The 55,851-nt window shown below is 67.5% G+C and carries 56 protein-coding genes and 1 tRNA gene (1 of these 57 only partly in view); 21 read left to right on the top strand and 36 right to left on the bottom strand.

Features of this window, described 5'->3' with window-relative positions; genetic code table 11:
* Together FHS31_RS06885 and FHS31_RS06880 are read left to right on the top strand one after the other, a co-directional pair.
* Positions 1-256 carry the 3' portion of an efflux RND transporter permease subunit gene (locus FHS31_RS06885; protein ID WP_167072648.1) on the top strand. It extends 2,924 nt beyond the left edge of the window, so only the last 256 of its 3,180 coding nucleotides appear in the window; its start codon lies off the left edge, out of view; it ends in the stop codon at positions 254-256.
* Positions 253-1,731 carry an efflux transporter outer membrane subunit gene (locus tag FHS31_RS06880; protein ID WP_167072647.1) on the top strand — a complete coding sequence of 493 codons (1,479 nt, stop codon included), beginning with the start codon at positions 253-255 and terminating at the stop codon, positions 1,729-1,731. Before FHS31_RS06885 ends, FHS31_RS06880 begins: the two co-directional genes overlap by 4 nt.
* 124 nt (positions 1,732-1,855) lie before the next feature.
* On the opposite strand, the gene FHS31_RS06875 is transcribed toward FHS31_RS06880, so the two are convergent.
* Both FHS31_RS06875 and FHS31_RS06870 read right to left on the bottom strand, forming a co-directional pair.
* Positions 1,856-2,314, bottom strand: coding sequence for a YaiI/YqxD family protein (locus FHS31_RS06875; RefSeq protein ID WP_167072646.1), 459 nt, complete (start codon positions 2,312-2,314; stop codon positions 1,856-1,858).
* Complete coding sequence (locus FHS31_RS06870; RefSeq protein ID WP_167072645.1) at positions 2,311-4,092, bottom strand: DEAD/DEAH box helicase; 1,782 nt, start codon at positions 4,090-4,092, stop codon at positions 2,311-2,313. Before FHS31_RS06870 ends, FHS31_RS06875 begins: the two co-directional genes overlap by 4 nt.
* A 375-nt stretch (positions 4,093-4,467) precedes the next feature.
* On the opposite strand from FHS31_RS06870, the gene msrB reads away from it, so the two are divergent.
* Entirely contained in the window at positions 4,468-4,911 is a 444-nt protein-coding gene (gene msrB / locus FHS31_RS06865) for a peptide-methionine (R)-S-oxide reductase MsrB (RefSeq protein WP_167072644.1), read from the top strand.
* Position 4,912: 1 nt separating this feature from the next.
* Positions 4,913-5,839 (top strand): oxygen-dependent tRNA uridine(34) hydroxylase TrhO, encoded by a 927-nt coding sequence (gene trhO, locus FHS31_RS06860; RefSeq protein WP_167072643.1) that lies wholly within the window; start codon positions 4,913-4,915, stop codon positions 5,837-5,839.
* Positions 5,840-5,892: 53 nt separating this feature from the next.
* On the opposite strand, the gene FHS31_RS06855 is transcribed toward trhO, so the two are convergent.
* The 10 genes from FHS31_RS06855 to FHS31_RS06810 form a co-directional block, all read right to left on the bottom strand.
* Entirely contained in the window at positions 5,893-6,876 is a 984-nt protein-coding gene (locus tag FHS31_RS06855; protein ID WP_167072642.1) for a lysylphosphatidylglycerol synthase domain-containing protein, read from the bottom strand.
* The gene (locus FHS31_RS06850) at positions 6,873-9,464 is read right to left on the bottom strand and encodes an MMPL family transporter (protein WP_167072641.1); all 2,592 of its coding nucleotides are present in this window, start codon (positions 9,462-9,464) and stop codon (positions 6,873-6,875) included. The genes FHS31_RS06855 and FHS31_RS06850 overlap by 4 nt, the downstream gene beginning before the upstream one ends.
* Positions 9,465-9,623: 159 nt before the next feature.
* Entirely contained in the window at positions 9,624-10,007 is a 384-nt protein-coding gene (locus FHS31_RS06845) for a DUF2141 domain-containing protein (protein WP_167072640.1), read from the bottom strand.
* Between the two features lie 9 nt (positions 10,008-10,016).
* Positions 10,017-10,217: a hypothetical protein gene (locus FHS31_RS06840; protein WP_167072639.1), complete on the bottom strand. Its 201-nt coding sequence runs from the start codon at positions 10,215-10,217 to the stop codon at positions 10,017-10,019.
* On the bottom strand, positions 10,177-11,622 hold the full coding sequence (locus FHS31_RS06835; protein WP_167072638.1) for an MFS transporter: 1,446 nt from the start codon (positions 11,620-11,622) through the stop codon (positions 10,177-10,179). The genes FHS31_RS06840 and FHS31_RS06835 overlap by 41 nt, the downstream gene beginning before the upstream one ends.
* Positions 11,623-11,640: 18 nt before the next feature.
* Positions 11,641-11,717: transfer RNA gene (locus FHS31_RS06830), tRNA-Arg, on the bottom strand.
* A gap of 52 nt (positions 11,718-11,769) precedes the next feature.
* Positions 11,770-12,240, bottom strand: a complete 471-nt coding sequence (locus FHS31_RS06825; protein WP_167072637.1) for a DUF1178 family protein — start codon at positions 12,238-12,240, stop codon at positions 11,770-11,772.
* A complete protein-coding gene (locus FHS31_RS06820; protein WP_167072636.1) occupies positions 12,237-13,064 on the bottom strand; it encodes a carbon-nitrogen hydrolase family protein in 828 nt (275 codons plus the stop codon). The genes FHS31_RS06825 and FHS31_RS06820 overlap by 4 nt, the downstream gene beginning before the upstream one ends.
* Positions 13,064-13,324, bottom strand: coding sequence for a glutaredoxin 3 (gene grxC / locus FHS31_RS06815; protein WP_167072635.1), 261 nt, complete (start codon positions 13,322-13,324; stop codon positions 13,064-13,066). The genes FHS31_RS06820 and grxC overlap by 1 nt, the downstream gene beginning before the upstream one ends.
* A gap of 46 nt (positions 13,325-13,370) precedes the next feature.
* The gene (locus FHS31_RS06810) at positions 13,371-14,174 is read right to left on the bottom strand and encodes a double zinc ribbon domain-containing protein (protein WP_167072634.1); all 804 of its coding nucleotides are present in this window, start codon (positions 14,172-14,174) and stop codon (positions 13,371-13,373) included.
* A 106-nt stretch (positions 14,175-14,280) separates the two neighbouring features.
* Between FHS31_RS06810 and FHS31_RS06805 the strand changes: the two genes are divergently transcribed.
* Positions 14,281-15,144, top strand: a complete 864-nt coding sequence (locus FHS31_RS06805; protein ID WP_167072633.1) for a methyltransferase domain-containing protein — start codon at positions 14,281-14,283, stop codon at positions 15,142-15,144.
* 136 nt (positions 15,145-15,280) lie between these two features.
* Here FHS31_RS06805 and FHS31_RS06800 read toward each other — a convergent pair whose 3' ends face one another.
* On the bottom strand, positions 15,281-15,667 hold the full coding sequence (locus FHS31_RS06800) for a (deoxy)nucleoside triphosphate pyrophosphohydrolase (RefSeq protein ID WP_167072971.1): 387 nt from the start codon (positions 15,665-15,667) through the stop codon (positions 15,281-15,283).
* Between the two features lie 56 nt (positions 15,668-15,723).
* Between FHS31_RS06800 and FHS31_RS06795 the strand changes: the two genes are divergently transcribed.
* The gene (locus FHS31_RS06795; protein WP_167072632.1) at positions 15,724-15,906 is read left to right on the top strand and encodes a Flp family type IVb pilin; all 183 of its coding nucleotides are present in this window, start codon (positions 15,724-15,726) and stop codon (positions 15,904-15,906) included.
* Between the two features lie 135 nt (positions 15,907-16,041).
* Positions 16,042-16,209, top strand: a complete 168-nt coding sequence (locus tag FHS31_RS06790; protein WP_167072631.1) for a Flp family type IVb pilin — start codon at positions 16,042-16,044, stop codon at positions 16,207-16,209.
* 116 nt (positions 16,210-16,325) lie between these two features.
* Here FHS31_RS06790 and FHS31_RS06785 read toward each other — a convergent pair whose 3' ends face one another.
* The 4 genes from FHS31_RS06785 to FHS31_RS16580 form a co-directional block, all read right to left on the bottom strand.
* Positions 16,326-17,273 carry an acetyl-CoA carboxylase carboxyltransferase subunit alpha gene (locus tag FHS31_RS06785; RefSeq protein ID WP_167072630.1) on the bottom strand — a complete coding sequence of 316 codons (948 nt, stop codon included), beginning with the start codon at positions 17,271-17,273 and terminating at the stop codon, positions 16,326-16,328.
* A gap of 167 nt (positions 17,274-17,440) precedes the next feature.
* Positions 17,441-18,328 (bottom strand): tyrosine recombinase, encoded by an 888-nt coding sequence (locus FHS31_RS06780; RefSeq protein ID WP_341786307.1) that lies wholly within the window; start codon positions 18,326-18,328, stop codon positions 17,441-17,443.
* A gap of 130 nt (positions 18,329-18,458) precedes the next feature.
* Complete coding sequence (locus tag FHS31_RS06775) at positions 18,459-20,192, bottom strand: hypothetical protein (protein WP_167072629.1); 1,734 nt, start codon at positions 20,190-20,192, stop codon at positions 18,459-18,461.
* Positions 20,176-20,310, bottom strand: coding sequence for a hypothetical protein (locus FHS31_RS16580; RefSeq protein ID WP_279587883.1), 135 nt, complete (start codon positions 20,308-20,310; stop codon positions 20,176-20,178). Before FHS31_RS16580 ends, FHS31_RS06775 begins: the two co-directional genes overlap by 17 nt.
* A gap of 61 nt (positions 20,311-20,371) precedes the next feature.
* Here FHS31_RS16580 and FHS31_RS06770 point away from each other — a divergent pair, with 61 nt between their 5' ends.
* Together FHS31_RS06770 and aroB are read left to right on the top strand one after the other, a co-directional pair.
* Positions 20,372-20,905, top strand: coding sequence for a shikimate kinase (locus FHS31_RS06770; RefSeq protein ID WP_341786306.1), 534 nt, complete (start codon positions 20,372-20,374; stop codon positions 20,903-20,905).
* A complete protein-coding gene (gene aroB / locus FHS31_RS06765) occupies positions 20,902-22,008 on the top strand; it encodes a 3-dehydroquinate synthase (protein ID WP_167072627.1) in 1,107 nt (368 codons plus the stop codon). Before FHS31_RS06770 ends, aroB begins: the two co-directional genes overlap by 4 nt.
* A 171-nt stretch (positions 22,009-22,179) precedes the next feature.
* Here the strand turns inward: aroB and FHS31_RS06760 are convergent, their stop codons facing one another.
* The 7 genes from FHS31_RS06760 to FHS31_RS06730 form a co-directional block, all read right to left on the bottom strand.
* Entirely contained in the window at positions 22,180-22,518 is a 339-nt protein-coding gene (locus tag FHS31_RS06760; protein ID WP_167072626.1) for a DUF423 domain-containing protein, read from the bottom strand.
* Positions 22,515-24,254 (bottom strand): cation:proton antiporter domain-containing protein, encoded by a 1,740-nt coding sequence (locus FHS31_RS06755; protein ID WP_167072969.1) that lies wholly within the window; start codon positions 24,252-24,254, stop codon positions 22,515-22,517. Before FHS31_RS06755 ends, FHS31_RS06760 begins: the two co-directional genes overlap by 4 nt.
* 29 nt (positions 24,255-24,283) lie before the next feature.
* A complete protein-coding gene (locus tag FHS31_RS06750; protein WP_167072625.1) occupies positions 24,284-24,718 on the bottom strand; it encodes an iron-sulfur cluster assembly scaffold protein in 435 nt (144 codons plus the stop codon).
* A gap of 166 nt (positions 24,719-24,884) precedes the next feature.
* Complete coding sequence (locus tag FHS31_RS06745; protein ID WP_167072624.1) at positions 24,885-25,445, bottom strand: CvpA family protein; 561 nt, start codon at positions 25,443-25,445, stop codon at positions 24,885-24,887.
* 175 nt (positions 25,446-25,620) lie between these two features.
* A complete protein-coding gene (locus FHS31_RS06740) occupies positions 25,621-26,982 on the bottom strand; it encodes a DUF1501 domain-containing protein (RefSeq protein WP_167072623.1) in 1,362 nt (453 codons plus the stop codon).
* A complete protein-coding gene (locus FHS31_RS06735; RefSeq protein ID WP_167072622.1) occupies positions 26,982-28,682 on the bottom strand; it encodes a DUF1800 domain-containing protein in 1,701 nt (566 codons plus the stop codon). Before FHS31_RS06735 ends, FHS31_RS06740 begins: the two co-directional genes overlap by 1 nt.
* Positions 28,683-29,147: 465 nt before the next feature.
* Complete coding sequence (locus FHS31_RS06730; RefSeq protein ID WP_243843325.1) at positions 29,148-30,080, bottom strand: ABC transporter substrate-binding protein; 933 nt, start codon at positions 30,078-30,080, stop codon at positions 29,148-29,150.
* A 17-nt stretch (positions 30,081-30,097) separates the two neighbouring features.
* Here FHS31_RS06730 and FHS31_RS06725 point away from each other — a divergent pair, with 17 nt between their 5' ends.
* Positions 30,098-30,844, top strand: a complete 747-nt coding sequence (locus tag FHS31_RS06725; RefSeq protein ID WP_167072599.1) for a hypothetical protein — start codon at positions 30,098-30,100, stop codon at positions 30,842-30,844.
* Between the two features lie 4 nt (positions 30,845-30,848).
* Here FHS31_RS06725 and FHS31_RS06720 read toward each other — a convergent pair whose 3' ends face one another.
* The 4 genes from FHS31_RS06720 to gspL all read right to left on the bottom strand — a co-directional run bounded on the left by FHS31_RS06720 (position 30,849) and on the right by gspL (position 35,269).
* A complete protein-coding gene (locus tag FHS31_RS06720) occupies positions 30,849-32,069 on the bottom strand; it encodes a type II secretion system F family protein (RefSeq protein WP_167072620.1) in 1,221 nt (406 codons plus the stop codon).
* A gap of 124 nt (positions 32,070-32,193) precedes the next feature.
* On the bottom strand, positions 32,194-33,663 hold the full coding sequence (gene gspE, locus FHS31_RS06715; protein WP_167072619.1) for a type II secretion system ATPase GspE: 1,470 nt from the start codon (positions 33,661-33,663) through the stop codon (positions 32,194-32,196).
* Complete coding sequence (gene gspM / locus FHS31_RS06710) at positions 33,663-34,148, bottom strand: type II secretion system protein GspM (protein ID WP_167072618.1); 486 nt, start codon at positions 34,146-34,148, stop codon at positions 33,663-33,665. Before gspM ends, gspE begins: the two co-directional genes overlap by 1 nt.
* On the bottom strand, positions 34,148-35,269 hold the full coding sequence (gene gspL, locus FHS31_RS06705; RefSeq protein ID WP_167072617.1) for a type II secretion system protein GspL: 1,122 nt from the start codon (positions 35,267-35,269) through the stop codon (positions 34,148-34,150). The genes gspM and gspL overlap by 1 nt, the downstream gene beginning before the upstream one ends.
* Before the next feature lie 113 nt (positions 35,270-35,382).
* On the opposite strand from gspL, the gene gspG reads away from it, so the two are divergent.
* The 3 genes from gspG to gspD all read left to right on the top strand — a co-directional run bounded on the left by gspG (position 35,383) and on the right by gspD (position 39,046).
* A complete protein-coding gene (gene gspG, locus FHS31_RS06700; RefSeq protein WP_167072616.1) occupies positions 35,383-35,883 on the top strand; it encodes a type II secretion system major pseudopilin GspG in 501 nt (166 codons plus the stop codon).
* A gap of 320 nt (positions 35,884-36,203) precedes the next feature.
* Positions 36,204-36,959, top strand: a complete 756-nt coding sequence (locus FHS31_RS06695) for a type II secretion system protein N (RefSeq protein ID WP_167072615.1) — start codon at positions 36,204-36,206, stop codon at positions 36,957-36,959.
* Complete coding sequence (gene gspD / locus FHS31_RS06690) at positions 36,956-39,046, top strand: type II secretion system secretin GspD (RefSeq protein WP_167072614.1); 2,091 nt, start codon at positions 36,956-36,958, stop codon at positions 39,044-39,046. The genes FHS31_RS06695 and gspD overlap by 4 nt, the downstream gene beginning before the upstream one ends.
* A 125-nt stretch (positions 39,047-39,171) precedes the next feature.
* On the opposite strand, the gene FHS31_RS06685 is transcribed toward gspD, so the two are convergent.
* Positions 39,172-39,927: a hypothetical protein gene (locus tag FHS31_RS06685; protein ID WP_167072613.1), complete on the bottom strand. Its 756-nt coding sequence runs from the start codon at positions 39,925-39,927 to the stop codon at positions 39,172-39,174.
* A 2-nt stretch (positions 39,928-39,929) separates the two neighbouring features.
* Positions 39,930-40,409: a hypothetical protein gene (locus tag FHS31_RS06680; protein WP_167072612.1), complete on the bottom strand. Its 480-nt coding sequence runs from the start codon at positions 40,407-40,409 to the stop codon at positions 39,930-39,932.
* A 187-nt stretch (positions 40,410-40,596) separates the two neighbouring features.
* Here FHS31_RS06680 and FHS31_RS06675 point away from each other — a divergent pair, with 187 nt between their 5' ends.
* A complete protein-coding gene (locus tag FHS31_RS06675) occupies positions 40,597-41,988 on the top strand; it encodes an exopolysaccharide biosynthesis polyprenyl glycosylphosphotransferase (RefSeq protein WP_167072611.1) in 1,392 nt (463 codons plus the stop codon).
* Between the two features lie 3 nt (positions 41,989-41,991).
* Here FHS31_RS06675 and FHS31_RS06670 read toward each other — a convergent pair whose 3' ends face one another.
* The 6 genes from FHS31_RS06670 to FHS31_RS06645 form a co-directional block, all read right to left on the bottom strand.
* Entirely contained in the window at positions 41,992-42,288 is a 297-nt protein-coding gene (locus FHS31_RS06670) for a HigA family addiction module antitoxin (protein WP_167072610.1), read from the bottom strand.
* Positions 42,278-42,571, bottom strand: a complete 294-nt coding sequence (locus tag FHS31_RS06665) for a type II toxin-antitoxin system RelE/ParE family toxin (RefSeq protein WP_167072609.1) — start codon at positions 42,569-42,571, stop codon at positions 42,278-42,280. The genes FHS31_RS06670 and FHS31_RS06665 overlap by 11 nt, the downstream gene beginning before the upstream one ends.
* Positions 42,572-42,608: 37 nt before the next feature.
* Positions 42,609-43,346 (bottom strand): WecB/TagA/CpsF family glycosyltransferase, encoded by a 738-nt coding sequence (locus tag FHS31_RS06660; protein WP_167072608.1) that lies wholly within the window; start codon positions 43,344-43,346, stop codon positions 42,609-42,611.
* A 120-nt stretch (positions 43,347-43,466) separates the two neighbouring features.
* Positions 43,467-44,177 carry a DsbA family protein gene (locus FHS31_RS06655; RefSeq protein WP_243843323.1) on the bottom strand — a complete coding sequence of 237 codons (711 nt, stop codon included), beginning with the start codon at positions 44,175-44,177 and terminating at the stop codon, positions 43,467-43,469.
* Positions 44,178-44,187: 10 nt separating this feature from the next.
* Positions 44,188-45,561 (bottom strand): M48 family metalloprotease, encoded by a 1,374-nt coding sequence (locus tag FHS31_RS06650; protein WP_167072606.1) that lies wholly within the window; start codon positions 45,559-45,561, stop codon positions 44,188-44,190.
* Positions 45,562-45,724: 163 nt separating this feature from the next.
* On the bottom strand, positions 45,725-48,355 hold the full coding sequence (locus FHS31_RS06645) for an Rne/Rng family ribonuclease (protein ID WP_208408609.1): 2,631 nt from the start codon (positions 48,353-48,355) through the stop codon (positions 45,725-45,727).
* 417 nt (positions 48,356-48,772) lie between these two features.
* Between FHS31_RS06645 and FHS31_RS06640 the strand changes: the two genes are divergently transcribed.
* From FHS31_RS06640 to FHS31_RS06610, 7 genes are all read left to right on the top strand, one after another.
* Positions 48,773-49,060: a type II toxin-antitoxin system RelE/ParE family toxin gene (locus tag FHS31_RS06640; protein ID WP_167072605.1), complete on the top strand. Its 288-nt coding sequence runs from the start codon at positions 48,773-48,775 to the stop codon at positions 49,058-49,060.
* Between the two features lie 18 nt (positions 49,061-49,078).
* On the top strand, positions 49,079-49,363 hold the full coding sequence (locus FHS31_RS06635) for a HigA family addiction module antitoxin (RefSeq protein WP_243843322.1): 285 nt from the start codon (positions 49,079-49,081) through the stop codon (positions 49,361-49,363).
* 43 nt (positions 49,364-49,406) lie between these two features.
* A complete protein-coding gene (locus tag FHS31_RS06630; RefSeq protein ID WP_341786305.1) occupies positions 49,407-50,264 on the top strand; it encodes an N-acetylmuramoyl-L-alanine amidase family protein in 858 nt (285 codons plus the stop codon).
* Positions 50,261-51,013: a class I SAM-dependent methyltransferase gene (locus tag FHS31_RS06625; protein ID WP_167072603.1), complete on the top strand. Its 753-nt coding sequence runs from the start codon at positions 50,261-50,263 to the stop codon at positions 51,011-51,013. Before FHS31_RS06630 ends, FHS31_RS06625 begins: the two co-directional genes overlap by 4 nt.
* 112 nt (positions 51,014-51,125) lie before the next feature.
* Positions 51,126-53,582 (top strand): penicillin-binding protein 1A, encoded by a 2,457-nt coding sequence (locus FHS31_RS06620; RefSeq protein ID WP_167072602.1) that lies wholly within the window; start codon positions 51,126-51,128, stop codon positions 53,580-53,582.
* 108 nt (positions 53,583-53,690) lie between these two features.
* The gene (gene prfB, locus FHS31_RS06615; protein ID WP_167072601.1) at positions 53,691-54,818 is read left to right on the top strand and encodes a peptide chain release factor 2; all 1,128 of its coding nucleotides are present in this window, start codon (positions 53,691-53,693) and stop codon (positions 54,816-54,818) included.
* A complete protein-coding gene (locus FHS31_RS06610; RefSeq protein WP_167072600.1) occupies positions 54,815-55,594 on the top strand; it encodes a class I SAM-dependent methyltransferase in 780 nt (259 codons plus the stop codon). Before prfB ends, FHS31_RS06610 begins: the two co-directional genes overlap by 4 nt.
* The last annotated feature ends 257 nt before the right edge of the window (positions 55,595-55,851 follow it).

The following is a 55,851-nucleotide window of genomic DNA, read 5'->3' as shown; positions in this document are numbered from 1 at the left end:
GCGGCTTCGCCCAATCCTGATGACCTCCGTGGCGTTCATACTCGGCACGCTGCCGCTGGTGATCGATGGCGGACCAGGATCGGAAATGCGGCAGGCGCTGGGGATCGCGGTGTTCTTCGGGATGATCGGCGTGACCGTGTTCGGCCTGCTCTTCACGCCAAGCTTCTACGTCATCTCGCGCCGCTTCGGCGGCTGGGTGGGGGGCCGGTATCGGCGCCTTCGCGGCAAAACCGATGCGCGGGAGGCAACGGTATGAAGCGTCTGATCGCGCTCTCGGCGGCGCTGCTGCTCGGCGGCTGCATGGTCGGCCCCAATTACAAACATCCCGCGCCGACGCCCGCGGCAACGGGTCCGTTCGTCGAGCCGCAGAAGAGCGCCGCCGATCTGCCGGCCCATTGGTGGCGGCTCTATGACGATCCCACGCTGGATGCGCTGATCACCGAGGCGCTGGCCAACAATACCGACGTCCGTGTCGCTGCGGCCAATCTCAAGAAAGCGCGCTACGTGCTCGCCGAGGCGCACGGCAAGCTGCTGCCGACCACGACGCCTTCGGCCAGCTACACGCGCGTGCGGCAGGGTACGGCGGCGTTGGGCGCAACGGGCAACATCGCTGCCGCCGGCACCGGCGCAACCGCTGGGTTGCCGGACGCCTATACCTACAATTCCTACTCGGCGGGCTTCGACGTCAACTACGAACTCGATCTGTTCGGCGGGGTGCGGCGCGGGATCGAGGCGGCGCGCGGCGATTATGGCGCGGCGGAGGCGGCGCTGGATGCGGCGCGCGTCGCGGTCGCCGCCGATACCGCGCGCGCGTACGGCGACAGCTGCGGCTATGCCGCGCAGGTTGCCGACGCGCGCGAGACGATGACGCTGGAGGCCAAGACCGTCGATCTGACCGAGCGGCTCAACGCCGGCGGCGGCGGTACGATGCGCGATGTCGATCAGGCGCGTACGGTTTACGAACAGGCCGCCGCCTCGCTTGCCAATCTGGAGGCCGAGCGACGCGCGACGCTGGATGCGCTCGCGGTGCTGACCGGCAAGCCGCCCGCGGCGCTCGATCCGATCGTCGCCACCTGCACGGCGCCGCCCAAGCTCTCCGCGCCGCTGCCTAATGGCGACGGTCGCGCTTTGCTCGCGCGCCGCCCCGATGTGCGGCGGGCCGAGCGCCAGCTTGCCGCCGATACCGCGCGGGTCGGCGTCGCCACGGCCGATCTCTATCCGACGATCACGCTGGCGGGATCGGTGTCGCTGGGCGCGACGCGGTTCAGCGACATCGGCAAGGCGCGCTCGTTGAGCTATTCGCTGGGGCCGCTGATCAGCTGGAATTTCCCGATCCAGAGCGAGGCGCGTGCCCGCGTCCGCCAAGCGCGTGCGCAGGCCGAATCGAGCCTCGCCAGTTTCGATGGCGCGGTGCTGACCGCGCTCAAGGAGACCGAGCAGGCTTTGGCCCGCCTCGATGGGCAGGCCAAGCAGAACGCCGCGCTCGGCCGCGCTTATGCCTCGGCCGCAGACGCCTACAAGCTTTCGCAATATCGCTTCGATGCCGGCGCGGACAATTTCCTGCAATTGCTGGATGCCGAGCGCACCCGCGCCCAGGCCAGCGCCGCGCTCGCCCAATCGAACAGCGCCCTGATCGATGCGGAGATCGATCTGTTCCGCGCGCTGGGCGGGGGCTGGGAGGATGCGCCTGCGGTCAACGAGAAGCCGCTGAAAGGGAATGCAACACACTAGGTCCTCCCCTGCAAGGGGAGGTGGCAGCCCGCAGGGCTGACGGAGGGGTATTACCCTCTCGATGGCGGGACACCCCTCCACCATGCTGCGCATGGTTCCCCTCCCCTTACAGGGGAGGAATAGGTTACCCCCTCCCCAGCTTCTCCAGCGCCGTATCCAGCGCCTGCAAAAACCGCGATCGATCGGCCCTGGCGAAGGGGGCCGGGCCGCCGAGCTGATCGCCGCCGGCGCGCAGGTCCGCCATGATCGCGCGCGTCGCAATCGCGCCGCCGATAGAGGCGGTGGTGAAGGGTTTGCCCGTGGGCGAAAGCACCGTGGCGCCCGCCTTGATGCAGCGATCGGCGAGCAGGATATCTGCGGTGACGACGAGCGCTTTGGCGTCCGCTTGCTCAGCAATCCAATCGTCGGCGGCGTCGAACCCGTCGCTCACCACGATCCGATCGACCAGCGGATGCGTGGGCACGCGGAAATAGCTGTTGCTGACGATGGTGACCGGCACTTCGCGCCGCCACGCGACGCGATAGATTTCATCCTTCACCGGGCAGGCATCGGCATCCACCAGGATGCGAACGGCACCGCTCACCGCGGCCCCTTACCCCGAGGTCCGCGCGGCGCGCCATGAGTTGGCCGCGCCTGATGGCGCGCACCACGCGGAGCGCCGCCGGGCGCACGCGGAGTTGCGCCGGGAGCAGCGCTGAGCCGGGCGCGCGGCGGCGGGCCGGAGCGCGGATTGTCGCCGCGCGTGCCGCTGGGCGGGCCGTCCGACTGGACGATCAGCACGGCGCCCTCGTCGCCGCCCTCATGATCCGCGGTGCGCTTGATGGCATCGAGGAACTTGGCGGTGATATTGCGCGGCACCTGGAAGAAGGTTTCGGTCTGCCCGATGCGGATCGCGCCGACTTCGCTCTTGGTGACGTGGCCGCGGCGGCAGAGCAAAGGCAGGATCCAGCGCGGATCGGCGTTCTGGCGGCGACCGATATTCATCTTGAACCAGACGACATCGTCGAAGCCCGGGCGATGCTTCTCCTGCTGCGCGGCCCGGTGCGCGGCGGGGCTGTTCTCGACCAGTTCCTCTGGCTGCGGCAGCCGGGCGCGGTGCGCGTGGACCAGAGCTGCGGCGAGATCCTCAGGGCTACGCTCGGCGAGCAAGCGGGCGCCGAGCGCGCGATCCTCATCGTCCAGCTCGATCGGCTCGAGCAAGGTGGCGATCAGCCGCTCGCGATCGGCAGCGCGAATGTCGTCGGGGCTTGGCGCCGAAATCCATTCGGCATTGATCTTGGCATCGCGCAGCAGACCCTCGACGCGGCGGCGGCGCGGGAAGGGCACGATCAGGACCGCCGTTCCCTTCCGGCCAGCGCGGCCGGTGCGGCCCGAACGGTGCTGCAGCACCTCGGCATCGCGCGGTATCTCGACATGGACGACAAGGCTGAGGCTCGGCAGATCGATGCCGCGCGCGGCGACATCGGTGGCGACGCAGACGCGCGCGCGTTGATCGCGCAGCGCCTGCAGCGCGGCGTTGCGCTCGTTCTGGCTGTGCTCGCCCGACAAAGCGACCGCACCGAAACCGCGCTCGACCAAGCTGGCGTGAAGATGGCGCACATTGTCCCGCGTCGCGCAGAACAGCATCGCCGTCTCGGCCTCGTGCAGGCGGAGCAGGTTGATCACCGCATGCTCGATATCGGACGGCGAGACCGTCATCGCCTGATAGGCGATATCGCCATGGCCGCGATCTTGGCTGATCGTCTCGATGCGGTGCGCGTCGCGCTGATAGCGGCGGGCCAGCGCGACGATCGGCTTGGGCATCGTCGCGGAGAAGAGGAAGGTGCGGCGCTCGGCGGGGGTGGCATCGAGAATCTCTTCCAGATCCTCGCGGAAGCCCATGTCGAGCATCTCGTCCGCTTCATCGAGCACGACGACCTTGAGGCCCGAGAGATCCAGCGCGCCGCGTTCGAGATGGTCCCGCAGCCGCCCCGGCGTGCCGACCGCGATATGCGCGCCATGGCTGAGCGCACGCCGCTCACGCGAGGCATCCATGCCGCCGACGCAGGTCGCGATCCGCGCCCCCGCCTTGGCATAGAGCCAGCTGAGTTCGCGCGCGACCTGCAGCGCCAGCTCGCGGGTCGGCGCGATCACCAGCGCGCCGAGCGCGCGCGGCGGCGGCAAGGCGCCATCGACAAACAGCGCCTCCGCCATCGCCATGCCGAAGGCGATGGTCTTGCCCGATCCGGTCTGCGCCGAGACGATCAGATCGCGCCCCGCGGCTTCGGGTTCCAGCACGGCAGCCTGAACGGGAGTGGGCGCGGCATAGCCACGCGCGGCGAGCGCCTCGGAAAGAGGCGTGGGGAGCTTTGAAAACGGCATGATTACTGCCCAAATGGACCTTTATGGGCCCGGGTACAAGGTGGGGATGGTCCTTAGCTGCCTTTCCAGCCCTCCAAACTCCGTTCGTGCTGAGCTTGTCAAAGCACTGTCCTTACTTTTCAGCGTGTCAGAAGGAAGAACAGCCCTTCGACAAGCTCAAGGCGAGCGGAGAGCAGACTGGCGTTTCCCCTTGGTCCGGCTCGTGAGATGAAATTGGCCACAGCGATCGCAGCGGTACGGCAAAAGCGGCAAGCCATCCGCCTGTGCCTGCGCCGCCGCATCCCCGGCGCTCGCAAATCGCCGCTTGCGCCGGCAAACGCTCAATCTTGTCCGCACCGCTCGCCTCCCCCATCTAGGCGCCGAAGGAGACTCCCATTGGCCGACTATCGCAAGACGCCCGAAGCCGTCGCCGCACTCACGCCCGAGCAATATCATGTGACGCAGGAGAGCGGCACCGAACGGCCCGGCACCGGCGCGCTGCTGCACAACAAGGAGGCGGGCATCTACGTCGATATCGTCTCCGGCGAGCCCCTGTTCGCCAGCGCGGACAAATTCGATTCGCATTGCGGCTGGCCGAGCTTCACCAAGCCGATCGAGCCCGCGCACGTCACGGAAATCCGCGATGCCACGCACGGCATGATCCGCACCGAAGTCCGCTCGGCGCATGGTGACAGCCACCTGGGCCATGTCTTCAACGATGGCCCGCGCGATCGCGGCGGGCTTCGCTATTGCATCAACTCCGCCTCGCTGCGCTTCGTGCCGAAGGATGAGATGGAGGCCAAAGGCTATGGCGCCTATCTGGATCAGGTAGAAGGCTGAGGTGAACATCCGCGTCGCCGCGCTTTACTGCTTCACCCGGTTCGATGATCCGGCGGCGATCAAGGCTCCGCTGGCGAAATTGTGCTGCGCGCAGGGCGTGAAAGGGACTTTGCTGCTCGCGCAAGAGGGCATCAATGGCACGATCGCGGGATCGGACGAGGGTATCGACGCGGTGCTGGCGCATATTCGCGCCTTGCCCGGCTGCGCGGACATGGACGTCAAGGAGAGCCGCGCCGAGACGCCGCCTTTCTATCGGATGAAGGTACGGCTGAAGCGCGAGATCGTGACGATGGGCGAGCCGGAGATCGATCCGCGCGCGACCGGCCACTACGTCGCAGCCACCGACTGGAACGCGCTGATCGCCGACCCGGACACGGTGCTGATCGACACGCGCAACGATTATGAGGTCGCGGTCGGCACCTTCGCGGGCGCGATCGATCCCAGGACGCCCAGCTTCCGCGATTTCCCGGCCTGGTTCCGCGCCCAGCGCGAACGCCTGCTCAAACCCAACGCCAAGGTGGCGATGTTCTGCACCGGGGGCATCCGCTGCGAAAAAGCGACCGCCTTCCTGAAGGCAGAGGGCGTGGAGGATGTCTACCATCTCAAGGGCGGCATCCTCGCCTATCTGGAGCAGGTGCGCGCGGAAGAGAGCCGGTGGCAGGGCGAATGTTTTGTCTTCGATCAGCGCGTCGCAATCGGTCATGGGCTTGAACCAGGGAGCCACACGCTCTGTTACGGGTGTCGGCGGCCGGTCAGCGAGGCGGATCGGCAATCAAGCCTATACGTGGAAGGGGTCAGTTGCCCCGCCTGCCATGGCGAGCGGGATGCGACGCAACGGGCTGGCTATGCGGAGCGCCATCGGCAGGTGAAGATCGCCGAAGTCCGCGGACAAGGCCATGTCGGCGCGCGGCCATTGGAGAATCCCTAATCCCCACTCGCTGGCGGAAAGCCGGCGTGGAGGCGCCCGCGATCCGGGCCCGTTCATAACCGTTGCGCCCTCCTCTCGGCGCTCCCGAACAGACCGAACTGCCAGATCAACAGGCTCGGCACACCGATGGTGAAGTCACGCGCGCGCTTGAGCAAGGAGAGCGCCAGCGCGGCCTGCGGGTCCATCCCGAACACGCCGGCCAGCACGACATAGCCCGCCTCCTGCGCGCCGATCGCGCCGGGGATCAGGAAGGCGCTGCTCCGGATCACCGAGATCAGAGCCTCCAGCGCCAGCGCGCGCAACGGATCGATCGGATGCCCCAGCAACCGCAGCGCCAGCCACACGCAGAACACCGACAGCAGCCAGGCGATCAGGTTCCAGAAGAAGCTCGGCACGATGGCGAAGCGATTCGCCTCGAACCGCGCGAGTTCGCCGCGCACGTCATCGATCACCGCGCTGGCCGCGGGAACGAGCCTGTCCGCCATCTTTGTAGCGAAGCGCAGCATCGGGGTCCGCAGGAAGAGGACCGAAGCGGTGAGCAGGCCGAGCAGCGCAACGCCCACCCAGATGGTGATGCGCAGATCCGCATAGGCCCGCGCTTCGACCACGAAATGGATCGCGACGCCGACGCCGATCAATACGAGCAACAGCTGCGAGGCGATCTCGGTAGTGAGATCGATGATCGTCGCGGCATAGGCCTGGACCGGCGGTACGCCGGCGACGGTCAGCGTGCGCAAGCCGAGCACGAGCCCGCCGATCTGGGAAAAGGGCAGCAAATCGTTCGCGGCCTCGCGCACCGCCCGCGCCCAGACAAAGACGGGGAAATGATCGTGGGGGCGGCGACGCGCGGTCGACCAGGCGGCGCCCAGCGCGAGCAGGACTGTCAGATAGCTCAGTATGAACAGCGTGAAGCCGCCGAAACCGATGTTGGAAAGCACGCCGAAGGTCTGCGCCAAGCCGGTGCGCCCCAGCATCCAGATCGCGAGGCCGAGGCCGCCGAACGTCGCGACCGCCGTGGCCCAGTTGAGGCGGCTCACGCCTTCGCCTTTCCGGGCGGGCCGAGCAGCGCAGGTTCGAAGATCAACGCACAGATCAGGGTCCAGACCAGCGACAGCATCAGCACCTTGCCCATGCTCGCCGTGCCGGGATGGTGCGAAAGCCAGAGGCTGCCGAACGCCGTGCCCGTCGCCATCGCCGAGAAGAAGATCGCGCGCGCCAGGCTCGATTGCAGTAGATTGGTCGCCCCCGATCGCCAGGCCATCACGAAATAGATGTGGAAGGCGACCCCGATCCCGAACAGCAGCGGGAAAGCGATGATGTTGGCGAAATTGATCGGCTGCCCGATCAGCACGCAGGTGCCGAGCGTCAGGAAACCCGAGAGCACTACCGGGGCCAGCGTCAGCACCACTTCGCGGATATCGCGAAGTGCCAGGTAGAGCAGCAAGGTGACGATCACCAACGCCAGCACGCCGGCCTCGACGAAGGCCCCCGCGATCGTCCGCGCCGCGCCTTGCATGGAGATCGCCGGCCCGGTCGCGCCCGGGGCGACGGCCAATACGGCTCTGGTGAACCGCTTGAGGCCATCGCCATCGGCATAAGCGGCCTTGGGCACAACTTGGACATGACCCTCACCATGCAGGCCGATCCAGTCGGCGCGGACCTCAAGCGGCAGATCGGCGAGGGTGACCGGCTGGGCGGAGAGGCTGTCACGAAGCTGGCCGAGCATCGTCTGGAGCGGCGGCACGAGCATCGCGGTCGCCCGCGCACGATCGGCGGGGGACGCTTTGGCAAGGCGATCGAATTGCGCCGCGAGTCGCCGGGCATCGGTGGCCGGTTGGCCGCTGCCCGGCGCGGCGCGCAGGCTAGCGGCGGTCTTGGCCAGCGCGGTGGCAATATCGGCGTCGGAGGGCGGCGGCAGCGTCTCGATCGGGTTGAGCGTGAGATCGAGGATGGTGTTGGCGTCGGCGATCGTCTGCAGCTTGGGCGCCTGATCCTCGGGCACGAAGCTCGCCACGGTCAGCGTGCGGCCGACCTCGGGAAGCATGTCCAACCGCGCCGCCAGCGCTTTCGCGGCGGCCACATCGGAGGTGAGGATATCGACCGTGTTGGGCGAACGATCCGGGTCTTTCATCAGATCGTAGATCGTCGAGACCGCCTCGCCATCGCGCGCGCGCAGGTGCAGCGGATCGAAATCGAAGCGGACGAAGGGCAGCAACGCGATGCTGATCACCAGCGCGACGACGAAGCCGCCCAGCACCAATCGACGGCGATGAATCAGAAAAGCATCTACGGGCGCCAGTGCAGGGTTCTCCACCTCGGCGCGCGGGTTGCCGGGCCGAAGGAGCATCAGCAGCGCGGGCAGTGCGGTGACGCTGAACAGCAAAGCGACGATCATCCCCATACTGGCGATCACGCCCAGCTCGGCGATGCCCTGATAATCGGTCGGCAGGAAGGCGAGGAAGCCGAGGCAGACCGCGCCCGCCGCCAGCAGCAGCGCCGGGCCGAGCCGCACCGCCGCCTCGGTGATCGCCGTCGCCCGATCCGCGCCGCCGTGCCGCTCGGCCTGGAAACGCACCGCAAGCTGGATGCCGAAATCGACGCCGAGGCCGACGAACAAGGGAATGAAAGCCACCGAGATCAGATTGAGCCGCCCAACCGCGGCGAGCCCGAGCGCGGTGGTCACGATCAGGCCCATAACCGTGCTGAGCAGGATCGTGGCGGTGACGCGCAGCGATCGGGTCGCCAACCACAAGGTGCCGAGCATCGCGGCCACCATCGCACCCGCCACCACCCACCAATGATCGGCGAGGCTGGCGAACTCTTCATCGGACAGGGGCACGGTGCCGGTCAGCCGCACGGTGACGCCATGCTCGGCATCGAGATGGAGCGTCTGGGCCGCGGCGCGGATGGCGTCGCTGGCGGCGACGCCGGGGGTGAGATCGCCATAATTGAGCACCGGGCGGATCATCACCAGCCGCCGGGTCGGCGCGGCGAGCGTGCCCTTGCCGCTCTGGATCAGCGCCTGCCAGGAGAAGAAGCCCGGCCTGCCCGCCGCCTGCGCTTCCAGCGAATCGGCGAGCTTGCCCATCGCGGGCTCGAGCCGATCGAGCGTCGCCTGGCCGCTGGTTACACCCAGAAGCATGGTGTCGAGCGCACCCGCGACGCCCCGCAGCGAAGGATCGGACGCGAGCGGGCCGAGGATCGGCTGGGCGGCAATCATCCGCGCCGTCGTTTCCTGCACCTCGGCGGGCGAGGCGAACAACAGGCCTTCCCTGGCGAAGAAGGCGCCGCCATCAGGCCGCGTCACCGATCGGAAATGGCGCTTGTCCTGCGCCAGCCTGCCGGTGAGGCTGGCCGCAGCCGCCTCGGCGAGCTCCGGTGTCTGGCCGTCGATCACGACCAGAGTTGTGTCGCCGCCGGCCGGAAACGCCTGATCCATGCGATGCTCAGCGGCGCGCCATGGCACCTTTTGAGAAATCAATGCCGAGGCATCGCTGGACATCTGGATATTGCGCGAAACGTACAGCATCGCACCGGCCGCGAGCAGCAAAGCACCGAACAGTACGAGCCCGGGGCGGCGGCAGGCAAAGCCGACAAGGCTCGCTAGGATGCGGGTGGGGATCATAATTTAAGCCCCTCCCTTTCAAGGGAGGGGTTGGGGGTGGGTTGCGGCAAGCGGGGCTCGATGCCCCGTTTGACGCTTTCGCGGGCCACGAGTCTTTTGGGCGCGCAGACGCGCGCCCCCACCCCTATGCCCCTCCCCTGAAGGGGAGGGGTTGAGACGTTAAAAATAGCGCAGGCTGAAGCTGATCTGCTGGCGGGCGGCGCCATGAGCGAACGCCGCTTCCTGAAACTTGGGCGGCCCGAACTTGATCTTGGCGTCATTGGAAAAGCCCACGCCCTCCTTCGGGATACTGCCGAACAGCTTGTAATCGACCTTGTGATTGTCATTTTCATCATGAAACGCCTGCGCCGCATAATGACCCGGCGGCACGTTGGCGATGCGCACGATCACCGTGCCCGCCTGCGCCGGAACGCTTCCGGAGAGTGAGCAGTCCTTCAGGAATTCGCTCTGCTGGCACAGATCGACATGCACATGGCCGTGCGCGTTGCGAACATTCTGCACGACGATCTCGACCGTCGTTGTCGGCGGGGGTGTGACGAACATAGAGGCTTCTTAAGGGAGACTTCTCGCATCGGCGATGAACGCGGCGGTCAACTCCGCGAAATCCTGTTCCGAGAGATGGCCGAAGCAGCCGATGCGAAACGTCTGCTGCTGGGTAAGCTTATCCGGATAGATCAGCCGGCCGTTTTCCGCCAGCCGATAGTACAGCCGCTCATGCGGCCGAGACAGCGGGGCGCGCCACCGGGTGCGCATGGCCGCTGACATGGGCGCCGGCGTCCGGCCGCAGGCGCAGGCAAAGCAACCCGCCCACCGCGCCGATCGCCCCGCAGAAGAAGAAGGCGATGCGGAAATCCGCCTGACCGGGCACTGTCGCGTCGTGTGCGCCTCGGGCCAAATTCACCGCCACCGCCCCGATCGCGACACCCAGCGCCATCGAGATCTGCTGCGCCATCGCCGCGAGCGCCGATGCCGATCCGCGCCGCTCCTTCGGCACGTCGCTGAACGCGAGTGTGTTGATTCCGGTCAACTGCATCGATCGGGTCGCTCCGGCGAGGAACAGGGTGGCGGCGATCAGGGGCTTTGGATCGCCCGGCGTCAGCAGGCCGCAGGCGATCACCGTGAAGCCGATTGCGACTCCGTTGACGATCATCACCTGGCGGAAGCCCCAGCGCCGCAGGATCGCCGTGGTGGCCGGCTTGATCAGCAGGTTGCCGAGGAAATAGCAGAGCACCCAGCCGCCTGCGCGCAGCGGCGTGAAGCCCCATGCCTCTTGCATCATCAACGGGATCAGGAATGGCGCAGCGCTCATCGCGATCGTCGAGAGGTTGCCCGCGATCACGGTGCTGATCGCAAAGGTCGGGATGCGGAATGTCTCGAGGTCGATCAGCGGATGCGGGGCGCGGCGGAGCCAGAGGAACGCGATCCCGAAGACGGCGGCTCCCGCAATCACCAGGACGATCGGGAGGGCGCTATTTGGGCCATTACCGCCGAGACGGCCGAGACCGTATATCAGCAGGATGAGCGCCGCCGCGGTCAAGAGCATGCCCACCCAATCCAGCGGCCGGCGGGACGGCGCTTCGCTGCGGGGCAGGATCGCCAGCGCCAGCGCTATGCCGATCACGCCCAGCGGCACATTGAGCAGGAAATTCCATCGCCACCCCACCCACGAGGTGATCGCGCCGCCGAGCACGGGCCCGATCACCGGCGCCATCAACGCGGGCCAGACGAGGAGCGCGGTCGCCTGCAGCAGTTCGGAGGATCGCGCGACGCGCAGCACGATGCCGCGTCCCACGGGGATGATCATCGCCCCGCCGATCCCCTGCGCCACACGCGCCGCGAGAAAGACGGGCAGCGTCTGCGATGCCGCGCAGCCGACCGAGGCGACCGTGAAGAGCGCGATCGCACCCGCGAACACCGTCTTCGATCCCAACCGATCGGCAATCCAGGCGCTGAGCGGCGTACACACCGCGAGCGATACGATATAGGCGGTGATGCCCAGATTCATGTCGACCGCGCCGACATGGAAATCGCGCGCGATCTGCGGCAGCGAGGTGTTCAGGATCGCGCCGTCCAGCAACAGCATGAACGTGCCCGCGGCAACGACGAGGGCGATGGCCGTGACCGAAACATCGGGCATCGTCCGGTCGGTTTCGGTCAAAGCGCACCTTTCCATCGCTGGTGGCCCCGGAGGGACTCGAACCCCCGACCTGCGGTTTAGGAAACCGTTGCTCTGTCCGGCTGAGCTACGGAGCCACGCTTCGGCCTTAGCCGTGCGCACCGAGCGACGACAAGCCCGCTGGCTTCGCTATTGCAGCTGCTTGGGCGGCACGATGGGAAGCGGCAGCGGCATCACGCCGATCCCGTCTTCGATCAGGCTCTTGACATCGGCAATCGTCGCCTGGCCGTGGATCAGGCGATCGGGGGCATCGCCATCGTGGATGGCACGGGCTTCGGTGGCGAAGCGGCCGCCGACATCCTCGCTCTTTTCCAGCGCCTTGGCCTGCATTTCGGCGAGCTTGGAGAGCATCTGCTTGATCTCGGCCGGCGCGGGCGCGTTGCCGGCCATCATCGGCACGGGCTTGGCCGGCGCCTGCGGCACGAGTTGATTGCCCTTGGCACCCACGTTGGGCGCCATCACCGCCTTCGTCACCTCCGGCGATCCGCAGATCGGGCAGGCGACCAGACCGCGAGCGCGCTGGCCCTCATAATCCTCGCTCGATCCGAACCAGGCTTCGAAGACGTGCGCCTCTGCGCAGGCGAGATCGAAGACGATCATGCCGCCACTTCGACCGCGCCGATCGGGCGGCGGTTGCGGATCGCGGGGACGCGGGTGCGGATCTGATCGACCTTGGCGAGATCGATGTCGATGGTCGTAACTTCAGCATCATCGCCCATATCGAGCATGACAGATCCCCAGGGATCGACGACGAGGCTGTGGCCATAGGTCTCGCGGCCATCGGCATGGGTGCCGGACTGGGCGGCGGCGATGACGAAGGCGCCCGCCTCGATCGCGCGGGCGCGCTGGAGGATGTGCCAGTGCGCCGCGCCGGTGATCGCGGTGAAGGCGGCGGGGATGGCGAGGATCACCGCGCCCTCATCGCTCAGCGCGCGGTAGAGATCGGGAAAGCGCAAGTCATAACAGATGGATAGGCCAATGCGGCCCCAGGGCGTATCGACAGCCACCGGCTGGCTGCCCGCGCTGTAACTGTCCGATTCGCGCCAGCTGACGCCGCCCGGCAGATCGACATCGAAGAGATGGATCTTGTCATAGCGCGCGCGGATCGCACCGCTATCGTCGATCACGAAAGCGCGGTTGAGATAACGGTCGTCCGCCCCGCCCTTCAGCGCCAGCGATCCAATATGCAGCCACAGGCCATGTTTCGCCGCCGCCTCGCGCGCCGCCGCCAGCACGCGGTCTTGATCCTCCGTGGTGATCGAGGCCGCGGCGCGCGCGCGGTCCCTATCGAGAATGTTGGTCATCTCGGGCGTGAACAGCATGTCCGCGCCCTGCGCATGCGCCTTCGCCGCTGCCGCCGACAGCGCAGCGGCGCTCGCCGCCGGATCGATTCCGGTGCAGGCCTGGAACAGCGCCGCGCGCATCAGGCGGCGGCGAGCAACGGATCGAGCTTGCCGCCCCGCTCCAGCGCGACGAGATCGTCGCAGCCGCCGATATGGCGATCGCCGATGAAGATCTGCGGCACGGTGCTGCGGCCGGGGGCGCGTTCCAGCATCTCGGCGCGCTTGGGGCCGCCCATGGTGATGTCGAATTCCTCGAACGCGACACCCTTGTCGGCGAGCAATTTCTTGGCCCGCATGCAATAGGGGCACATCATCTTGGTGTAGATCTCGATCTTCGGCATCACGAACGCTCCTTAGCCATGCGACCTATGTCGCCGATGCCAATTGTCAACGCAGGACGGCATCATCGCGCACCACGCGCGCCCAGCACAGCACCTCGATCCGCGTCGCGCCGGCCCGGCGCAGCACCTTGGCGCAGGCGCGCACGGTGGCTCCGGTGGTATAGACATCATCGATCAGGACGACCGACCGGCCCTTGATCGTGCCGTTAACCGCAAAGGCACCGGCGACGGTGCGGGCGCGCTGGCCGGGATTGAGCCCGCGCAGCATCGGCGTGGACATGCGCCGTTCGAGCAGATCGAGCGCCAGCGTGCCGCCGGTTAGCTTGCTGAGTGCGCGGGCGATCAGCGCCGATTGATTGTAGCCGCGCGACCACAAGCGGCGGCGGTGAAGCGGCACGGGCACGATCAGCGTCTCGGCCGCCATCGCCGGGGCCGCGCGCCGCATCGCTCGCGCCATGGTGATGGCGACGCCGGGCCGCGCACCATGTTTGAGCTTGAGCGCCAGGGCGCGCGCGATCGGCCCGTAGGCGACGGCGGCGCGCACCCGATCGAACGGCGGCGGATCGGCAAGGCAGGCGCCGCAGCGCGTATCGGGGTGCAGCGCCAGCTCCAGCGGCTCGGCGCAGACCGCGCAGGCGGGGCCGCCGAGGAAATCGAGGCTTTGCCAGCAGACGAGGCAGAAACTGTGATCCGCCGCGACCACGAGCCCGCACCCCGCGCAGCGCGGCGGGAGAGCGAAGGCGATGATGCGCTGGGCTGCGGTTTTGAGGGCCCCAAATATCCTCCCCCGCCAGGGGGAGGTGGCGCCGAAGGCGACGGAGGGGGAGGACAGAGATACATTTACGGACATCGCATCCTCCCCCTCCGTCAGCTGCGCTGACACCTCCCCCTGGCGGGTGAGGATTAAATTCCTGCCCGCTTGTCCCGCGCCCGCTCGCTCGGCACAAGCGCCCGCGATGGCCGCGCCCGAAATCTTCAGCCGCGCGCTGCGCCGCCGCCGCCGCGATCGCGCGCAACCGGGTTATGCGGCGCACGGCTTTCTGCGCGATGCGATGATCGAGGGGCTGCTGGAGCGGCTGGATTTCGTGACGCGCGACTTCAAGGACGTGCTCGATCTCGGTTGCGCCGACGGGGCGCTGACGGGGGCGCTCCGGGCTCGGGGCTTGACGGTGATGCCGTGCGACGCGGGGGCGCGATTCGCCGCAGCGGCGGAGGGCGTCCAATGCGAGGAGGACGCGCTGCCGTTCGCGCCCGGCAGCTTCGATCTGATCGTCTCGGCGGGTGTCCTCGATACGGTCAACGATCTGCCCGGCGCGCTCGTCCAGTGCCGCCGCGCGCTTAGGCCGGATGGGTTGTTGCTCGCCGCATTCGTCGGGGCGGGCAGCCTGCCCGCGCTCAAGGCGGCGATCACTGCCGCCGATGCGGGGGAGGCCGCGCCGGCGCGCTTCCACCCGCAGATCGACGTGCGCGCGGCGGGCGATCTGCTGACGCGCGCGGGGTTCACGCTGCCGGTCGCCGATGTCGAGTCTCTCGACGTGCGCTATGGCACGGTGTTCAGCCTGATCGCCGATCTGCGCGGCATGGCGGCGACAAACCAGCTGGCGGGACAGACCCCGCCTTGGCTCAGCCGCGCGCGCCTCGCGCGGTTGAACGCCGCCTTCGCGGACGCCGCCGAGCCCGACGGCAAGACGCGCGAGCGTTTCCAGCTGATCTTCCTCACCGCCTGGTCCCCCAGCCCCGATCAGCCGCAGCCGGCCAAGCGCGGATCGGCGACGGCGAGTTTGGCGGGGGCGTTGAAAAAGCCAACCCCTCCCTCTTGAGGGAGGGGCAAGGGGTGGGTCAGCCTCGAGAGGGGCTCGATGCCCCTTTCGAGGCTTTAGGGCGGTGGAGAGTCTTCTAGGCGCGCAGACGCGCGCACCCACCCCCAACCCCTCCCTTGAAAGGGAGGGGCTTTGGCTAGAGCAACGCCTCCAACAGCCCGATCAGCGGCCGATCCGCCGGCGGCATGTCCAGCCCGTGCAGCTCCACCGGCCGCATCCATTTGAGCGCGCCGCCTTCCAGCGGCTGCGGGATGCCGCGCCATTTGCGGCAGACGTACAGCAGCAACAGCAGGTGCCGCTCGCCCAGCGGTTCGCTGGCGAAGCAGGCGGGGGCGAGGCAGGCGGTGGCGGCCTCGATCCCCAATTCCTCGCGCAGCTCACGGACCAGTGCCGCCTCGGGCGTTTCGCCCGGCTCCAGCTTGCCGCCGGGGAATTCCCACAGGCCCGCCATCGATTTGCCCGCCGGACGCTGCTGCACCAGCACGCGGCCATCGCCATCGATCAGCGCCACCGCCGGGACCATCAGATATTCGGCCAAGCTCGAACCTTTAATTTACCTTACTCGGCTACGGCCCTGGCATGCTGCCCAGCTTTCGCAAGCTTCTCGATGATCGGCGCGGTGCCGCCGCGATCGAATATGGGCTGATCGTCGCTCTTGTCGTGATCGTCGCGGTCGTCGGGATCAGCGCGCTGGGCAACCGTTCCGGCGGGCTTTGGGGCAATGTCGCCGCACAGGTCGTGGCGGCGACGCCCACCGGCTGAAACCGGCGGTTCAAAATCGACAGCGCATTAAGGGTTCGGTTACCCCCTTCCATTAGAGGAAGCGGTGTCGGCCCAAGGGCGGGAGCGGCGGGACGGAAAATCTGGGGGCCGCTGGCCCTGACGAGGAGATAGTAAATGCGTACCATTCGGAACCTGATCAAGAACAGCAAGGGCGCCACGGCGATCGAATATGGCCTGATTGCGGCGCTGATCGCCGTTGCCGCCATTGGCGCAATGAGCACGCTCGGCGGCAAGATTTCGACGACCTTTAACAATGTCGCGACCAACATGAAGGCCAGCTAAGCTTAAGAGCACGGGCAAAAGAAGGCCGGCGGGGGAAACCTCGCCGGCCTTTTTATTTCAGCCCTCTCCCGTCATTTTAACCCTCTCCCGCTTTCGCGGGCGAGGGTTTTGGGGATTTACACGCCGATATTGAGGAATTTTGTGCGGCGCTGATCGATCAGCGTGGCGCGATCGAGCGGGGCGAGGGCATCGAGCTCATCGGCCACCGCAGCGCCGAGATTGGCGATCGCCAGCGTGGGATCGCGGTGGGCGCCCCCCACCGGCTCGGCGACAATGCGATCGATCACGCCCAGCTTCTTGAGATCGGCGGCGGTGATCTTCATCGCATCGGCCGCATCCGAAGCGCGATCGGCGGTGCGCCACAGGATCGAGGACGCGCCTTCGGGCGAGATCACCGAATAGATGGCATGTTCGAACATCAGCACCCGATTCGCCGCCGCCAGCGCCACCGCGCCGCCCGAACCGCCCTCGCCGACGATCGCCGCGACCAGCGGCACGCCGAGATTGAGGCAGGCCTCGGTCGATCGCGCGATCGCTTCCGCCTGGCCGCGCTCCTCGGCCTGGACGCCGGGAAAGGCGCCCGCGGTATCGACCAGGGTCACCACCGGGAGGCCGAAGCGCTCCGCCAGTTCCATCAGCCGGATCGCCTTGCGATAACCCTCTGGCTTTGCCATGCCGAAATTGTGGCGGATGCGGCTGGCGGTATCCTCGCCCTTCTCATGCCCGATCACGACGACGCGGCGGCCCGCGATCCGGCCGAGCCCGCCGATGATCGCCTGATCGTCCCCGAACGCGCGATCGCCGGCCAGCGCGGTGAAATCCTGCACGAAGCCCGCGATATAATCCTTGAGATGCGGCCGTTCCTGATGGCGTGCGACTTGCGCCTTCTGCCACGGCGTGAGCTTGCCATAGAGATCGCGGAGCATCTTGTCGGCGCGCGTCTGGAGACGGCTGACCTCCGTATCGATATCCAGCGTACCATTGGCATCAGCGGTCTCCCGCAGCTCGGCGATGCGCGCGGCGAGCTCGGCGAGAGGCTTTTCGAAATCGAGGAAGGCCACCATGGCGCGCGGGTTAGGAGGCCAAGCGGAAAGCGTCAACGCGGAGGCTTCCGGTGCGCCACCCATCTACCGTTTGCCCTGAGCTTGTCGAAGGGTGCCCTTCTTCTCCAACGCTGAAATAAGAACAGTGCTTCGACAAGCTCAGCACGAACGGTTGGTGAGGGTGCCGCTTAGTTTCGCCCCTTATCCGCCAGCGGGTGCCGTGTCGTGACGAGCTCCACCAGCCGCTGGCTATCGACATGGGTGTAGATCTGCGTGGTCGCGATGTCGGCGTGGCCGAGCATGGTCTGCAGTGCGCGGAGATCGGCGCCGCCCTCCAGCAGGTGCGTGGCGAAGGCATGGCGCAGCACGTGGGGGCTGATGCGATCGGGCGGGATGCCCGCCTCCGCCGCCAGCTCGCGCACCAATTGATAGAGGCGGACGCGGCTGAGGTGCTTGGCGCCCGAGGGGAACAGCCATTGGCCGTCCTTGGGCAGCGTTTCGGCATAAGCGGAGACGGCGGCGCGGGCGCGATCGGAGAGGGGGACGAGCCGTTCGCGGCCGCCCTTGCCCTTGAGGATCAGAAAGGGTTGATCGGCGCGGATCAGCCGGCGCGGCAGCGAGACCAGCTCGGTGGCGCGCAGGCCGGAGCCGTAAAGCAGTTCGATCAGCGCGGCGAGGCGGAGGTTGGCGGGGGAGCGCGCTGCCTTAAGACGATCGGCGATCACGGCGAACAGGCGATCGACATCGGCGTGGCCGAGGATCTTGGGGAGGGTGCGTGCGGTGCCCGGGCGGGGCAGCGCTGCCGAGGGGTCATCGGCGCGGAGCTTCTCATCGGCGAGGAAGCCGAAGAAGCGGCGCAGCGCGGACGCCTTGCGCGCGGCGGTGGAGCGCGCGAGCGGCAGCCAGCTTTCGCCGAGCCGTTCCAGCGCGGCGGTATCGGCCTCGGCGAGGCGGCCGCCGAGGAACTCAGACGCGCCGCGCAGATCGGTGCCGTACGCCATCAACGTGTTCCGCGCCGCCCCCGCCTCCGCGGCGAGCATTTCGAGGAAGGCTTCGATGAGGGGGGTGTCGCTCACGCATGCCCCTCCCGCGAGCGGGAGGGGTTAGGGGTGGGGCGACCCCGGACTTGATCCGGGGGAGCTCTGCGCGTGTGTCCTGCCCACCCCCGGCCCCTCCCGCACGCGGGAGGGGAGAGGCGGTCGCTCCTCACAGCCGGGTCATCGCCTCGGCGGCGAGCATCCGCGCTTCAGTTTCCATCCCCGCCGCGCGCAGGCCGGCGATGACACGGTAGAAATCGCTAGGCGGCACGCCGGTCCAGCTCGGGCTCTGCATCGCCACCGCCGCGAGCAGCGCCGCGCCGCCCTGCGCATTGCCGGTCACCGCGCGCTGGAAGGCGTTGGTCAGCGGGACGCTCCGGCCCAGCGGCGTACCCGCCGCCTTCTCCGCATCGGCAACCGGCAGACGCCCGAGCCCCGCCAGCGCCGCCGCGAGCATCGCGGTGCGCTGCTTGCCGGCATCGCCGGCGCGCTTGGCATAGCTTTGCAGCCGCGCGGCATCGATCTGAAACGGCGCGCGGGGTGCCCCCACCGAGAGCAGAGCCCAGGCGCGATCGCCGTCCTCACCCTTCATCTGCGCGACGACCGGCGCCCAGCGCGCCGCCTGCACGTCGAGCCCCGCCGCGAACAGGCTGCCGAGAATCGGCACGACATCGGCCTTGCGATCCGTATCGGGGGCGATCCGCGCCGCCGCCCGCGCGGTGAGGATCGCGGCGGCGTAGCGATCCGGCTCGCCCTGCGATCCATCCCACAGGCTGTGCATCGCCGCGACGCGCGCCTCATCGTCGTCGCCGAGATAGGCGGCGCGCAGGCGACCCGAGGGGCTGTCGGTATCGATCGATCCCGCCTCGTCCATCACTCGGCCATAGAGATCGACCAGTTCGGCGGCGGAGAGAACGCCCTGCACGGCAGCGGCGCGCGCGTAGGGAATGCGGTCGCTGGCGGCGATCATCGGCGCCTGCGCGGCCCAGGCCTTGAACCAGCTTGGGCTCGCATCGAGCAGGGGCTGGGGCACGAGAATGTTGAGCGCGGTCGCCAGGCCGAAGCGCCAATCGGTGAGCGAATCCACGCCCGTCCAATCGATCGGCATCGCGCGGCGCGCGCCGCCCGCGCCCGCCAGTTTCTCGGCGAGCATATGATCGATCGGATCGCCGGGGCGCCCCCTGCCGATCATCGCATTGGCGGTGGCGGCATCGTTCGAGAGCGCCGCGCAACCCGCGCGGATCATCGGCCACACGGCATCGCCGCCGACCGTCTCGGCGCCGTCTGGCAGCGGGCAGAGGCCGGCGGGATCGCCACCCGCGAGCGCGCTCTCGATCGCCACCCGCCGCAGCCGGGGTGAGAACATATCGACGTCCACCGCCTGCACGAGCAGCCGCGCGCCGTTCGATTCGCCCAGCCGCAGCAGCAAGGCGGCGCGATCGGCGACCCAATCGGCCTGCCCTTCGCCCGCCGGCGCCGGCGTCCTGGCCAGCAACGCACGGCGCAGCACGATCTCGGCCCAGCGCGAGGCGATCGGCGCCTGGATGCCGCGCATGAGCGTGGCGACATAGCGCCCGTCGAGCGAACCGAACGCCTGATCGCCATAGATGTCGCTCGCGCCGACGCGATCGAGCGAGCGGCGCGCGGCGGGGGGAATTTCGGGCGGAGCGGGTGGCAGATCGGGCGCCGCCTCGTCGGTCTCGGTCGCGTTATCGAGCGGCGCCTCGACATCGGGCACGGGCACCGCGCCGGAGGAGTCCGGGACGACAGGCGCGGGCGCGGGGGGCGCGCTGGAAAAGCCCGGCGGCAGCAGCGATTCGGGCTTCTGCTCCTGACCAATCGCCGCCGCCGCCAGCGCGAGCGCCGCCGCGCCCGCGATCAAAAGCCTATTGCGCGGAAGCATTGGTCAGCGCGCGCTCGACATGCGTCACGGGCACGGGTCGATCCAGCATCGACAGGCCGAACAGCACGATCAGGATCACGACGATGATGGCAAGAAGGATGATCAGGGGACGCGGCATGCTCTCTCCGTTGGCTCCCGCGTGCTTTGCCCGAGACGGGGCGCCTGTGTATAGCCCGCGCGTGTCCGCCGCCCGCCTTCATTCCGCCCCCGAACGATCGATCGTGCTGGTCGGGCTGATGGGCGCGGGCAAATCCACGGTAGGGCGCCGTCTCGCCCAGCGGCTGCGGCTGCCGTTCGTCGATTCCGATGAGGAGATCGAGCAGGCCGCGGGGCTGAGCGTGGCCGAAATCTTCGAACGCTATGGCGAGGGCCATTTCCGCGATGGCGAGCGGCGCGTGATCGCCCGGCTGATCGAAGGTAGGCGCAAGGTGATCGCCACCGGCGGCGGCGCCTTCATGAACGAGGAGACGCGGGCGCTGATCCTCGATCGCGCCACCGCGATCTGGCTGGATGCCGACATCGGCGTGCTCGCGGGCCGGGTGGCGCGGCGGCCGGGCGCACGGCCCTTGCTCAAGGGCCAGGATCCCAAAGTGGCGCTCACCGCACTCGCCGAGAAACGCAATCCGATCTATGCGCTCGCGCCGATTCATGTGCGCAGCGAGCCGCTGCCGCACAGCGCGGCGGTCGAGGCGATCCTGAGGGCACTGGCATGACCGAGATTACCGTATCGCTCGGCGAGCGTTCCTATCCGATCCTGATCGAGGCCGGGCTGCTGGGCCGTGCCGGCGAAGTGCTCGCCACATTCGCCCGGGCTGGCCGGCTGATCGTCATAGCCGACGAACATGTCGCGGCGGTGCAATTGCCGACGCTTCGGGCTGGGCTGGGCGCGATCGGCGTCGAGACGATCCTTTTGCCGGCCGGCGAAAGCACGAAGAGCTGGGCTCAGCTCGAGGCGCTGACCGATCGCCTGATCGCGCTGGAGGTGGAGCGCGGCGATCATATCGTCGCGCTGGGCGGCGGGGTGATCGGCGATCTCGTCGGCTTCGCGGCGGCGATCCTCAAGCGCGGCTGCGGCTTCGTGCAGGTGCCGACCAGCCTGCTCGCGCAGGTCGATAGCTCGGTCGGCGGCAAGACCGCGATCAACAGCAAGGCGGGCAAGAATCTGGTGGGCGCCTTTTATCAGCCGAGCCTGGTGCTAATCGATCCGCTGGTGCTGGCAACCCTGCCCGCCCGCGAGATGCGCGCGGGCTATGCCGAGGTGGTGAAATACGGCCTGATCGACGATGCCGCTTTCTTCGCCTGGTGCGAGACGAACGGCCCCGCGCTGCTGGCCGGCGATGTCGCGCTGCAAACCCAGGCGATCGCGCACAGCGTCGCCGCCAAGGCGCGGATCGTGGGCGAGGACGAGCGCGAGACCAAGGGGCGGCGCGCCTTGCTCAACCTCGGCCACACCTTCGGCCATGCGCTGGAGGCGGAAACGGGCTTTTCGGACCGCTTGCTGCATGGCGAGGCGGTGGCGTGCGGGATGGCACTGGGGTTCCGCTTCTCCGCGGCGATGGGGATGTGTTCGGGAGCGGATGCGGAGCGGGTGACGCGGCATCTGGCGGACACTGGTCTACCTTCGACACTTAGCGATGCGGGCGTTCGCGCTTCGGGCGAGGCGCTGGTTGCGCACATGCTGCATGACAAGAAGATGGAGGGCGGCAAGCTGCCCTTTCTGCTCGCGCACGGAATAGGGGAGACGTTTCTGGCGAAGGATGTGGCGCTGGCGGATGTGGCGCGTTTTCTGGATCAGGAAGCGATGGTGGTTGCCTAATCTCCCCTCCCTGCTCGCAGGGAGGAGTCGGGGGTGGGTGCGCGCGTCTGCGCGCCCAAAGACTGACTTAACCCGCAACCGAAAGCATCGTCGGGGGCATCGAGCCCCGAAGATGCTCACCCACCCCTTGCCCCTCCCTTAAAAGGGAGGGGTTTGAAAACCGGACACAATCTAAGCTTTGTCCCGCAGCATTCCGATCCCCAGGCAAATCCACCCCGCAATCATCCCCAGACCACCCAGGGGCGTCACCGCGCCGAGCCATAGCGGCGCACCCAGCGCCATCGCGTACAGCGTGCCCGCGAACAGGATCGATCCGCCGAGCAGCAGCATCGCCGCAACCCGCGCACCCAGCCGCACCGCGACGATCGCCGCGACGGCGTGAACCACCTCATATTCGCCGCCGGTCTTCAGCCACTCCGCCGCCCGGCCCGTTACGCCATGCGCGCCGAACGCGCCCGCCATCACCGCCAGCGCACCCGAGAATGCCGCCGCCGCGATCCACCGGCTCATGACTCGGCCTCCGCTTCATCGAACGGCTGCTGGGGATGGAAAGCGGCGCGGGCCTCGTCGGAGAAGATGCCCTTGTCGGCCTGGAGCGTGAGCCGCTCCTTGTCGCGCGCGCGATAGGCCTGTTCGATGCGCGCGATGCGGCCTTCCTCCACGCCCAAAGTCTTGAGCGTGCGGCGGCCCATCAGCACCGCGCTCTCGAATACCTCGCGCACGGTCAGCGTGACATCGAGCCCCCGATATTCCAGCACCGCCCGCCTATCATAAGCGCGAACGAAGATGGCGGCCTGGCGGAAGCTCTTGAGCGCCACCTCCAGTTCTTCCCGGCTCAGCTGATCCTTGTCCATGGCGAAGATGATGACCTTGGCCTCGTCCGCACCGGCCTGGCGGAGCAGATCGAGCCGCGTGCCATCGCCATAATAGACCTTGAGCCCGAATTTCGCGGCAATATCGATCATCTCGGCATCGTTATCGATGATCGTGGCGCTCATCCCCGCACCCATCAGCATCTGCGCGACGGTCTGCCCGAAGCGCCCGTAGCCGACGACGACCGCCGCCGAATGATCGGCCTTCTCCGGGCCATCGAGATCGTCGCGCCTGGCCGCAGGCGCCTTGTCGGGATCGTAGAAGCGGCGCGCGAACTGCATCAGGAAGGGCGTGGTCGCCATCGAGAGTGTCACCACCGCGCCCATCAGGCTCGCCGCCGAATCGGAGATCAGCATCGCATTCTTGGCCTGCGCAAACAGCACGAAGCCGAACTCGCCGCCTTGGCTGAGCAGCAAGCCGAGACCCAAGGCCGAGCGCGTCGCGATGCCGAAGGCGCGGGCGATGCCGAAGATCAGCGCCGCCTTCACGATCACCACCGCCGCCGCCAATCCCACCACGAAGAAAGGCCGCGCGGCGATCGCGTGAAGATCGAGCATCATGCCGACCGCAACGAAAAACAGGCCGAGCAATATGGTGCGGAACGGATCGACGTCCGCCTCCAGCTCATGCCGATAGGGCGAATCGGCGAGCATCACGCCCGCGACGAAGGCGCCGAGTGCGGTCGAAAGGTGCAGCCATTCCATCACCGCCGATGCGGCGAGCACAGTGAACAAGGCCGCCGCCACGAACAGCTCGCGCTCGCCCAGCCCGCCGATGAAGCGGAACAAGGGATTGAGCAGGTAGCGCCCGGCCAGCACCAGCGCGACGACCGCGCCCACCGTATACAGCGCCATCAGCCATCCCGGCGGCGTCGCGGGGTCAGCGGGCGCACGGCTCAGCGCGGCGATGATCGTGATCAGCGGGACGATCGACACATCCTGAAACAGCAGGATCGCAAAGGCGCGCTCGCCGAATGGCGTGTTCATCCGGCCCGCCGAGCGCAGCATCGGCAGCACCTGCGCGGTGGAGGACAGCGCCAGCGGCAGGCCGATCGCCAGCGCCGCCGCATAAGTGAAGCCCGCAAAGGCGAGCACCACCCCCGCAAGCGCGAGGCCGCAGATCGCCACCTGCGCCAGGCCGAAACCGAAGATATCGCGCCGCAGCCGCCACAGCCGCGCGAGATTGAGCTCCAGCCCGGCGATGAACAGCAGCAGGGTGATGCCGAGCTCGGCGATATTCATTTTCGATTGGGCGCCGCCGACGAGGGCGAAGCCAGACGGCCCGATCAGCGCGCCCGCGACGAGATAACCCAGCGTCGCGCCCAGCCCGAGCCTGCGGAACAGCAGCACCAGCGCCAGCGCCGTGCCCAGCATGATCACGCCATCGAGGACCAGATTCTCGCTCACGCCGCGCCCGTGCCCGCGCGCTCGGCGGCTTCGGTCACCGCCTCGAAGGCGAGGCGGATCGAGGGGTGGCGCGCACTGTGCGGCCGCGCCGGCGCGAAGATTTCGAGGCCGGGCCAGGCGCCGGGATCGTCACGGTCCCCTGCGAGGAAGGCGCCGAGTGCATCACGCGCTTCGCCCAGCTCGGCGGCGGTCTTGCCGATCGCATGTTCGCCCATAAGCGCCGCCGAAGCCTGCCCCAGCGCGCAAGCGCGGACGAGCTGGCCGATTGCGGCGACGCGGCCCGCTTCATCCAGCGTCACGTCCACCGTCACCCGGCTGCCGCAGACCGGCGAGCGCCGCTCGGCGGTGGCGCCGGGATGCTCCAGGCGCGCCTGATGCGGAATCGCGGTGGCGAGCCGGAGGATCGTGCTGTTGTAGAGCGCGGCCGTCATGCCGCCTTATGTAGCCGTTGGCGGCCGAATAGAAACCGTTCGTGTCGATCCTCCCCTGCAAGGGGAGGTGGCATCGCGTCAGCGATGACGGAGGGGTGTCACCCTCACGATAGCAGGATACCCCTCCGACGCGCTTCGCGCGCCACCTCCCCTTTCAGGGGAGGACTTAGACCGCGCCGTTGCCCTGGGCGTTATCGAGGCGGGTACGATCGAGCAATTGGTGGCCGGGCATGTCGCCGCGGCGATAGTGGACGAACTGGACGACCGCGCGGCTGCTGGCGTCCAGCAGAGGATAGGTCCTGGCCTTGCGCATCCATTCGGGCCGCACCGCATCCCGGCCCGACCAGACATCGAGCAGCAGGTTGGTCGCCATGAAGGCGACGGTGGCGACCAGCAGCCCCTTGAGCACGCCGAAGCCCGCACCGAGCAGGCGATCGAGCGAGCCCAGCACCGATTGCCGCGTCCGCCGCCCGATCGAGGCCGCGACCCATTTGCCGAGCAGATAGGTGATCCCGAATACCAGCACGAAGGCGAGGACCGCGCCGCCACCGGACGAATTGACGATCTCGGCCAGGAAGCGGCTGGCCGGCGCATGCAGCATTTTGAGCGCGAAGATCGCCAGCACCCAAGCGAGGATCGACAGCACTTCCTTGACGAAGCCGCTCAGCGAACCGAGCACGCCGCCGCCGATCAGCACCAGCCCCACCACAATATCGAACGTCGTCATTTCCGCCCCAAGCTGCACGCAATGCGGGGTTCTAGGCAAAGCGGTTGCCGGAGGGAAGCATGTCTAAAGCCCCTCCCCCTCAGGGGAGGGGTTGGGGGTGGGGTCTCCCAACACCCCCGTCCTTCGTAATCTTGCCGGAGTCCCCCACCCCAACCCCTCCCCTAAAGGGGAGGGGCTAGCCCTGGAACAAACCCAGCGTATTGCCGCTGAACGTCGCCCAATTGGGGAAGACATAGGGCATGTCCGCGCTCGCCACTCCCTGCCAGGCCGCAATCGGGCCGAGATATTGCTCCTGGCTGATCGTCGGCAGGAAGCGGCCGTCGCCGGTGATATCGTCGCTGCTGCCGAGCGTGGTCGAGGGATAGGTGCCGTAGACCATCTTCGATTTGAGCGCGCCGCCCATGACGAGATGGTTGTTGCCCCAGGCGTGATCGGTGCCGTTCTGGGCATTGCCCTTATAGACGCGGCCGAAATCACTCATCGTGAAGGCCGTGACATTCTCGTTGAGGCCGAGCGCCTTCATCGCATTGTAGAAGGCGAGCATCGCCTGGGCGAGATCGGTGTAGAGCGCGGTCTGCGTCGGCGCCTCATTGGCGTGCGTGTCATAGCCGCCCTGGGCGGTGAAGAAGGTCTGCCGCGCCTGGCCGAGCGTCGAGCGCGCCTCGATCATCCGCGCGACGCGGAGCAACTGACGGGAGATATCGCTGGTCAGCGCCGTCGTGGTGCCGGGCCGGACGAAATATTGATCGACCGTGCTGGAGGTGGAGGCGAGGATCGTGTTGGCGGTGCTCGCCTGCGCATAGGCCGAGCTGATGCCGGCGCCGGTCGTCTTGGTGACGGTGCCGTAGCTCGATCCGTCGGCAAAGGCGCTGATCGCGCTGTTGCGCGCGAACACCGCCGGATCGGCCGAATTGCCCGTCGCCGCATTCTGCACGACCGTGCCCGTCGAGGGCAGCACCAGCGGCGAACTCGTCTTGCCGAGCACCGCGAGCTGCGTCCCGTTGAACGAGATCAGCCCCGGCAGCGTGGTCGCCGCGGCGCGATCGTTGAGCCGGCCGAGGAAACCATCGACGTTGATGTCGCGCGCGCGCAGACCCTGCCAGTGCGCCTGCTCATCGGCATGGCTCATCAGATTGACCGGGCGAAGCAGGGGGCTCGATTGATACTGCGCCTTGGTCAGCGGCTGATAGAGCGTGCCCGCGTTGAGCACGAGATTGAGCGAGCCCTCGTTCCAGATCTGCTGCAGCGGCTGCAGTGCGGCGTTGAGGCCATAGGCCGATCCCGCCAGCGGCACGAGACTGCTCTGCGTCAGCGCCACCGTGCCCCGCGAGGCGGCATAGCCCGCGAAGCGCGCGTCGTTGGGCACGACCATGTTCCAGCCGTCATTGCCGCCGAACAGGAAGATGCCGACCATCGCCTTATAGCCCGCGACCGGAGCGGCGATCGCCGCGGTGCGGCCGAGCTGGAGGAAGGCGGCGCTTGCGCCCGTGCCCGCCATCAGCTTGCCGAACTGGCGGCGCGAAAGATCGAGAGCCATTAGCGGTCCACCTGATAGAGCGGGCTGGAGAACATCACGTAAAGCATCGATTGCGCGCGCATCCGCGCCTGCGTCGTGGCGTTGGTGTTGGTCACCGCAGTGGCGGCACTCTTGAGCGCGGCCTTTTGCGCATCGGTCAGCGTGCGGTTGGCGAACAGCAGATCGATGCGATCGATCATGCTGTCGATATCGGTGCCGAACGCCTCCCAGCTCGTCATGTCGATCGATGTGCCGGTCGCCCCGGTGACGGCGGTGTTGACGTTGAATTCGCTGCGCGTGAGCGCGGGCGTACTCACCGTCCAATCATAGGCCAGGTTGCTGCGGAGCACGTAGGTGCCCGTGGACAGCAGCTTCGATGACGGGCTGACCAATGTGGTGCTTTCGGGCAGCGGGAAATCGGGCGGATAGAAATTGAACACGGACGGCGCCTGGAACACCGGCTGGCCGAGCGCGGCATCGCGCTGGGTGAGGACGAAACCGTCGCTGGTCATGCCGATCGCGCGGGCGACGCCGGTCAGCAGCAGGATCGGCTCCTTGACCTTGCCGTAAGTGTCGCCGCTGCCCGCGGCGCCGCGCGCTTCGGTATCGGTGAGGATCGCCTTGATCACCGCCTTCATATCGCCGCGCACGTTCGATCCGTTGTTGACGAACACCGCCGCGACGCGGCCGACATAACCGGCGGACGGGTTGGAGGTGACGAGCTGCTGGATCAGATATTTGGCGATGTAAGGCGGGGTGGAGGCGTTGTTGAAGGCGGCGTCCAGCGTTTGGTTGAGGCTGTCGGTCTGGCTCGCACCGGCTGCGATGGTGATGCCGAGGAAGGTCTTCGCCGTCGTCGCATAAGCGGCGGCATTGGGAACCATCGCCGCGGCATAATCGGTGAAAGAGGCGTCGGTTGCCGCTCCGAAGCGGGCATAGGTCCAGCCCGTAAGCGCGAGCGCGACATTGTGGACGTCATCTGCGGTATAATTGGCGACCGCGGCGCCGGTCGAATCGGTGACGAGGGTGCCATCCATGTTAAGCTTGTTCGGGCCCATCGTGAACAGCTGCAGCATCTCGCGCGCATAATTCTCGTTGGGGGCATTCTTGTTGCTGCCCGCCATATCGAGATAATCGCCCATGTAGCCGGAGAGCGTGACCTTGCCGAGGATATCGCGGAAATTGCCGAAGGCGTTATCCAGGAAGATCTGGTTGTAACCGGCCAGCCCCTCGGCGTTGGGCACTTCCAGCGCGGAGGTGACCATCAGCTGCGACAGGGCGAGGGCGACGCGCTGGCGGAGTTGATCGGGCTTACCGAGCGCATCCGCATAGAAGCGCATCGCCACCGGCTCCCGCGAGAAATAGTGGCGGTTGCACTGATTGTCCGTCGTCGCGCAGAAACCGGCGCTGCCCGACTGCTTCTTGTCGGCGGCGATATCGGCATAGGTGCTGCCGGTCGCGCTGAACTGCTCATCGAGCCAGGCGCTGACGCCGACCGATTTGATGTGATCGATCAAAGTCTGCGTCGCGCCGAAGGTGGCTTGCTTGGCGAGGCGCGAGACATCGGTTTCCTGCGCCTTCAGTGTCGCGGCGGCCTGCGCGGCGGCGGCGCCGTTGTCGGGCGTGGTCGGGGTCGCGCCGCCGCCACCACCGCCGCAAGCCGCAAGCGCGAGACAGGCCAGACCGCCGGCCAGCGGGCCGCGCATACGCTTAAAAAACATCGAGACTGACACCCCGTCAGAGCGCCCCCGCAGCGCTCGAACGCTTTTGCGCTTACCAAAGTTAACAAAGCTTTTCAATTCGTTGCACCAATTACGAAAAAGTTCCCAGGCGCAAGGATCGCTCATGCAAGGTGCCCCACCCGTTGATTCCGCACACTTTTCCGGCGCCGGAATGGCGTATCGGCAGCGACTGTCGCGGCAAAATGCCCCTCTGCTGCGGCGAGCCGTTAACCATGTCAGCTAAGCATGGTCGTTAATGCGCGTATCGTCCGGGCTTGTACCTAGCCCCCTCTTCTGTAGGTTTTGTGACTGCGTGACAGCTAGCAAGCAAAACCAAGAGGGGAATCGACCATGCCGCCCAAAACCCGCCGCATCGCTATTATCGTCGCTGTTGCGGCCCTGGCTTTGGGCACGGCGGTTGCGCTGGGTGTGTTTCGCTAAGCGCAAGTCGGCGCTGTAGCCACCCTAAGCCGAAGCGCCACCCACAATGACGCGGAAACGGCCCTGCTCCACCGCCAGGATAGCCATAGCGCGATCGGCGCTGCCGTTTTCGCGGAAGCGCACCGCGCCGCAGACGCCGGGAAAGCCCGTGGGACTGAGCAAGGCGGATCGATCCTCGCCGCCGCTCTTGCGCAACGCCACCGCTATTCCCGCCGCATCGTACGCAAGGCCCGCGATCACGCCCGGCGGCGCGCCGACCTGCGCTTCGAAGCGCGCGGCGAAATCGGCGAAGCGGGTGGGATCGGGCGCGGACAGCCACGCGCCCTCGATCGCCGCCAGTGGCTCCTGCGATCCGTTGATGCCGGAGAAGGCGCCGAGCAACTGCACACCGGCCGCCCGCGCCGCCGGCCCCTGCTGCGCGCCCTCGGCGATCGTGCCGACCAGCAGGGCATCGGGCTGGCTGCCCGGCCCGCGCTGCAGCTCCAGCCCCTCCGCCGCCGCCACCCGCGTCGCCGCCGCCGCGATCTGCGCGCTCCAGGAATCGCTGCCCACCGCCAGCGCCACGCGCCGGACGCCGCGTCCGCGCGCATAGCGGAGCAAGGGCGCCACCGCCTGATCGGCGGTGATGCCGAGCAAGAACAGGCCGCTGTCGAGCAGCGCCGGATCGTTGCTGAAGCTCACCACCGGCACGCGGGTGCCCACCGCCGCCAGCACCGCGCCCGCCTCCGCCGAAAGCAAGGGACCGAAGACGATCCCCGCGCCCTGCTTCAGCGCCTGCCGCGCCGCAGCGCCCGCGCCTTCGGGCGTGCCGCCGGTATCGAGGATGATCAGCGCTTTCTTCTCAAGCCCTTGCGCCAGCCCCGCCGCGCGCGCCATGCTGCGCCCGAGCGCGGCGTGGACGCCGCTCAACGGCAGGAGCAGGGCGACGGGCGGCAGGCTCTTCGCCGCTTTGGCCAAGGACGAAGGGGCGAGCGATGCCGCGAGGGCTGAGCGCAGAGCTAACAGCAGCTGCCGCCGATCCGGCCGCATCTCAGCGCGCGCCCATCGTCACGCGCCGCAGCGCTGTGTTCATCGCCATCGGCGTCCTCGCATATCTGGTGGCGCTGATCGCCAGCTGGCCCGCGCGCTTCGCGCTCACCCCCTCGCCCCGCTTTGCCGTGGCGGGAACGGTGTGGAGCGGGGAGGCGGTGATCGACGGGGCGTATCGCATCCAATGGCGCTGGGCGCCGTGGCGCAGTCTGGCAAGCTTCGCATATGCCGCCGACGTGCGGCTGACCGGCACGGGCACCGATATCGCGGGCAGCGCCACACGGATCAGCGGCGGATATGCGTTCGAAGGGCTTGCGGGGCGCGGCGACGGCGCCTTGCTCGCCGCGCTCGCCCCATCGCTGCCCTTTGCCTGCGATACGACTTTGCAGATCGATCTGCCGAAGCTGCGGATTGCGGGCGCGGCATCGGCGGCGGTGGGGTCGATCCGCGCCGACGGCGGCAGTTGCGCGGCCAAGGGGAGCGCCGAGACCAGCCCCCTGCCGCCGCTGAGGATCAGCGCACTCGCCGAGCCGGGCAACGCCACGCGAATCACCGCCGCACCGCTCGGCCAGGCACGCCGCCAGATGATTGAGGGCGGCATCGCCAGTGGACGGCTGACGCTTACCCCGACGCACGTTGGGATAGCGCTGCTGCCGCTGCTCGCCACGGTACGGATCGATAGCGCGCTATAGGGCGTCACTGCGCGACCAGATTGTTGAGGTTGATGATCGGCAGAAGGATCGCAAGCACCAGCAGCAGCACGATCCCGCCCATGAACAACAGCACCGCGGGCTCGACCAGCGCGACGATCGTCGAGGTCAAAGCCTCCATCTCACGATCGAGTTCGGTCCCTGCGCGGCTCACTGCCGGCCCGAGCCGCCCGCTCGCCTCGCCGCTCGCGACGATCGCCACCAGCATCGCCGGGAAAGCGCCGGTCTCCTGCATCGCGCCCGCCACGCTGCCGCCCTCGCGCACCCGGGCCGCCACCGCCATCGCACGTTCGCGGACATACAGGTTGGAGGTGGTCGCCGCCGCCGCCTGCAGCGCATCGACCAAGGGCACCGAGCTTTCGACGAGCTGGCCGAGCGTCCCCGCAAAGCGCGCCGCCGCGAACTGGCGTACAACCTTGGCGAAGGGCCGCCGGGTGGCGAGCGTGCGATCGAGCGTCAGGCGGTTGGCGGGGCTCTTGAGCCAGCGGCCCGCGCCGATCCCACCGAGGACGATCAGCGCGAGCAGCACCCAGCCGAAATGGCGGACGAAATTGCTGGCGAAGATCAGCAGGCGAGTAAGAAAGGGCAGGTCCGCGCCATGCGTTTCGAACACGCGGACGATATCGGGGACGACGAAGATCATCATCAGCACGATGATCGAAAGCGATACCACCGCCAGCAGCGCCGGATAGAGCAGGGCAAGCTGCACCTTCTGCTGCGCCCGCTGCCTGTTCTCCACGAAATCGGCGAGATGGGTCATCACCTCACCCAAACGCCCGCTCTGCTCGCCCGCCGCGATCGAGGCGCGATAATAATCGGGGAAGGCCTGGGGGTGGAGCGCCAGCGCGGCGGCGAGGCTGCGGCCATCAAGGATGCTGCCGCGCAGTTCGAGGAGCAGCGAGCGCATCCGGGTGGTTTCGGCCTGATCGCCGGCGAGGCGCAGCGCCTCCTCAACCGCGATCTCGCTGCCGATCAGGGTGGCGAGCTGGCGGGTGGCGGTGGCCAGCGCGCGGGCGGAGATGCGGCGGCGGGGCCAGGGAAGCGGGATGGCGGTGGCCGAGGGCTTGGCGGTGCTGGCTTCGACCGAGACCGGGAGGAGCGCGCGTTCGCGCAGCAGGCGGCGCGCACCCGCCGCGCTGGTGGCCTCGACGACGCCCTTTTGCGGGCGCCCGGCGGTATCGACGGCTTTGTAGACGAACGCGGCCATCAGCCTCCCCCCTTACCGTCACCCCGGACTTGTTCCGGGGTCCACCCATCCTGAAGCTCCGGAGCCCGTGGTGGAGTGGACCCCGGAACAAGTCCGGGGTGACGAAAAGAAGTGAAGAGGCGCACTAGACCCCCTCATCCCGCGTCACCCGCGCGACTTCCTCGACCGTGGTCTCCCCGGCGCGCACTTTGGCGATGCCGTCGTCGAGCAAGCTCGGCCCCGCCGCGCGTGCCGCTGCGACCAGCGCCGCCTCCGGCGCGCCATCGTGGATCAGCGCCTCGAAGGCGCCATCGACCGCGACGATCTCGTAGATCCCCATCCGACCCCGGAAGCCTTCGCCCCGGCAGGCCGGACAGCCTACCGCGCGCCACACCGTCTCACCCTCGGCGATCGCGCCATCCAGCAGTGCGGCATCCCGCGCGCCCGCGACATCCTCGCGCCGACACGCCGAACACAGCCGCCGCACCAGCCGCTGCGCGACCAACCCGACCAGCATCGGCGCCAACAAATACCGCTCCACCCCCATGTCGACCAATCGCGTAACCGATCCCACCGCCGAATTGGTGTGCAGGGTCGAGAGCATGAAATGGCCCGTCATCGCGGAGCGCACCGCGACCTCGGCAGTCTCCTGATCGCGGATCTCGCCGACCATGATCACGTCCGGATCCTGGCGCAGGATGGCGCGCAGCCCGCGCGCGAAGCTCATATCGGTGCGCGGGTTGACCTGGGTCTGGGCGATGCCCGCCAGCTCATATTCGATCGGATCCTCGACCGTCATGATGTTGCGCTTGCGATCGTTGAGCCGGGTCAGCGCGGCATAGAGCGAGGTCGTCTTGCCTGAACCCGTCGGCCCTGTGACGAGCAGCATCCCGTGCGGGCGATCAAGCAGTTTCTCGAACAGGGTGAGGTCGCGCGGGCTCATGCCGAGCGTCGCCATGTCGAGCTCCACCGACCCGCGATCGAGCAGGCGCATTACCACGCGCTCGCCATGCTGCGTCGGGATGGTGGAGACGCGGATGTCGATCTCGTGCCCGCCGACGCGGATCGTGACGCGGCCATCCTGCGGCACGCGCTTCTCGGCGATATCGAGCCGCGCCATCACCTTGATCCGGCTGGTCAGCAGCGGCGCCAGCGCGCGATTGGGCTCGACCACATCGCGCAATACGCCATCGACGCGGAAGCGGACGATCAGCCGGCGCTCCTGCGTTTCTACGTGGATGTCGGAGGCATGCTCCTTCACCGCCTCCAGCAGCAGCGCGTTGATCAGGCGGATGACGGGCGAATCGTCGGAGGTATCGAGCAGATCTTCGGTGGCGGCGACGCTGTCGGCGAGCGCGTGAAGATCGGTCGCCTCGGCGGCGATATCGGCGCTGTCCCCTGCCTGATCGCGGTAGAGCGCTTGGAGGGCCTTCTCGAACTCCGCATCGGGCAGCTTGCGCCAGGCGAGCGCGGCGCCGGCGAGGCGTTGGGCTTCGAGCAATGCGGTCAGTGGCGTGGCGGCGCGGTGGAGGCATTCGCCATCGGCGACGATCACGCCCTGTACGCGGGCGAAGCCGTAGGGGAGCAGGGCGCGGGCGGGGGCTGCGGTCGCCATCAGCCCGCTGCGCCCCCGGCGACCAGGAATTGCGCGGTGACCATGCCCGCGGCGATCTGGCTGCGTTCGATACGAGCTTCGCTGACCCGGAGCGCGCTGTTCTTTTCGAGATCGGCGACGAAGCGCAGCACGGCATCAAACGGCGCATCGGCCAGCACCACGTTGGTGCGCGCGCCCTGCGGCTCGATCCGCTGGACCTGCAGCCCCGCCGCCGCCGCGCTCTGCGAGATCTGCTGCGCGGGCGGGCCGGAGCGCTGGCCGCTGCTGACCCCGCCCTGCCGCAGCCGCAGATCGATCATCTGATAGGTGCGGATGTCCGCCGCCGCCCGGGCGCGCGCGCTTTCCAGCGGGCGGATCACTGCGCCGAGCAGCAGCGCGACGAGCGCGATGGCGAACAGGCTACCGAGCATCAGCTGCTCGCGCGCCGAACGCTCATCCCACCACAGCGCGCCTTTCTCCCATTGGGGGCGGAGTTGCTCCAGCATCAGGCCGCGCCCTTGATGAGGAAGGCGCCCACCGCCTTGCCCTGATCCTGGCTCGCCGCGCCGGCCATCGCGTTGAGCCCACTCGAGGTGAGCAGGCCGCCCGCCTTCTGGAGGCCGGCGATGTCCGCCGCCTCGATCTCGACCGAGAGCGTGCCCTGCGCGGCATCGAAATTGACGCTGCGCATCACGATCTGCGCGCCGAGCGGCTTGAGCGCGGTGGCGACGCGGGAGAGCAAGGGCAGGAATTGCGAGGGGCCGGCGCCACTGGTGGGGAGCAGTTCCTCGGCGCTGGCGGCGACATCCTCGCCGACCACGGCGGTGGGCGCGACCTGCGCGATCAGCGCGCGCGTCTCGGCGGCGCGCTGGGAGGCGATATGATCCAGCGCCAACGTATCGGCGGTGGCGATCGCGCCATGCGCGACGACCCCGATCGCGGCGACGATAGCGATGCGCTTGAGCAAGGGTGAGGCGCTGCGGCGGGGTGGGGCATAGCGGCCCTGACGCAGGTCCAGCGCGGGAGCGAGCAGGCGTTCGGCGAGGGGGGTGGCGGCGAGTTCGAGGGGATCGCCGGCGACGGCAAAGGGCAGAAGCTCGCCATAGGCCACTATGCGGGGGCGCCCTGCCGTCTCCCACGCCGATTCGAGATGCGCGGCGGGGAGCGCGAAGCCGGTGCCATCGGGCAGGCGCACCAGCGCGCGGCCCGCAGCGAGATCGACGCTCCACGCGCCCTCCGGAGGCACGGGCAAGGCCAGAGCATCGGGCACGAGCGCGGCGCGATCGAGACCGGCCTCGGCGAGCATCGCGCTCCACGCGGCCATCACGGCATGATCGACGACGCCCGCAAGGTGGCGTTGCGGCGCAAGCTCCTCGCCCAGTGCGCAATGGACGCTGCCGATCGGCACCGCGACCCGATCCTCGATCGCGAAGGGCAAGGCCTCGAAGCGGCGGCGGGGCGTGGGCAAGGGCAGATCAGCGGTGAGCAGCAACACCGCCTCGCTCGGCACCAACACGATCGCCGGGCCGACATCGAAGCGCTCGATCGGCCTCAGGCCATCGCCATCGATCGACCAGATGCCGGCGGTGGCCGGGCCTCGGTCGGTCGCGAAGTCGTTGAGGGGCAATGGCCTTCGCATGGGAGACGGCTATACTAGGCCGCATGACCGCTATGCCAAGCGAAGATCGTCGCAGTTCCCCGCCATCCTCCCCTGCAAGGGGAGGTGGCATCGCGTCAGCGATGACGGAGGGGTGTCACCCTATCGATAGCGGGATACCCCTCCACCATGCTGCGCATGGTCCCCCTCCCCTTGCAGGGGAGGATGAAGCAGGTCTCACCCTGATCGAGATGATCGTGGTGCTGGCGATCATCGCTCTGATCGCGGCGCTGATCGTGCCGAACATCATCGGCCGGCCCGATCAGGCGCGGGTGACGGTGGCGGAGAGCGACCTGCGATCGATCTCTGCGGCGCTCAAGATGTATCGGCTCGACAATGGCGATTATCCCACCACTCAGCAGGGCTTGCAGGCGCTCGTCACCAAGCCGAGCGGCGATCCCGCGCCTGCGAACTATGCCTCGGGCGGCTATCTCGACAAATTGCCGAGCGATCCGTGGGGCCATCCCTACACCTACAAGAGCCCCGGCGAGGACGGCTTGGGGTTCGAACTGACGACGCTGGGCAAGGACGGCAAGGTCGGCGGCGAGGGCGTGGATGCCGACATCAAGCTGAGTGGCCACTGATCATCCTCCCCCGCCAGGGGGAGGTGTCAGCGCAGCTGACGGAGGGGGCGGACGTGATTGCCTCAAATGAATGTGCCGCCGTCCTCCCCCTCCGACGCCTTCGGCGCCACCTCCCCCTAGCGGGGGAGGATAACCTGGATAGCTTTCTCCTATTGACTTTTATTAACCATTATGGTAAAGAGGCCGAGCTGAACGAGAATCGGCTTGCCCTCGTTCGGTGGGCCAGCGACAAAGCGGGGGAGCGAGGGGCGCCGGATGGACGGGGTGGAGCGTTACAAGGCCGCGCAGGGGCAGCTTTGCTGCCGCGAGGGCGCGCGCGCATGACGCCGCGCCAGGCGCGGATCGGCGTCGATATCTTCACCGCGCTCGTGGCGATCTCGATCGGCATCGCGCTGGCGGGGCTGACGTGGCGGCTGGCGGGCGATCCCGGCCAGCGGTTCGGCGCGGCGCCCGTGGCGGCACGACCGGCCAAACCTGTCGACATCGCGCCTTTGATCGCGCTCACGCCGTTCGGCGGCAGCGTCGCCGCGCCCGCTGCCAGCGCATCGGCCGATCAGAGCATCGTGCTGCGCGGTATCCTGCTCGCCGTGCCGCAATCGGCCTCTTCCGCGTTGATCTCCGTCGGCGGAGCGGCGCCTCAAGCCTTTTACATCGGACAGCAGATCGGCCCGGGCACGATCGAATCGATCGCGGTCGATCATGTCATCCTCTCGGGGAGTGGCGGGCGGCAGAGCCTGGGCTTTCCCGATCGCAACGGCGGCCTCCACGCCGCGGCCCCCGCCCCGGTGTCGAACCCGACCGCCGCGCAGCCACCCTCGCTGGCCGGCACCGCCGCCTTCCTCTCGTCGCTGGGAGCGACCGTGGGCGGTGACGGCCTCCACATCGGCCAGACGACCGAGCGCACCCGCGCCGCCGGTCTCCAGCCCGGCGATGTCATCCAGAAGATCGCCGACAAGCCCGTCGCCGATCTGATCGCCAATCCCGCCGCGCTGCAGGCGGTGCAGAGCAACGGCAGCGCGCAGATGGTAGTGATGCGCAACGGCCAGCCGGTGACGCTGACGGTGCCGACGCGATGATCCGCCTGCTATTGATCGCGCTGCTGATCGCCACGCCCGCGCTGGCGCAAGGCGCGCCCGCGCCGACGGCACCGTCCGCCGCGGTGAGCCCTGCAGCACCAGGCAATGCCGGCGACATCGTCGTCAACATGCATGATGTCGAGATTTCGGCGGTGGCCGAGCAGATCTCGCGGCTGACCGGGCGCACCCTGATCCTCGATCCGCAGGTGCGCGGCACGGTCAACGTCACCAGTGCGACGCCGCTCAGCGCCAATGGCGTGTGGGAGCTGTTCCAGTCGGTGCTGCGCGTCCACGGCTTCACCGCGGTCAGGGCCGGGCGCGCGTGGCGGATCGTGCCGCAGGCCGATGCGGTGCGCGAGACGAGCAGCGTCGCGGCCGGGCCGGTCACCACCCGCCTCATCCGCCTGCGCAATGTGTCGCCCGAGACGGCGGCGCGGATCTTTCGCCCACTGGTCGCGCAGTTCGGCAGCGTCGAGCCGCTGACCAGCCCGCCGGCGATCGTCGTCACCGATTATGCCGACAATATCGCGCGGATCGAGCGGCTGGCGGCGAGCCTCGATTCGGGCGGCGGCGCGGGCTTTGCGACGATCCAGCTGCGCATCGCCAACGCCAAGGACGTCGGCGCGGCGATCCGCAGCCTCTATGGCGAGGGCGAGAACGGCCCGCGCGTGGCGATCGACGAGCGCAGCAACAGCCTGATCGTGCGCGGATCGCCGGTGGCGGTGGCGGACGCGCGGCGCATGGTTTCCCAGCTCGATCGGCCGGGCGGCGGCACGCCGACGCTGCGCGTCTTCCGGCTGCGCCAGGCCGATGCCGAAGCGGTGACGCAGGTGCTGTCCGGGCTGATGGGCGGCCAGACGCAATCGGCCAATCCGGTGGCGCGGACGCTCTCCGACACCGCCTTCGGCGCGGGCGCGACAGGCACGCAGGGCACCGGATCACCGGGCGCATCGGCGCTCGCGGCGGGCGGCATTTCGGGGATCGGCTCCAGCGGCAGCGGCACGATGGGATCGACCAGCGGCAGCGGCGGCGCCTCCGCCACGCTGCCGCTCAACAATTCCGGCAGCTCGGGGCCGTCGGTGGGTTTCTCCACCCCCGATCTCGCGGTACAGGCCTCGACCGAGCTCAACGCGATCGTCGTGCGCGGATCGCCCGCCGCGATCGCGCAGATCCAGCCGCTGATCGAACAGCTCGACGTGCGCCGCCCGCAGGTGCTGATCGAAGCGGCGATCGTCGAGGTCAACAGCGACGTCGCCGAGTCGCTGGGCGTGCAATTCGGGGTCGGCGGCGATCTGCCGCATGCCAGCGGCGCGATCAGCTCGTTCGGCACCAACGGCACCTCGCTCTCCGGCGTGCTGTCGGCACTGGGCGCCAAGGTCGCCTCCTTCGCCACCGACGGCGGCATCACCGGCGCGATCGGCGGCCATGATTTCCAGATCCTGATCCAGGCGCTGGCGAGCTCGACCAAGGCGAATTTGCTCTCGACGCCGAGCATCACCACGCTCGACAACCAGCCCGCGCAGATCATCGTCGGCCAGAACGTACCATTCAAGACGGGCAGCTACACCACCGTCGCGGGCAGCACGACAACGCCGTTCACGACGATCGAACGGCAGGACGTCGGCCTGACGCTCAAGATCATCCCGCGCGTGCATGAGGGCGATACGATCCGGCTGGATGTGTCGCAGGAAGTGTCCTCGATCGCGGGCGCGGTGACGGGCGCGGCCGATCTCGTCACCAACCGCCGCGCGATCCAGACCACGGTGCTGGCCGATGATGGCCAGACGATCGTGCTCGGCGGGCTGATCTCGGACGACCGTATGGACACCAAGAGCCAGGTGCCCGTGCTGGGCGATCTGCCTCTGGTCGGCAATCTGTTCAAGGATCGCAAGCTGGAGCAGACCAAGCGGACCCTGTTCGTGTTCCTGCGCCCGACGATCCTGCGCACCGCTGCGGAGGTTTCGACCGCGGCGGATGGCAAATATCTGCGGCTGCGCGGCGCGGAATATGGGCTGAGCGATCACAGCAGCCTGTTGCTCGAGCCGCCGAGGGCGCGGCTGCCGGTGGAGCTTGAGGGGATCTACTAATCCTCCCCGGCACGGGGAGGGGGACCATCCGCAGGATGGTGGAGGGGGCTCACCATTAGGCGCGGCGCCGGTTGATAGCCCCCTCCGTCAGCCTTACGGCCGCCACCTCCCCGTGCCGGGGAGGATCATTCGCTCGCAGTTGGCAAAACCAACGTCTTCTCCTCCACCCCCCGCCGGAAGCGCACGCGATCGGCGCTGATCTCGACCAGCTTCCACCCTTCCACTGTCTCGCCCACCGCCACCGTGCGCGTGCTGCCGTTGGCCAGCCGCAGCATCGCCTGCGGATCGACCGCGATGCGGCCGACGATGCCGATCAGCTCGGCCGGGAAGCCGCCGTGGACCTTCGCCGATGTGGCGGGAGCGAAGAGGCCGGTCGGTGGTGACAAAGCAGCGCCCGGCGCGGCCACGGCGATCGCATTCGGCGATGGCGCGGGCTTGCCCGATTGCCAGAAGGCGACGGCGCGGCCTTCGAGGCGCAGGCCTTCAGGCACGGGGGTAAGCGTCCAGCGGCTGAGCCGCGCGGTCGGGAGGCCGGCCTCGATCGCGGTTGCGAAGCGCAGCACCGCAGCCTCTCCGCCGGTCACGACCAGCTCACTCGCGACGCTGTGACCCTGGACGCCCGCGCCGACGATTCCCGTCGCCAGCCGCACACCCAGCGCCGCGGCGCGATCGCCGAGCAATTTGATCAGCGCCCGCTCCGCCGCGCCACGGTCCGCCGCCGGGATCGCCACACCCTCCGCCGCCACGACCGAAGTCGGCCGCGCTGCCGCGACGGCAATCGCGCGCTCGGTCCGCGCCGATCGCAGCCCGCGCACATTCTCGAACGCCGCGAAGCCGAGCAGCGGCAGAAACAGCAGCCCGATCGCCTGGCCGGCGCGCATCGTCAGCGCGTCCGCCGGAAGGTGACGCGGATCGCGCCGCCTTCGCCGATATTCTGGCCGCGCTCCTGAAAGGCGGCGAACCAGGGATCGGCGCGCAGCGTCTGGCGTAGCGCATCGGGATCGGCGCTGTCGATCGCGATGATCAGCGCGCCCGCCTCGTCCCGCGCCGCCGAGGCGAGCCTGGTCTCCGGGGGCAGATGCGCGGCCACCGCCGCCAGTTCGTCGCCCAGCGGCGGATCCGCGAACAGTCCTGCCGCGCGCCGATCGGCATCGCGCATCGCGGCGCGCGCCGCCACCACCTCACCCAGCGCCACCGCCTGCCGCCGCGCCTGCCGCCCCAGCAGCCCGGTGACGATCGCCACCAGCGCCAGCACGGCAAGCAAGGCCGCGCCGATAGCGCGCAGCGCCACACCGCGCGGGAGGTGCAGCCGCTGGATCAGGCTCGGCAGCGGCTCGCCCGGCGGTGATTCCTTCTCGCCCATCGCGCCGTGCGCTGCCGCGAATCGCCGCCGCTGGCAACCGCGCGATACGTTGACACCGCCGCGGCTGCGTGCTGTCGCTTTACCGACGCGCGGTTCCTGGGGGGTTTATGGATGTGCCGCAGGCGGGTTCCTGTAATATCTTGCACTTGCTACATATTCGTCAGCCAAATTGGCGTAGAGCGAAGTGATGCACGGCAGTACGACCGATCCAGAGAGAGAGCGGGGGGACCGCAACCGCGTGAACCCCGCGCAGCTGCAAACGCTGCGCATCCGCCTGTGCTTCATGATCCTGGTGGTCGATTGCCTGGCGATCTTCGGTGGCTGCCTGCTCGGCAATTATATCCGCTTTCACGATCCGCTCTCACCGGTGGGGATCAATCTCTTCGCCGCCGTGCTGCCGCTGTACGTAGGTATCGCGATCAACAGCGACGCTTATTCCAGCGAGATCTTGTCGGACGTCCAGACCGGCCTCTCCCGCGCGATCCTGGCCTATGTGTTCGCGGTGTTCGCGGTCTTCTTCCTCGCTTTCTACATGAAGGTGGGCGCGGACATGTCGCGGATGACGTCCGGCGTGGCGATCGCGGCCACCTTTCTGACGCTGGCCGCGGCGCGTTACCTCTGCTTCGCCTATATCAAATTGCGCACGGGAATGCGGCTCGTCTACGATCTGATGATCTGTGACGAGGTGGCGTGCGATGCACCGCCGCACATGCATGTGCTGGATACGGTGCGCGACAAGCTGAGGCCCGACACCGGCGATCCGCACATGCTCAACCGGCTGGCCAAGCGGCTGCGCGGCGTCGATCGCGTCGTGATCGCCTGCCCGCCCGAGCGGCGCTACATCTGGTCGGTGCTGCTCAAGGGTTCGAGCGTCAACGGCTACATCCTGGCGGACGAACTCGACAAGCTCAGCCCAATCGGCATCGGCAGCATGAGCGGCCGGCATACGCTCGCCGTCTCGGTCGCGCCGCTCGATATGGGCCGCCGCGCCGCCAAGCGCATCCTCGATCTGGCGATCACCATCCCGGCGCTGGTCTTCCTGTCGCCGGTGCTGCTGGCGGTGGCGATCGCGATCAAGCTTGATAGCCGGGGGCCGGTGTTCTTCCTTCAGCCGCGCGTCGGCCGCGGCAACCGGCTGTTCCTGGTCTACAAATTCCGATCGATGCGCAGCGACCGCACCGATAAGAGCGGCAACAAATCGGTCTCCAAGCATGACGACCGCGTCACCCGTATCGGTCGCTTCATCCGCGCGACCAGCATCGACGAGCTGCCCCAGCTGTTCAACATCCTGCGCGGTGACATGAGCCTGGTCGGGCCCCGCCCGCATGCGCTGGGCTCATTGGCGGGCGACGAGCTCTTCTGGGAAGTGGACGAGCGCTATTGGGTGCGCCACGCGCTCAAGCCCGGCCTCACCGGCCTGGCGCAGGTGCGCGGCTACCGCGGCGAGACCAAGGAGCGCAAGGATCTGGCCGATCGGCTCAACGCCGATCTCGAATATCTCAGCGGCTGGACGATCTGGCGCGACATATCGATCCTGGCGGGGACGCTTCGCGTGATCGTGCACAAGAATGCCTATTGAGCGTCAGGCGGCGAGCGGCCGGACGTGGATGTCCTTTTCGTGGGCGCGCGCCAGCTTGAGATCGTAGCTCGCCTGCATCTGGATCAGGGTTTCTGCACTCAACCCGAACAGTTTTTCAAAACGAATCGCCATATCGGGCGAGACGCCTGACCTCTGGTTGAGCAGGCTGCTAAGCGCCTGGCGCGTTACGCCCAGCTTATCCGCCGCGCCGCTGACAGTGAGCCCATGCGGCTCGATCAGCTCCGTGCGCAGCCAATCGCCCGGATGGAGACTGTGCGAGGCGTGCATCTTAAGCACCATGATAATCCTCCAGGTCCATATCCTCGATGCCGAGATCCTCGGTGACCCGAAAGGTCATGCGCCAGTTTCTGGTTACGGTCAGCGACCAGGTGCCAGCGCGGTTTCCCTTCAATTCGTGCGCATCATAGTTCGGCGGCACCTTGAGATCGGCGATGGTTTGAACGGCATCGAGAAACGCGAACATGCGGCTCAACCGAGGCGCGAGCTGCGCGTCCAAGCCCTTGCGGTTGCCGGTCAGGTAGAAACGCTCGAGAGCTTTGTGCCGGATGCCTTCAACCCTCACCCGACATCAGATAGGCTACCTCCTGTAAGGTGTCAAGTTACACTTTCCGATGCCAGCGCCAGACCAGCAGCGCGATCCGCGGGCCTTCCACCAGATAGCGCCGCCATAGCCGCCGGGGCTCGCTGGCGAGGCGGTGGAGCCATTCGAGGCTCAGGCGGCGCATCCAGAGCGGCGCGCGGGCTTTGCGGCCGGTGACGAATTCGATAGAGGCGCCGATGCACAGGCCGGTGCCGATCGCCCGCCCAAGCGCGACGATCGCCTGGGCGAGCAACTCCTGCTGGGGGGAGCCGATCGCGAGGAAGGTGTAGCGGGCGCGGGCGTCCGCGACGAAGGCGGCGGCCTCGGCCATCGCGGCGGGGTTGGTGAGCAGGCCCATCGGCGGTTGGTGGTGCAGCCATTGCTGCTGCGGCCAGCGGGCGCGGAGATCGGCGAGCATCGCGGCGTCGCCGCCGATCACGCAGAGGCGGTCGCCGGGGGTAAGGCCGCGGTCGAGTAGCTGGGCAGTGATGTCGCTGCCGGCCGCGATCTTGAGCTTTACGCCGCGTAAGGCTGCGAGCTTGGCGAGGATGCGGCTGTCGCACAGGCACAGCGCGGCGGCGCGATAGGCGGACCAGACCGGATCGTCGGCACTGCGTTGCGTGATGCGGACGACGTGATCGACGTTGGGGGTGATGATGTAGGCAAAGGGTGCGTCGGCGGGGCGGGCGGCGAGCCAGGCGACGGCTTCCTCGGTATCGAGCGGATCGTAATCGAGGCCGAGGAATTCGGTGCGCATATCGCATCCTTATCCCCAGTATCCTCCTCCGTCATGCCGGACGTGTTCCGGCATCCACGCATCCACAAGCGCCGAAGCCAACGGTGGGGTGGACCCCGGAACAAGTCCGGGGTGACGACGCTAGGATTTCCGCGCTGTGTCGACGGCTTTCTTGAGCGCATCGTAACCCACCGCACCGCTCATGATCTGATCGCCGATCACGAAGGTCGGGGTCCCGTCCACGCCGAGCCGTGCGGCGAGCTTCATGTTGGCGGTGAGTTCGGCATCGACATCGGCGCCCTTGCCCTGTTCGGCGAGGTGGGCGGGATCGACGCCGCTGGCCTTGGCAACGCGCGCGATCGTGGCATCGTCGGGACGGCCCGAGGAGGCGAACATGCCGCGGTGGAAGGCGAGATAATGGCCTTGCTTGGCGACGACCAAAGCCGCCCGCGCCGCGACCACGCTCTGCGGCCCCAGCACTGGGATCTCACGCCACACCACCTTGAGATCGGGCGTCTCCGCCAGCAGCCGATCGATATCGCCCGCGCTCGCCTTGCAGAAGCCGCAGCTATAATCGCTGAACATCACCAGCGTGACCCGGGGGTGCGGATTGCCCGCCCAGGCACCGGCGAACGGCGTCTCGATCGCCGAACGATCGAGCGCGATGGCATCGGCAGCGCGCTTGTTCTGCAGCTTGCCGATCGCCTCGGGAATGATCTCGGGATGGGCGAGGATATAATCGTGGACGATCGCCTCGATCGCGGCGCGGTTCTGCGGCTCGGCGCCCATCGCGCGCGATCCCGCCACGCCCATCACCAGCCCCGCCGCGCCGGCGAGGAGGAGAGTCACCATTTTTGCCATATCAGTGCCGGCCTTTCCGTTGCCGCTTGGCTTCGTCCGCCGCGGTCAGCGCGATATCCTGTGCGCGCAGCCAATCGGGGCTGCCCGTGGGCAGACCGCGCATCGCCATCTCCGCGCTGGACGCCGCCTGCCCGGGCTTGCCGTTGAGACTCAATTGTTCGGCGGTGGCGAGCTGGGCGCGCGGCTCGTCCCCCATCCGCGAATAGACCAGGCCGAGATTGTACCAGGCATCGGGGTTCTCGATATCGCGCTGCACCGTCACCTTGAGCACGCGCGTCGCCTCGGCGAGATTGGCGGGATCGTCGGTGGCGACGAGCGCGTGGCCCAGGGTCGCGCCGATGAGCGGCGCGTTGCCCGAATTAGCTACCGCCTCGCGCAGCGCCGGGATCGCTTCGCGCGGGTGCCCCGCCTCCAGCAGCACCTGGCCCTTGAGTTCGAGATAATAAGGATCGTGGGGAGAGGTGGCGACGAGCTTGGCGATCTCCAGTTCGGCCTGATCGGGATAACCGCTGCGGTGCCAGGCATAAGCGCGCGCGTAGAGCGCCGCCGGGCTCTGATTGCTGTTGGGATATTTGTTGAGCACGATCTTGGGATCGTCGAGATAGCCGACCAGCTTGCCCTTGATCCGCAGGAAACGCGCCTGCAGCGCGGGATCGAGCGGCGTATTCCAGTAGGGCGATTTCTCGAGGCTATCGCGCAGCACCTGCTCGCGATCCTCGGACATCGGGTGATCGACTTCGTAGCTGTCGATCTTGGTGTAGCTGGGGGTCAGCCGATATTCCTCGCGCTTCAGCTTGGTGAAGAAGCTGACCATGCCCTTGCCCGTGGTGTGGGCATCGTTGAGGTGGCGCACCGCGGAGGCATCGGCGGAGCCTTCCTGCTGGCGGCTATAGGCGAGGAACTTGCCCTCCGCCGCGCTCTGCCCGGCCATCATCGCCGCCATGCCCGCCTCCGGAGCGCCCGCCGCGATCGCCGCCGCGCCGAGCAGCAGCGTGAGCAAGCTGATCCGCATCGCGCCCGTCACCGCGCCATCGGAGCGCACCGCATCACCGCCCTCGATATGGCCGAGTTCGTGCGCGATCACGCCCTGCAGCTCATTGTAATTGTCGGCCGATTCGATCGTGCCGGAGTTGATGTAGATCGCCTGGCCCTGGGCGACGAAGGCGTTGATGCTGCCGTCGCCGATCAGATAGAGTTTGAGCGCGCCCGGCTGCAGCCCCGCCGATTTGGCCAGCGGCTCCGAAATATCGCTGAGGAATTTCTCGGTCTCGGCATCGCGCAGCACCGATTGGGCGAGGATCGGCTCGGCGACCAGCACCACCGCCATCGCGCTTATGCAGAGCAAGCGGAGACGGCGGGCGAGGCTGGGCTTCATAGCCCGAATTTCGCGCAGGGGCGCTGAATGGCGGGTGAAGACAGTGATTCAGATTGCACCGTGCTCCGGCGCAGGCCGAAGCCCAGGGCCACAAGCGATGCCGCCGATGATCCTGGACTCCGGCCTTCGCCGGAGTACGGGGAATTCCACGTCACCGGTGCGCTTAGGCCCCGAAGGTCCGCTGCCACCAGCCGCGGCGCGGACTGCCTGACTCGCCTTCGTCCTCGGCTCCAGCCTCCTCGGCGGGGGCTTCCTGCGACGGGGTCTGTTCGACCAATGCTTCCACCGCGGGCGCGGCCTGGGCAGCGGCCTTACGGCCCCGACGGCGCGGCGCGGGGGCCTCAGCGGCAGGCTCGGGCTCAGGCGCTTCGGCGATCGGTGCGGCCTCGGCGACGGGCGTTTCCACCGCTGCCTCGACCGGCACTTCCGCCGCCTTACGGCCGCGGCGCTTGCGCACCGGCGCTTCGGGCTCCGCCGGAGCTTCGGCCTCAACGACAGGCGCCTCGACAACTTCCACGGGCGCTAGGGCCACGGCATCGCCCTTGCGAGCGCGCGGACGGCGGCGCGCCTTGGGCGCTTCCTCGGCGACGGGCTCAGCCTCGACGGGCGCTTCCGCTTCGACCGGCTCAACCGCTTCGAGCAGTTCGGCGGCGAGCGCCTCACCCTCGGGCGCGCCCTCACGATCACGGCGGCGTCCGCCACGGCGACCCCGACGACCGCGACGGCGGCGGCCTTCGCCTTCACCGCCCTCGCCGGACGCTTCATGCGTCTCGGCCGTGTCATCACCGTCCTCGGCGTCGACCGGCGCGACGGCTTCGCTCTCACCCGCTTCGGACACGGACTCGGCCGCACCTTCGCCCTGCTCGCGGCCACCGCCACGACGGCGGCGGCGGCGGCCACGGCCACGGCCACGACCACTCTCGCGATCGCCACGCTCCGAGCGCTCGCCATCTTCTTCGGAGCCGCCCTCGAACACCTCCTCATCATCGACCTCGTCGATGATGTCGTCATCGGCTTCGCGGGCCACCTGCGGCGGCAGCTTGGGCGCATGGCTGGGCGGCGGACCGCCGCTCTCCACCGTCATGCGCGCGCCCTCGGGCGTGCCATCGGTGACGATCTCGATCAGGACGCCGTAGCGATCCTCGATATCGCCAAGCTCGACGCGCTTGCGATTGAGCACATAGAGCGCCGCTTCCTGGCTGGCGCGCAGACGGATCTGGCTGCCACGGCCGCGCGCGGCCTCCTCTTCCAGCAGGCGCAGCGCGTGCAGGCCCGAGGACGACGCGGTGCGGATGAAGCCCGAGCCTTCGCAATGCGGGCAGATGCGGGTCGAGGCTTCGAGCACGCCGGTGCGCAGCCGCTGGCGGCTCATCTCGAACAGGCCGAAGGGCGAGATGCGGCCGACCTGTATACGCGCGCGATCGTTCTTGAGCGCTTCCTTCATTGCCCGCTCAACCTTGCGGTTGTTGCCGTGCGACTCCATGTCGATGAAGTCGATCACGACGAGGCCGGCCATATCGCGCAGGCGGAGCTGGCGGGCGATCTCGTGCGCGGCTTCCAGATTGGTCATCAGCGCGGTCTGTTCGATATTATGCTCGCGGGTCGAACGGCCCGAGTTGATGTCGATCGAGACCAGAGCCTCGGTCGGGTTGATCACCAGATAGCCGCCGGATTTGAGCTGGACGACCGGCTGGTACATCGCCGCGAGCTGATCCTCGACCCCGTAGCGCTGGAACAAGGGCACCGCATCCGAATAGGGCGCGATCTTCTTGGCGTGGCTGGGCATGAGCAGCTTCATGAAGCTGCGCGCGGCATGATAGCCGTCCTCGCCCTCGATGATCACCTCATCGATATCCTTGTTGTAGATATCGCGGATCGCGCGCTTGATCAGATCGCTGTCGCGGTAGATTTCGGCGGGGGCATCGGATTTGAGCGTATTCTCGCGGATCTCATCCCAGAGGCGCGCGAGATAATCGAAATCGCGCGCGATCTCCTGCCGCGTACGTTGCAGGCCGGCGGTGCGCACGATGCAGCCCATCGTCTTGGGCAGATCGAGATCGGCCATGATCGACTTTAAGCGCTTGCGATCACCCGCATTGCTGATCTTGCGGCTGATGCCGCCGCCGTGGCTGGTGTTGGGCATCAGCACGCAATAACGGCCGGCGAGGCTGAGATAGGTGGTCAGCGCCGCGCCTTTGTTGCCGCGCTCTTCCTTGACGACCTGAACGAGCAGCACCTGACGGCGGCGGATCACGTCCTGAATCTTGTAGCGGCGGCGCAGGTTCATCCGCCGCTGACGGAGCGATTCGGCGGTGTGATCGTCGGACCGCGTCGAGGTCGGCTTGGGCGCGGGGCGATCGTCGCCCTCCTCGCCCTCTTCATAATCCTCGGCAGCGTCGAGCGTTTCGCGCGCGCCATCGTCATCGAGGCGTTCGATCGATTCGACGTCGTCGTCGCCGTCGTCATCTTCGTCTTCGCGGGCGCGCAGCGCTTCCTCTTCGGCGGCATGCTCGGCCTCTTCGCGGAGCAGCGCCTCACGATCCTCCTTGGGGATCTGATAATAATCGGGGTGGATTTCGCTGAAAGCGAGAAAGCCGTGGCGATTGCCGCCGTAATCGATGAACGCCGCCTGAAGCGACGGTTCGACCCGCGTGACCTTGGCTAGATAGATATTCCCCTTGAGCTGCTTATGCTCTTCGGATTCGAAATCAAACTCCTCGACACGGTTTCCCTTGACGACGGCCACGCGGGTTTCTTCCCGGTGGCGCGCGTCGATCAACATACGCATGGACATTCAATGGTCTCCGGGCGCCGGCGCGCGCTTGTCCGCGGCGCCGTGCGCGATGGGACGGCGGGGTCTGATGTCGAGCCGTTTTCTCCGGCTCGCGGCCCGAGCCGTCGATTGTGGTGGTGGATACTGCCTTGGCGGCACGGCCACCCGGCAAGCCGAAGCTTCCGGAAACGCCCTCAACCCGGCGATCGCACGCTTGCGCGGCGGAATCGGGCTGGAGGGAAAAATGGCACATGCGGCTTCAACCTGGAAAATGCCGGCCGCCTGTGAAGCGCCGGCGTTCCCGGCAAAAAGACCGGGACATTCAGGAGGTAGCATCGCACGGGGATTGCGGCAAGAGATGACCCGGGCGCCCGCTGGATCGACACAGCAGCCGCAAGTGTAAATTGACACTTTACAGAAATATGCTAAGGACGGTTCGTGGAAATCGGAAGCTTCGCGCACAAGGGCTTGAAGAGGCTTTACGAAGAAGATGATGCCGCGAAGGTCGATGCTGCCGCTGCCGATAAGCTACGGCTGATGTTGGCCTTCCTTCAGGACATGGCGACGACGGTGGAACTGAAGATGCCACCCAAGTGGAAAGCGCATCAGCTCACGGGGGATCGCAAGGGCCATTGGAGTTTGTTCGTGACGAAGAACTGGCGGCTGACTTTCCGCGAAGATGCCGAAGGCGTGCTGCACGACCTCGACCTTGAGGATTATCATTAGGAGATTGTGATGCCCCGCATGAAGACTCCGCCGCATCCGGGCCGTTTCATCCGGTCCGAGATCGTCGAGGGCCATGATCTGACCATCGCCACCGCTGCCAAAGCGCTGGGCGTGACCCGTCAGGCGCTCAACAATCTGTGCAACGGCGCTGCGGCGATGACGCCCGACATGGCGCTGCGGCTCGAAAAGGCGTTCGGCATCAGCATGGAGACAGTGCTGCGGATGCAGCTCAGCTACGATATCGCGCAGGTGCGGCAGCGCGCCGACACCATCGATATCGCGCCCTTCGTGGCGGCGGCGTGAACCTCTCTTGCGGGCATTCCGCAGCCCGCTAAGAACAGCAGCCGTGCGCGGCCCGCTTATCGTCCTGATCCTGGCGCTCCTCGCCGAGCCCGCGCTCGCCAAGGCGCCGCCGAACAAGGCGAGTGCGGCGATCCCGCCGCGCCCGTCCACGCTCGGCCTGCCCAAGGTGCAGGGCGCCAGGCGGGCCGATGCGCCGCTGATCGTGATCGATGCCGGGCATGGCGGGCATGATCCCGGCTCCTCCTCCGCCGATGGCGACACGCATGAAAAGGATATCGCGCTCGGCATCGCCAAGGTGGTGCGCGACGAATTGATCCAGAGCGGGCTGTTCCGCGTCGTGATGACGCGCAGCGACGATCATTTCCTAGTGCTGGCCGAACGGCGCGAGATTGCGCGGCGGCTGCATGCCGATCTCTTCATTTCGATCCATTGCGACAGCGCGCCCAGCCCTGCGGCGCGCGGCGCGAGCATCTATACGCTCTCCGACACCAGCTCGGACAAGGTCGCCGCCGCGCTCGCCGCACGCGAGAATAAGGCGGACGTGATCAACGGCATCGATTTGAGCCGCGAGACCAGCGACGTCTCGTCGATCCTGATCGATCTTGCGCAGCGCGAGACGATGAACGTCTCCTCCACCTTCGCCAACACGCTGCAGAAGGAAATGGCGCCGCTGATCGGCCTCAAGCCCACCTTCCACAAATTCGCCGGGCTGATGGTGCTGAAGGCGCCGGACGTGCCATCGGTGCTGCTCGAGACCGGCTATATTTCCAACGAAGATGATTTGGCACTTCTCACCTCGGACGACTATCGGGAGAAGATCGCCACCGCGGTACGCCGCGCCGCGACCACGCATTTCGCGCGACAGCTCGCCGCGCGGATCAAGGAGAAGGATGAGGAATGACCTATCGTAAGCTTCTCGCCGCCGCGCTGCTCGCCGCCACGCCGCTGGCCGCGCTCCACGCCGCGCCGCCCGCTTATATCACCGCCGCCGTCGCCGATACGACGCGCCCCGCCGACGATGTCGCGCTCGATGCCGAGCGCAAGCCCGCCGAGATGCTGGCGTTCGCGGGCGTGAAGCCTGGGATGACGGTCGTCGATATCGTGCCCGGCGGCGGCTATTTCACGCGGTTGTTCGCCGATGTCGTGGGGCCCAACGGCAAGGTCGTGGATTATGTGCCCGATGAGATGATCAACGGATCGAAGGATCCGGCCAAGGCGCTCGATCGGCTGACCAGCCTCGCCAAGATCAAGCCGAACATCATGCCCGTGCATGACAAATTGCTGGATCCCGCCCCGCCCGCGCAGAGCGATGTCGCCTGGACCTCGCAGAATTATCACGACCTGCACAATATTCCGGGCGCCGATCTGGTCGGCTTCAACAAGCAGATTTTCATCAATCTGAAGCCCGGCGGCGTTTACATCGTGCTCGATCATGCCGCCGCGGCAGGATCGGGCTTGCGCGACACCAACACGCTGCACCGCATCGATCCGGCGGTGGTGAAGCAGGAAGTGACCGCGGCGGGCTTCGTCTTCGTGGGCGAGAGCAAGGTGCTGGCCAACCCGGCCGACGATCATACGCTCAAGGTCTTCGATCCCACGCTTCGCCACCGGACGGACCAGTTCATCTACAAATTCCGCAAGCCGAAGTAAGCGCCGACCTTATGACCTCCCTCCGTACCCCGGCGCAGGCCGGGGCCCAGGATCACGAACGGAGCGCTTTATGGCTCTGGGCCCCGGCCTGCGCCGGGGTCCGGGGTAAATCATGAAGTTCGCGATCCCCGGCGGCGCGACGTTCCGCTCCTATTGGGCCGAGCGGCGGGTGCGGTGGACGGCCTATGTCTTCCTCCTGCTCGCCATCGCCTGGGCGGCTTTCTATTATTTCTTCATCGCCGGCCTGCCCTCGACCGACGCCTTGCTCACCTATGAGCCGCCGCTGCCGACCAACGTGCGATCGATCGACGGCACGCCGGTGTACAGCTTCGCGCGCGAGCGGCGCGTGCAGCTCAACTATGACGAATTTCCGCCGTTGCTCGTCCAAGCGTTCATATCGGCCGAGGACAAGAATTTCTTCACGCATCATGGCGTCGCGCCGCTCAAGTTCGGCAATGCGGTGATCGCCTATTTCACCCATTATGGCAGCGGTGAGCGCGCGCATGGCGGCTCCACGATCACCCAGCAGGTCGCCAAGAACCTGCTGCTCAACGCGGCCTATTCGCCGACCCGCAAGGTGCGCGAGGCGGTGCTGGCGATCCGGATCGAGAACAGCCTCAACAAGCAGCAGATCCTGGAGCTCTACCTCAACCAGATCTTCCTCGGGCGGAACGCTTATGGCGTGCAATCGGCGGCGCGGGCTTATTTCGGCAAGGATGTCGATCAGCTGACCGTGCCCGAGGCCGCCTATCTCGCCACGCTGCCGCGCGCGCCCTCCAACTATGATCCCGATCGCCACGCCGATCGCGCGCTCGATCGCCGCCGCTATGTGCTCAAGCAGATGCAGGCCAACGGCTATATCACCGCCGCGCAGGAGGCCGACGCCGATGCCACGCCGCTCGGCACCGTCCACCGCTCCGATGCCCGGCTGGAGCGCGAGCGCGCGTTCGAGGGCTATTATATGGAGGAGGTTCGCCGCGAGCTGATGGCACGCTACGGCGAGGCCGACGAGAACGGCCCGCACGGCGTCTATACCGGCGGCCTGTGGGTGCGCACCTCGCTCGATCCCAAGGTGCAGAAGGCGGCCGAGGATGCGCTGCGCGCCGGGCTGATCCGCTTCGAGGGCGGCGGATGGCGCGGGCGGGTCGGCGCGATCGACGCGGGCGACGGCTGGCCCGCGCGGCTGGCGGCGCTCGATCTGCGCACCGGCTATGCCGATTGGCGCGCGGCGGTGATCCTCAGCAAATCGCGCGGCGAGGCAGTGATCGGCTTCTCGGACGGCACACAGGGCACCTTGCCGGCAAGCGGCGCGGCGATGGCCAAGCGCAACGTCGGCGGCCATGCCTTCGATTTCCTGCGCACCGGCGACGTGATCATCGTCGGCAAGAATGGCAGCAACTGGTCGCTGCGGACGATCCCCGGCATTTCCGGCGGCTTCGTCGCAGAGAATCCGCACACTGGGCAGGTGCTGGCGATGCAGGGCGGCTTCGATGCGCGCGAGCCCTTCAACCGCGCCACCCAGGCGCTCCGCCAGCCGGGATCGGCGTTCAAGCCGATGGTCTATACCGCCGCGCTCGACAGCGGCCTGACCCCCGCCTCGATTCTCGATGACGAGCCCTTCTGCGTGTTCCAGACGCGCGAACTCGGCACCAAATGCTTCAAGAATTTCACCAACTCTTACGCCGGCCCGCAGACGATGCGCTGGGGCGTCGAGCAATCGCGCAACCTGATGACCGTCCGCGCCGCCTCCACCGCGGGCATGGACAAGGTGGTGGATTACGCCAAGCGCTTCGGCATCGGCACCTACCCACCCTATATCGCTTATTCACTGGGCGCGGGCGAGACGACCGTGCTGCGCATGGTCAACGCTTATTCGATGCTCGCCAACCAGGGCCGCAGCCTCAAGCCGACTCTGATCGATTATGTCCAGGATCGCCACGGCAAGGTGATCTGGCGCGCCGATACGCGGCCGTGCGAGGGTTGCAACGCCAAGGATTGGAACGGCGGCCCGATGCCGCGCCCGATCAGCCGCAGCACGCAGGTGATCGATGCGATGACCGCCTATCAGATGGTCCACATCATGGAGGGCGTCGTCCAGCGCGGCACGGCGGTGGTGCTGCGCAGCCTCAACCGGCCCTTGTTCGGCAAGACCGGGACCAACAGCGGGCCGACCAATGTGTGGTTTGTCGGCGGATCGCCCGATCTCGTCGGCGGCGTCTATATCGGTTACGATAGGCCGCGGCCGATGGGCGCTTATGCGCAGGGCGGCACGCTGGCCGCGCCGATCTTCCTGCAATTCGCGCAGGTGGCGATGAAGGATATGCCGGTGGTGCCGTTCAAGGTCGCGCCCGGCATCCGCATGGTGGCGATCGATCGCAGATCAGGCCGCAAGATCTTCGGCGTCTTCCCCAATGACGATGATCCCAAGCCCGCCGCGATCTGGGAAGCGTTCAAGCCCGAAAGCGAACCCCGCCGCGCGATCGGCAAGGAAGCCGTCACCCCCCTCGCCAAACCCAAGGCCGCGCAGAACGACAGCGATTTCTTGGCAAAGCAGGGCGGGATTTACTAACTAGCGAACGTACCCCGGCGAAGGCCGGGGTCCAGAGCCACAGGCGTCGCGCTCGCGATCCTGGGCCCCGGCCTTCGCCGGGGTATAAGTAAGATTGGAAACACGAATATGCGCGCCGAAGCGCAAGCCTTTGTCGATCAGATCGATGCCGCGATGGCCCTGGTCCGCCGTTTCCTCGATTGGGAGCGCGCGCTCCGGCGTCTCGACGAGCTCAACAACCGTGTCGAGGATCCCAAATTGTGGGACGATCCCAAGCAGGCGCAGGCGGTGATGCAGGAGCGCCGGCGGCTCGATGAATCGATCGCGGCGGTCAAGGCGATCGAGGCCGAGAAGGCCGATACGATCGAGCTGATGGAGATGGCCGAAGCCGAGGGCGACGACGCGCTGGTCGACGATGGCGTCAAGGCGCTGGCCGAACTCGCCGAGCGCGCCGACAAGGACAAGATCACCGCGCTGCTCGCCGGGGAGGCCGATGCCAACAACACCTATGTCGAGGTCAATTCGGGCGCGGGCGGCACCGAGAGCCAGGATTGGGCGGGGATGCTCCAGCGCATGTACACGCGCTGGGCGGAACGCCGCGGCATGAAGGTGGAGCTGATCGACTATCATTCGGGCGAACAGGCGGGGATCAAGTCCGCGACCCTGCTGCTCAAGGGTGAGAACGCCTATGGCTATGCCAAGACCGAGAGCGGCGTCCACCGCCTCGTCCGCATCAGCCCCTATGACAGCGCCGCGCGCCGCCACACCAGCTTCGCCAGCGTCTGGGTCTATCCCGAGATCGATGACAATATCGAGGTGACGTACAACGAGAGCGACCTGCGCATCGATACCTATCGCGCGTCCGGCGCCGGCGGCCAGCACATCAACACCACCGATTCGGCGGTGCGCATCACGCACATCCCCACCGGCATCGTCGTCCAGTGCCAGAACCAAAGATCACAGCACAAGAACAAGGCCGAGGCCTATAATCAGCTCCGCGCCCGCCTCTACGAACGCGAACTGGCGGAACGCGAGGCGGCGGCCAACGCCACCAACGCCACCAAGAGCGATATCGGCTGGGGCCACCAGATCCGATCCTATGTGCTCCAGCCCTATCAGCTGGTGAAGGATCTGCGCACCGGCGTTACCTCCACCGCGCCCGGCGACGTGCTCGACGGCGATCTCGACAAGTTCATGGCGGCGGCGCTGAGCCAGCGCGTGACCGGCGAGACGGTGGACGTGGAGGATGTGGAATGATTTCCCCGCTCGCCCTGAGCTTGTCGAAGGGCCGTTCTTCTTTCCCGCACCGAGAAGTAGAAGGACGGTGCTTCGACAAGCTCAGCACGAGCGGATTTGTTCTCGCTACCCTTCTCCTCGCCGGGTGCGGTCACGCCGAGACCGACCGCGACGCCGCGGGCTTCCCGCTGCCCGATCGGCCTGTCGCCTCGATCGTTTCGCCGCGCTGGTCGACCGAGCCGGAGCGCGATCTGGCGCATGAGGCCGATGCGGTGATCGCCGCCGCCGGGGTGAAGCCCGGCATGGCGGTCGCCGATATCGGTGCGGGCGAGGGCTATTATACGCTGCATCTCGCCAAGGCCGTGGGCGGCCGCGGCCAGGTGATCGCCGAGGATATCATGCCCGCTTATGTCACGGGGCTGCGGCAGCGCGTCGATCGGAGCAAGCTGGCCAATGTCAGCGTCAGCCTCGGCAAGCCGGACGACGCACAGTTGCCGCCGGCGAGCGCCGACCGCATCTTCCTGATCCACATGTATCATGAGATCGGCGATCCTTATGCGCTGATGGCGCGGCTGCGGCCCGCGCTCAGGCCCGGCGGCCGGATCATCATCGTCGACGCCAATCGCGAGACGGGTGCGCACGGCACGCCGCCGACGCTTCTGAAATGCGAGATGGCGGCGGTCGGCTATCGCCAGATCGGCTGGCGGGACATGCCCGCCGCGCGCGGCTATCTCGCGGCCTTCGTACCCGTCGGCGAACCGCCCCGTCCGGAAGCGATTACCGTCTGCAAGGCGTAGGCATCGCCTTCGATTGATCCTCCTCTGCAAGGGGAGGTGGCAGCCCGCAGGGCTGACGGAGGGGTGTCACCCTCTCGATAGCGGGACACCCCTCCACCAGCCTACGGCTGGTCCCCCTCCCCTTGCAGGGGCATTGTTCACTTTGTATTGCATTGATGAGGTGTCGATGGAAGAAGAGTGTGAGTGTGGCATCGAGCATATCGAGGGATTTGGAGTAGCGTTTTGAGCGCCGGTTGAAGCGGGCGAGATTGTCGCGG

The sequence above is a fragment of the Sphingomonas vulcanisoli genome (genome assembly GCF_011761305.1).
GTDB lineage: Bacteria > Pseudomonadota > Alphaproteobacteria > Sphingomonadales > Sphingomonadaceae > Sphingomonas_I > Sphingomonas_I vulcanisoli.
The sequence above is the reverse complement of the archived record's forward strand: the minus strand, read 5'-3'. Positions and strand labels throughout refer to the sequence as shown.

Coding starts and splice junctions, on each gene's coding strand:
- FHS31_RS06880 (WP_167072647.1), top strand. CDS start 253: ATGAAGCGTCTGATCGCGCTCTCGGCGGCGCTGCTGCTCGGCGGCTGC.
- FHS31_RS06870 (WP_167072645.1), bottom strand. CDS start 4,092: ATGCCGTTTTCAAAGCTCCCCACGCCTCTTTCCGAGGCGCTCGCCGCG.
- FHS31_RS06850 (WP_167072641.1), bottom strand. CDS start 9,464: ATGATCCCCACCCGCATCCTAGCGAGCCTTGTCGGCTTTGCCTGCCGC.
- FHS31_RS06845 (WP_167072640.1), bottom strand. CDS start 10,007: ATGTTCGTCACACCCCCGCCGACAACGACGGTCGAGATCGTCGTGCAG.
- FHS31_RS06840 (WP_167072639.1), bottom strand. CDS start 10,217: ATGCGCACCCGGTGGCGCGCCCCGCTGTCTCGGCCGCATGAGCGGCTG.
- FHS31_RS06825 (WP_167072637.1), bottom strand. CDS start 12,240: ATGATCGTCTTCGATCTCGCCTGCGCAGAGGCGCACGTCTTCGAAGCC.
- FHS31_RS06820 (WP_167072636.1), bottom strand. CDS start 13,064: ATGCGCGCGGCGCTGTTCCAGGCCTGCACCGGAATCGATCCGGCGGCG.
- grxC (WP_167072635.1), bottom strand. CDS start 13,324: ATGCCGAAGATCGAGATCTACACCAAGATGATGTGCCCCTATTGCATG.
- FHS31_RS06810 (WP_167072634.1), bottom strand. CDS start 14,174: ATGTCCGTAAATGTATCTCTGTCCTCCCCCTCCGTCGCCTTCGGCGCC.
- FHS31_RS06805 (WP_167072633.1), top strand. CDS start 14,281: ATGGCCGCGCCCGAAATCTTCAGCCGCGCGCTGCGCCGCCGCCGCCGC.
- FHS31_RS06800 (WP_167072971.1), bottom strand. CDS start 15,667: ATGGTCCCGGCGGTGGCGCTGATCGATGGCGATGGCCGCGTGCTGGTG.
- FHS31_RS06795 (WP_167072632.1), top strand. CDS start 15,724: ATGCTGCCCAGCTTTCGCAAGCTTCTCGATGATCGGCGCGGTGCCGCC.
- FHS31_RS06790 (WP_167072631.1), top strand. CDS start 16,042: ATGCGTACCATTCGGAACCTGATCAAGAACAGCAAGGGCGCCACGGCG.
- FHS31_RS06785 (WP_167072630.1), bottom strand. CDS start 17,273: ATGGTGGCCTTCCTCGATTTCGAAAAGCCTCTCGCCGAGCTCGCCGCG.
- FHS31_RS06775 (WP_167072629.1), bottom strand. CDS start 20,192: ATGCTTCCGCGCAATAGGCTTTTGATCGCGGGCGCGGCGGCGCTCGCG.
- FHS31_RS16580 (WP_279587883.1), bottom strand. CDS start 20,310: ATGCCGCGTCCCCTGATCATCCTTCTTGCCATCATCGTCGTGATCCTG.
- aroB (WP_167072627.1), top strand. CDS start 20,902: ATGACCGAGATTACCGTATCGCTCGGCGAGCGTTCCTATCCGATCCTG.
- FHS31_RS06760 (WP_167072626.1), bottom strand. CDS start 22,518: ATGAGCCGGTGGATCGCGGCGGCGGCATTCTCGGGTGCGCTGGCGGTG.
- FHS31_RS06755 (WP_167072969.1), bottom strand. CDS start 24,254: ATGCTGGGCACGGCGCTGGCGCTGGTGCTGCTGTTCCGCAGGCTCGGG.
- FHS31_RS06750 (WP_167072625.1), bottom strand. CDS start 24,718: ATGACGGCCGCGCTCTACAACAGCACGATCCTCCGGCTCGCCACCGCG.
- FHS31_RS06745 (WP_167072624.1), bottom strand. CDS start 25,445: ATGACGACGTTCGATATTGTGGTGGGGCTGGTGCTGATCGGCGGCGGC.
- FHS31_RS06740 (WP_167072623.1), bottom strand. CDS start 26,982: ATGGCTCTCGATCTTTCGCGCCGCCAGTTCGGCAAGCTGATGGCGGGC.
- FHS31_RS06735 (WP_167072622.1), bottom strand. CDS start 28,682: ATGTTTTTTAAGCGTATGCGCGGCCCGCTGGCCGGCGGTCTGGCCTGT.
- FHS31_RS06725 (WP_167072599.1), top strand. CDS start 30,098: ATGCCGCGAGGGCTGAGCGCAGAGCTAACAGCAGCTGCCGCCGATCCG.
- FHS31_RS06720 (WP_167072620.1), bottom strand. CDS start 32,069: ATGGCCGCGTTCGTCTACAAAGCCGTCGATACCGCCGGGCGCCCGCAA.
- gspE (WP_167072619.1), bottom strand. CDS start 33,663: ATGGCGACCGCAGCCCCCGCCCGCGCCCTGCTCCCCTACGGCTTCGCC.
- gspM (WP_167072618.1), bottom strand. CDS start 34,148: ATGCTGGAGCAACTCCGCCCCCAATGGGAGAAAGGCGCGCTGTGGTGG.
- gspG (WP_167072616.1), top strand. CDS start 35,383: ATGACGGAGGGGTGTCACCCTATCGATAGCGGGATACCCCTCCACCAT.
- FHS31_RS06695 (WP_167072615.1), top strand. CDS start 36,204: ATGACGCCGCGCCAGGCGCGGATCGGCGTCGATATCTTCACCGCGCTC.
- gspD (WP_167072614.1), top strand. CDS start 36,956: ATGATCCGCCTGCTATTGATCGCGCTGCTGATCGCCACGCCCGCGCTG.
- FHS31_RS06685 (WP_167072613.1), bottom strand. CDS start 39,927: ATGCGCGCCGGCCAGGCGATCGGGCTGCTGTTTCTGCCGCTGCTCGGC.
- FHS31_RS06680 (WP_167072612.1), bottom strand. CDS start 40,409: ATGGGCGAGAAGGAATCACCGCCGGGCGAGCCGCTGCCGAGCCTGATC.
- FHS31_RS06675 (WP_167072611.1), top strand. CDS start 40,597: ATGCACGGCAGTACGACCGATCCAGAGAGAGAGCGGGGGGACCGCAAC.
- FHS31_RS06670 (WP_167072610.1), bottom strand. CDS start 42,288: ATGGTGCTTAAGATGCACGCCTCGCACAGTCTCCATCCGGGCGATTGG.
- FHS31_RS06660 (WP_167072608.1), bottom strand. CDS start 43,346: ATGCGCACCGAATTCCTCGGCCTCGATTACGATCCGCTCGATACCGAG.
- FHS31_RS06655 (WP_243843323.1), bottom strand. CDS start 44,177: ATGGTGACTCTCCTCCTCGCCGGCGCGGCGGGGCTGGTGATGGGCGTG.
- FHS31_RS06650 (WP_167072606.1), bottom strand. CDS start 45,561: ATGAAGCCCAGCCTCGCCCGCCGTCTCCGCTTGCTCTGCATAAGCGCG.
- FHS31_RS06645 (WP_208408609.1), bottom strand. CDS start 48,355: ATGTCCATGCGTATGTTGATCGACGCGCGCCACCGGGAAGAAACCCGC.
- FHS31_RS06635 (WP_243843322.1), top strand. CDS start 49,079: ATGAAGACTCCGCCGCATCCGGGCCGTTTCATCCGGTCCGAGATCGTC.
- FHS31_RS06625 (WP_167072603.1), top strand. CDS start 50,261: ATGACCTATCGTAAGCTTCTCGCCGCCGCGCTGCTCGCCGCCACGCCG.
- FHS31_RS06620 (WP_167072602.1), top strand. CDS start 51,126: ATGAAGTTCGCGATCCCCGGCGGCGCGACGTTCCGCTCCTATTGGGCC.
- prfB (WP_167072601.1), top strand. CDS start 53,691: ATGCGCGCCGAAGCGCAAGCCTTTGTCGATCAGATCGATGCCGCGATG.
- FHS31_RS06610 (WP_167072600.1), top strand. CDS start 54,815: ATGATTTCCCCGCTCGCCCTGAGCTTGTCGAAGGGCCGTTCTTCTTTC.